Source organism: Serratia sp. 14-2641 (genome assembly GCF_001692375.1).
Lineage (GTDB): Bacteria > Pseudomonadota > Gammaproteobacteria > Enterobacterales > Enterobacteriaceae > Chania > Chania fonticola_C.
Window position 1 is genome coordinate 172711 of sequence record NZ_LXKR01000055.1, and the last position, 57054, is coordinate 229764.

Annotated in this window: 55 protein-coding genes and 2 tRNA genes (1 of these 57 only partly in view); 28 read left to right on the forward strand and 29 right to left on the reverse strand. The window is 52.6% G+C overall.

The features are described from left to right. Positions 1-19 precede the first annotated feature (19 nt). A complete protein-coding gene (gene rnd, locus A6U95_RS19465) occupies positions 20-1141 on the forward strand; it encodes a ribonuclease D (protein WP_065685846.1) in 1122 nt (373 codons plus the stop codon). A gap of 234 nt (positions 1142-1375) precedes the next feature. Here rnd and minE read toward each other — a convergent pair whose 3' ends face one another. The 3 genes from minE to minC are packed head-to-tail and all read right to left on the reverse strand — an operon-like array spanning position 1376 to position 3167. Continuing rightward, complete coding sequence (minE, locus tag A6U95_RS19470) at positions 1376-1645, reverse strand: cell division topological specificity factor MinE (RefSeq protein WP_021181173.1); 270 nt, start codon at positions 1643-1645, stop codon at positions 1376-1378. Between the two features lie 3 nt (positions 1646-1648). Next, complete coding sequence (minD, locus tag A6U95_RS19475; protein ID WP_065685655.1) at positions 1649-2461, reverse strand: septum site-determining protein MinD; 813 nt, start codon at positions 2459-2461, stop codon at positions 1649-1651. Between the two features lie 25 nt (positions 2462-2486). After that, positions 2487-3167, reverse strand: coding sequence for a septum site-determining protein MinC (minC, locus tag A6U95_RS19480; protein ID WP_065685656.1), 681 nt, complete (start codon positions 3165-3167; stop codon positions 2487-2489). A 135-nt stretch (positions 3168-3302) separates the two neighbouring features. On the opposite strand from minC, the gene A6U95_RS19485 reads away from it, so the two are divergent. From A6U95_RS19485 to A6U95_RS19500, 4 genes are all read left to right on the forward strand, one after another. Then, entirely contained in the window at positions 3303-3575 is a 273-nt protein-coding gene (locus A6U95_RS19485; protein WP_021181176.1) for a YcgL domain-containing protein, read from the forward strand. Positions 3576-3671: 96 nt separating this feature from the next. After that, positions 3672-4691 (forward strand): lytic murein transglycosylase, encoded by a 1020-nt coding sequence (locus A6U95_RS19490; RefSeq protein WP_241810697.1) that lies wholly within the window; start codon positions 3672-3674, stop codon positions 4689-4691. 90 nt (positions 4692-4781) lie between these two features. Next, a complete protein-coding gene (locus tag A6U95_RS19495; protein WP_024486626.1) occupies positions 4782-5438 on the forward strand; it encodes a fumarylacetoacetate hydrolase family protein in 657 nt (218 codons plus the stop codon). A 212-nt stretch (positions 5439-5650) separates the two neighbouring features. Then, the gene (locus A6U95_RS19500) at positions 5651-6097 is read left to right on the forward strand and encodes a YcgN family cysteine cluster protein (RefSeq protein ID WP_021181179.1); all 447 of its coding nucleotides are present in this window, start codon (positions 5651-5653) and stop codon (positions 6095-6097) included. Between the two features lie 202 nt (positions 6098-6299). On the opposite strand, the gene A6U95_RS19505 is transcribed toward A6U95_RS19500, so the two are convergent. From A6U95_RS19505 to nhaB, 4 genes are all read right to left on the reverse strand, one after another. Then, complete coding sequence (locus tag A6U95_RS19505; RefSeq protein WP_065685658.1) at positions 6300-6737, reverse strand: universal stress protein; 438 nt, start codon at positions 6735-6737, stop codon at positions 6300-6302. A 140-nt stretch (positions 6738-6877) separates the two neighbouring features. After that, on the reverse strand, positions 6878-7777 hold the full coding sequence (locus A6U95_RS19510) for a Kdo hydroxylase family protein (RefSeq protein WP_065685659.1): 900 nt from the start codon (positions 7775-7777) through the stop codon (positions 6878-6880). A 669-nt stretch (positions 7778-8446) separates the two neighbouring features. After that, positions 8447-8977 (reverse strand): disulfide bond formation protein DsbB, encoded by a 531-nt coding sequence (gene dsbB / locus A6U95_RS19520; protein ID WP_021181182.1) that lies wholly within the window; start codon positions 8975-8977, stop codon positions 8447-8449. A 122-nt stretch (positions 8978-9099) separates the two neighbouring features. After that, positions 9100-10674 (reverse strand): sodium/proton antiporter NhaB, encoded by a 1575-nt coding sequence (gene nhaB, locus A6U95_RS19525; RefSeq protein ID WP_065685661.1) that lies wholly within the window; start codon positions 10672-10674, stop codon positions 9100-9102. Between the two features lie 243 nt (positions 10675-10917). Between nhaB and fadR the strand changes: the two genes are divergently transcribed. Then, positions 10918-11637 (forward strand): fatty acid metabolism transcriptional regulator FadR, encoded by a 720-nt coding sequence (gene fadR / locus A6U95_RS19530; protein ID WP_021181184.1) that lies wholly within the window; start codon positions 10918-10920, stop codon positions 11635-11637. A gap of 67 nt (positions 11638-11704) precedes the next feature. Here fadR and A6U95_RS19535 read toward each other — a convergent pair whose 3' ends face one another. After that, positions 11705-13240, reverse strand: coding sequence for a SpoVR family protein (locus tag A6U95_RS19535; protein WP_065685847.1), 1536 nt, complete (start codon positions 13238-13240; stop codon positions 11705-11707). Positions 13241-13766: 526 nt separating this feature from the next. On the opposite strand from A6U95_RS19535, the gene A6U95_RS19540 reads away from it, so the two are divergent. Beyond that, positions 13767-15071 (forward strand): D-amino acid dehydrogenase, encoded by a 1305-nt coding sequence (locus tag A6U95_RS19540; RefSeq protein WP_065685662.1) that lies wholly within the window; start codon positions 13767-13769, stop codon positions 15069-15071. A 23-nt stretch (positions 15072-15094) separates the two neighbouring features. Beyond that, complete coding sequence (gene dadX, locus A6U95_RS19545) at positions 15095-16171, forward strand: catabolic alanine racemase DadX (RefSeq protein WP_065685663.1); 1077 nt, start codon at positions 15095-15097, stop codon at positions 16169-16171. A 2-nt stretch (positions 16172-16173) separates the two neighbouring features. Here the strand turns inward: dadX and A6U95_RS19550 are convergent, their stop codons facing one another. From A6U95_RS19550 to A6U95_RS19560, 3 genes are all read right to left on the reverse strand, one after another. Then, positions 16174-17367, reverse strand: coding sequence for a multidrug effflux MFS transporter (locus A6U95_RS19550; protein WP_065685664.1), 1194 nt, complete (start codon positions 17365-17367; stop codon positions 16174-16176). A 122-nt stretch (positions 17368-17489) separates the two neighbouring features. Beyond that, positions 17490-18050: a 3'-5' exonuclease gene (locus A6U95_RS19555; RefSeq protein ID WP_065685665.1), complete on the reverse strand. Its 561-nt coding sequence runs from the start codon at positions 18048-18050 to the stop codon at positions 17490-17492. 295 nt (positions 18051-18345) lie between these two features. Further along, entirely contained in the window at positions 18346-18828 is a 483-nt protein-coding gene (locus A6U95_RS19560; RefSeq protein ID WP_065685666.1) for a hypothetical protein, read from the reverse strand. A 324-nt stretch (positions 18829-19152) separates the two neighbouring features. Between A6U95_RS19560 and A6U95_RS19565 the strand changes: the two genes are divergently transcribed. Further along, a complete protein-coding gene (locus A6U95_RS19565) occupies positions 19153-21270 on the forward strand; it encodes a TonB-dependent siderophore receptor (RefSeq protein ID WP_065685667.1) in 2118 nt (705 codons plus the stop codon). Between the two features lie 45 nt (positions 21271-21315). Here the strand turns inward: A6U95_RS19565 and A6U95_RS29995 are convergent, their stop codons facing one another. After that, positions 21316-21492 carry a GhoT/OrtT family toxin gene (locus A6U95_RS29995; protein WP_074423378.1) on the reverse strand — a complete coding sequence of 59 codons (177 nt, stop codon included), beginning with the start codon at positions 21490-21492 and terminating at the stop codon, positions 21316-21318. A gap of 359 nt (positions 21493-21851) precedes the next feature. Between A6U95_RS29995 and A6U95_RS19570 the strand changes: the two genes are divergently transcribed. The 6 genes from A6U95_RS19570 to A6U95_RS19595 all read left to right on the forward strand — a co-directional run bounded on the left by A6U95_RS19570 (position 21852) and on the right by A6U95_RS19595 (position 25451). Then, a complete protein-coding gene (locus tag A6U95_RS19570) occupies positions 21852-22064 on the forward strand; it encodes a cold-shock protein (protein ID WP_024485401.1) in 213 nt (70 codons plus the stop codon). A gap of 412 nt (positions 22065-22476) precedes the next feature. After that, positions 22477-23037: a fasciclin domain-containing protein gene (locus tag A6U95_RS19575; RefSeq protein WP_065685668.1), complete on the forward strand. Its 561-nt coding sequence runs from the start codon at positions 22477-22479 to the stop codon at positions 23035-23037. Positions 23038-23097: 60 nt separating this feature from the next. After that, positions 23098-23652 (forward strand): sigma-70 family RNA polymerase sigma factor, encoded by a 555-nt coding sequence (locus A6U95_RS19580; RefSeq protein WP_024528767.1) that lies wholly within the window; start codon positions 23098-23100, stop codon positions 23650-23652. Further along, complete coding sequence (locus A6U95_RS19585) at positions 23649-24311, forward strand: anti-sigma factor (RefSeq protein WP_065685669.1); 663 nt, start codon at positions 23649-23651, stop codon at positions 24309-24311. Before A6U95_RS19580 ends, A6U95_RS19585 begins: the two co-directional genes overlap by 4 nt. A gap of 97 nt (positions 24312-24408) precedes the next feature. Next, positions 24409-24660 carry a hypothetical protein gene (locus A6U95_RS19590; RefSeq protein WP_065685670.1) on the forward strand — a complete coding sequence of 84 codons (252 nt, stop codon included), beginning with the start codon at positions 24409-24411 and terminating at the stop codon, positions 24658-24660. 356 nt (positions 24661-25016) lie between these two features. Then, on the forward strand, positions 25017-25451 hold the full coding sequence (locus A6U95_RS19595; RefSeq protein WP_065685671.1) for a DUF2570 family protein: 435 nt from the start codon (positions 25017-25019) through the stop codon (positions 25449-25451). 227 nt (positions 25452-25678) lie between these two features. Here the strand turns inward: A6U95_RS19595 and A6U95_RS19600 are convergent, their stop codons facing one another. Both A6U95_RS19600 and yeaG read right to left on the reverse strand, forming a co-directional pair. Beyond that, positions 25679-26947, reverse strand: a complete 1269-nt coding sequence (locus A6U95_RS19600) for a YeaH/YhbH family protein (protein WP_024485395.1) — start codon at positions 26945-26947, stop codon at positions 25679-25681. A gap of 103 nt (positions 26948-27050) precedes the next feature. Continuing rightward, positions 27051-28985, reverse strand: coding sequence for a protein kinase YeaG (gene yeaG, locus A6U95_RS19605; RefSeq protein WP_021806619.1), 1935 nt, complete (start codon positions 28983-28985; stop codon positions 27051-27053). 493 nt (positions 28986-29478) lie between these two features. Between yeaG and A6U95_RS19610 the strand changes: the two genes are divergently transcribed. Beyond that, positions 29479-30183, forward strand: coding sequence for a MipA/OmpV family protein (locus tag A6U95_RS19610; RefSeq protein WP_065685848.1), 705 nt, complete (start codon positions 29479-29481; stop codon positions 30181-30183). 123 nt (positions 30184-30306) lie between these two features. Here A6U95_RS19610 and A6U95_RS19615 read toward each other — a convergent pair whose 3' ends face one another. Together A6U95_RS19615 and gapA are read right to left on the reverse strand one after the other, a co-directional pair. After that, on the reverse strand, positions 30307-31182 hold the full coding sequence (locus tag A6U95_RS19615) for a D-hexose-6-phosphate mutarotase (protein ID WP_065685672.1): 876 nt from the start codon (positions 31180-31182) through the stop codon (positions 30307-30309). 83 nt (positions 31183-31265) lie between these two features. Next, on the reverse strand, positions 31266-32261 hold the full coding sequence (gapA, locus tag A6U95_RS19620) for a glyceraldehyde-3-phosphate dehydrogenase (RefSeq protein ID WP_021181204.1): 996 nt from the start codon (positions 32259-32261) through the stop codon (positions 31266-31268). Positions 32262-32608: 347 nt separating this feature from the next. Here gapA and msrB point away from each other — a divergent pair, with 347 nt between their 5' ends. Further along, positions 32609-33022 (forward strand): peptide-methionine (R)-S-oxide reductase MsrB, encoded by a 414-nt coding sequence (msrB, locus tag A6U95_RS19625; protein WP_021181205.1) that lies wholly within the window; start codon positions 32609-32611, stop codon positions 33020-33022. 64 nt (positions 33023-33086) lie between these two features. Beyond that, positions 33087-33359: a DUF1315 family protein gene (locus A6U95_RS19630; protein ID WP_021181206.1), complete on the forward strand. Its 273-nt coding sequence runs from the start codon at positions 33087-33089 to the stop codon at positions 33357-33359. A gap of 41 nt (positions 33360-33400) precedes the next feature. Here A6U95_RS19630 and A6U95_RS19635 read toward each other — a convergent pair whose 3' ends face one another. The 4 genes from A6U95_RS19635 to sppA form a co-directional block, all read right to left on the reverse strand. Further along, positions 33401-34681, reverse strand: a complete 1281-nt coding sequence (locus A6U95_RS19635) for a glycoside hydrolase family 18 protein (RefSeq protein ID WP_065685673.1) — start codon at positions 34679-34681, stop codon at positions 33401-33403. 241 nt (positions 34682-34922) lie between these two features. Next, a complete protein-coding gene (gene pncA, locus A6U95_RS19640; RefSeq protein WP_024528776.1) occupies positions 34923-35555 on the reverse strand; it encodes a bifunctional nicotinamidase/pyrazinamidase in 633 nt (210 codons plus the stop codon). Positions 35556-35572: 17 nt separating this feature from the next. Beyond that, the gene (gene ansA, locus A6U95_RS19645) at positions 35573-36589 is read right to left on the reverse strand and encodes an asparaginase (RefSeq protein WP_065685674.1); all 1017 of its coding nucleotides are present in this window, start codon (positions 36587-36589) and stop codon (positions 35573-35575) included. A 92-nt stretch (positions 36590-36681) separates the two neighbouring features. After that, on the reverse strand, positions 36682-38535 hold the full coding sequence (gene sppA / locus A6U95_RS19650; protein ID WP_065685675.1) for a signal peptide peptidase SppA: 1854 nt from the start codon (positions 38533-38535) through the stop codon (positions 36682-36684). A gap of 193 nt (positions 38536-38728) precedes the next feature. Between sppA and A6U95_RS19655 the strand changes: the two genes are divergently transcribed. From A6U95_RS19655 to A6U95_RS19675, 5 genes are all read left to right on the forward strand, one after another. Next, positions 38729-39280, forward strand: a complete 552-nt coding sequence (locus A6U95_RS19655) for an NAD(P)H nitroreductase (RefSeq protein WP_065685676.1) — start codon at positions 38729-38731, stop codon at positions 39278-39280. Positions 39281-39452: 172 nt separating this feature from the next. Then, complete coding sequence (selD, locus tag A6U95_RS19660) at positions 39453-40496, forward strand: selenide, water dikinase SelD (RefSeq protein ID WP_065685677.1); 1044 nt, start codon at positions 39453-39455, stop codon at positions 40494-40496. After that, complete coding sequence (gene mnmH, locus A6U95_RS19665; protein WP_065685678.1) at positions 40496-41614, forward strand: tRNA 2-selenouridine(34) synthase MnmH; 1119 nt, start codon at positions 40496-40498, stop codon at positions 41612-41614. Before selD ends, mnmH begins: the two co-directional genes overlap by 1 nt. After that, a complete protein-coding gene (locus A6U95_RS19670) occupies positions 41614-43539 on the forward strand; it encodes a DNA topoisomerase III (protein WP_065685679.1) in 1926 nt (641 codons plus the stop codon). Before mnmH ends, A6U95_RS19670 begins: the two co-directional genes overlap by 1 nt. After that, entirely contained in the window at positions 43536-43817 is a 282-nt protein-coding gene (locus A6U95_RS19675) for a DUF1496 domain-containing protein (RefSeq protein ID WP_065685680.1), read from the forward strand. Before A6U95_RS19670 ends, A6U95_RS19675 begins: the two co-directional genes overlap by 4 nt. Positions 43818-43888: 71 nt before the next feature. On the opposite strand, the gene A6U95_RS19680 is transcribed toward A6U95_RS19675, so the two are convergent. The 7 genes from A6U95_RS19680 to A6U95_RS19710 all read right to left on the reverse strand — a co-directional run bounded on the left by A6U95_RS19680 (position 43889) and on the right by A6U95_RS19710 (position 48970). Further along, positions 43889-44308 carry a pyrimidine (deoxy)nucleoside triphosphate diphosphatase gene (locus tag A6U95_RS19680; protein ID WP_065685681.1) on the reverse strand — a complete coding sequence of 140 codons (420 nt, stop codon included), beginning with the start codon at positions 44306-44308 and terminating at the stop codon, positions 43889-43891. Positions 44309-44352: 44 nt separating this feature from the next. Further along, the gene (gene xthA, locus A6U95_RS19685) at positions 44353-45156 is read right to left on the reverse strand and encodes an exodeoxyribonuclease III (protein WP_065685682.1); all 804 of its coding nucleotides are present in this window, start codon (positions 45154-45156) and stop codon (positions 44353-44355) included. A gap of 102 nt (positions 45157-45258) precedes the next feature. Then, the gene (locus A6U95_RS19690) at positions 45259-45831 is read right to left on the reverse strand and encodes a TIGR00730 family Rossman fold protein (protein ID WP_024486669.1); all 573 of its coding nucleotides are present in this window, start codon (positions 45829-45831) and stop codon (positions 45259-45261) included. 1186 nt (positions 45832-47017) lie between these two features. Next, positions 47018-47102 (reverse strand) — tRNA-Tyr (locus A6U95_RS19695). A 226-nt stretch (positions 47103-47328) separates the two neighbouring features. Continuing rightward, positions 47329-47413 (reverse strand) — tRNA-Tyr (locus A6U95_RS19700). Between the two features lie 212 nt (positions 47414-47625). Continuing rightward, positions 47626-48474 carry a formyltetrahydrofolate deformylase gene (gene purU, locus A6U95_RS19705; RefSeq protein WP_021181219.1) on the reverse strand — a complete coding sequence of 283 codons (849 nt, stop codon included), beginning with the start codon at positions 48472-48474 and terminating at the stop codon, positions 47626-47628. A 37-nt stretch (positions 48475-48511) separates the two neighbouring features. Beyond that, on the reverse strand, positions 48512-48970 hold the full coding sequence (locus A6U95_RS19710; protein ID WP_065685683.1) for a YchJ family protein: 459 nt from the start codon (positions 48968-48970) through the stop codon (positions 48512-48514). A gap of 146 nt (positions 48971-49116) precedes the next feature. On the opposite strand from A6U95_RS19710, the gene rssA reads away from it, so the two are divergent. From rssA to A6U95_RS19730, 4 genes are all read left to right on the forward strand, one after another. After that, positions 49117-50028 (forward strand): patatin-like phospholipase RssA, encoded by a 912-nt coding sequence (gene rssA / locus A6U95_RS19715; protein ID WP_065685684.1) that lies wholly within the window; start codon positions 49117-49119, stop codon positions 50026-50028. 105 nt (positions 50029-50133) lie between these two features. After that, positions 50134-51147, forward strand: a complete 1014-nt coding sequence (gene rssB, locus A6U95_RS19720) for a two-component system response regulator RssB (RefSeq protein WP_037376114.1) — start codon at positions 50134-50136, stop codon at positions 51145-51147. Positions 51148-51514: 367 nt separating this feature from the next. Beyond that, positions 51515-52858 (forward strand): UDP-glucose/GDP-mannose dehydrogenase family protein, encoded by a 1344-nt coding sequence (locus A6U95_RS19725; protein WP_065685685.1) that lies wholly within the window; start codon positions 51515-51517, stop codon positions 52856-52858. Positions 52859-52867: 9 nt separating this feature from the next. Next, positions 52868-53878: an NAD-dependent epimerase gene (locus A6U95_RS19730; protein ID WP_065685686.1), complete on the forward strand. Its 1011-nt coding sequence runs from the start codon at positions 52868-52870 to the stop codon at positions 53876-53878. Positions 53879-54047: 169 nt separating this feature from the next. Here the strand turns inward: A6U95_RS19730 and hns are convergent, their stop codons facing one another. Then, on the reverse strand, positions 54048-54455 hold the full coding sequence (gene hns, locus A6U95_RS19735) for a histone-like nucleoid-structuring protein H-NS (protein ID WP_024486694.1): 408 nt from the start codon (positions 54453-54455) through the stop codon (positions 54048-54050). A gap of 877 nt (positions 54456-55332) precedes the next feature. On the opposite strand from hns, the gene A6U95_RS19740 reads away from it, so the two are divergent. Next, positions 55333-55917, forward strand: coding sequence for a thymidine kinase (locus A6U95_RS19740; RefSeq protein ID WP_024528791.1), 585 nt, complete (start codon positions 55333-55335; stop codon positions 55915-55917). A gap of 163 nt (positions 55918-56080) precedes the next feature. Here A6U95_RS19740 and adhE read toward each other — a convergent pair whose 3' ends face one another. Then, positions 56081-57054: the 3' portion of a bifunctional acetaldehyde-CoA/alcohol dehydrogenase gene (adhE, locus tag A6U95_RS19745; RefSeq protein WP_065685687.1), read on the reverse strand. 1702 nt of this gene lie beyond the right edge of the window; 974 of the gene's 2676 nt are visible here — the last part of the coding sequence; its start codon lies beyond the right edge, outside the window; the stop codon is at positions 56081-56083.

The window sequence follows — 57054 nt, forward strand, 5'->3', positions numbered from 1 at the left end:
CGACCAAGAGAATGATGTTTTGAATTATCAGTTGATCACTACCGACGCCGGATTGCAGCAGGTCTGCGAGCAGGCAAGAAACTACGCCCAGGTGGCGCTGGATACCGAGTTCGTCCGCACGCGTACCTATTATCCGCAGTTAGGCCTGATCCAGTTATATGATGGTGAACAACTTTCCCTGATCGATCCGCTCCCCATCAAGCAGTGGCAACCCTTTATCGACCTGCTGGCCGATACTGCCGTCGTGAAATTCCTGCACGCTGGTAGCGAGGATCTGGAGGTGTTTCTGAACGCTTTCAAGACGCTGCCGACGCCGATGGTCGACACCCAAATCCTGGCGGCCTTCAGCGGCCATACGCTGTCCTGTGGCTTTGCCAAGCTGGTGACGGAGTATATGCAGGTCGATCTCGATAAGAGTGAATCGCGTACCGACTGGCTGGCTCGGCCATTGACCGAGCGTCAATGTGTTTATGCCGCGGCTGATGTGTTCTACCTGTTGCCAATGGCCAAGCAGCTGGTGCAGGAGACCGAGGAGGCGGGTTGGACCGCGGCAGCCGATAACGAATGCTGTTTGCTCTGCCAACGGCGCAGTGAGGCGCTGGCGCCGGAATTGGCCTATCGCGAAATCACCAATGCCTGGCAGTTACGTCCGCGCCAGTTGGCTTGCCTGCAAAAATTGGCTGAATGGCGCCTGCGTCAGGCGCGCGAACGCGATCTGGCGGTGAACTTTGTGGTGCGTGAAGAGAACCTGTGGGCCGTGGCGCGCTATATGCCGGGTTCACTGGGTGAACTGGAGGCGCTGGGGCTGAGTGGCCCGGAGATCCGCTATCATGGCAAAACCCTGGTGGCGCTGGTGGCGCAAGCGAATGCTCTGGAAGAATCAGCCTTGCCGGCACCGTTGAGTAACCTGGTCGATCATCCTGGCTATAAGAAAGTGTTCAAGGAGATTAAGGCTGCCATTACGTTGGTGAGTGAGCAGAGTGGCCTTAGCGTCGAACTGCTGGCTTCGCGGCGGCAGATTAACCAGTTGCTGAATTGGCACTGGAAATTGAAAGAGAGCGAGTCGCTGCCTGAGTTAATCAGTGGTTGGCGTGGTGAGCTATTAGCCGCGCCGTTGCAGGCAATCCTACAGGATTATTAATCGTTAAAGATCAGGCGGGGCAGTTTAAATCAAACTGTTCCGTTTCATCTCGCTAAAAATAAAGCGAAGAAAATCTTAATCGCCAGCATTCACCATAAAGAAAGTGGTGTCAAAAAGAACTGAGAGTTGTCTCAATAGCGCGGAGTTTTTATTTTTGCGGGCGCGTTTATAACTGGACGAATATACAGTGACCCCCTGTATAAAAATATACAGGAGGCACTCATTGCATCGCAATCATTTAGGTGTTTCTTCCGATTCCGGTAGCGTCACGTTAAGTTCAAGTACCGAAATATCGTCCCCTTTCTGCTCGAATTGCACGTGCAGCATTTCGGGGTCGATCTGAATGTATTTACAAATTACCGCTAGAATATCGCGTTTTAAATCAGGCAGATAGTGGGGTTCGCTGTCCCCACGACGACGTTCTGCGACGATAATCTGTAGCCGTTCCTTGGCTACACTGGCTGTTGATTTTTTGCGGGACAGAAAGAAGTCTAACAGAGCCATGGTTTATCCCCCAAAAAGGCGTTTCAGGAAGCCCTTTTTCTCTTCTTCGATGAAGCGGAACGGGCGTTCTTCCCCTAACAGGCGGTGAACGGTATCGTCATAGGCCTTACCGGCATCGGACTCACTATCAAGAATAACAGGTTCACCCTGGTTAGAGGCACGTAATACCGACTGATCTTCCGGGATCACGCCAAGTAGCGGGATACGCAGGATTTCCAGCACGTCTTCCATGCTCAACATGTCACCACGGCTGACGCGGCCTGGGTTGTAACGGGTTAGCAGCAGATGTTCCTTGATCGGGGATTCCCCTCTCTCGGCCCGGCGCGATTTGGAAGCCAGAATGCCCAGGATACGGTCGGAGTCACGTACTGAAGACACTTCCGGGTTGGTGGTGATGATGGCTTCATCGGCAAAATACAGCGCCATCAAGGCACCGGATTCGATCCCTGCAGGTGAGTCGCAAACCACAAATTCGAAGGCCATCTCGTCAAGATCGCTGAGGATTTTTTCGACGCCTTCACGGGTCAGTGCGTCTTTGTCACGGGTTTGCGAAGCGGGCAGAATGTAGAGGTTGTCGGTGCGCTTGTCTTTGATTAACGCCTGGTTCAGCGTGGCGTCACCTTGGATAACGTTCACGAAATCGTAAACTACCCGGCGCTCACACCCCATGATGAGGTCAAGATTACGCAGACCGATATCAAAGTCGATCACCACGGTTTTCTTGCCATTCTGGGCCAAGCCGGTCGCAATGGCCGCACTTGATGTGGTCTTGCCAACGCCCCCTTTACCCGATGTAACAACAATAATGCGTGCCATGAAATGGATTCCTTGTCAAAAGGGCTTAATTTAAAGGTTGTATGGTTAAAGCATTATCCAACAGGCTGAGCCTTGCTGCCTGCCCGAGGTACTCGGACGGGATTTGATCGCTCAACCAGTACTGCCCTGCGATAGAGACTAGCTCAGCACCCAGGTGCGTGCAAAAAATCTGACACTGGGTATCGCCAGAGGCGCCAGCCAGTGCACGGCCACGCATGCTACCGTAAATATGAATATTGCCGTCGGCAATCAGTTCGGCACCGGCGCTGACGCTATTGGTGACGATCAAATCGCTGTTACGGGCGTAAATCTGTTGACCTGAACGGACAGGAGTACTGATGATGCGCGTTTTGGCTGGAGCATTATCAGGCACTGGGGCTGGCGGTGCCGCCTTCTGGCCTTTGCCTTCATTGAGCAGTGGCAAACCGGCGCGGGCGATGGACCGTTTCTGCCGCTCATCTTTGCAACCGCTGATGCCGACCACGCGCAGCCCAGCCGCAGTGACAGCCCGTTGAATTTCTTTCCAGTCTGCGTCGCCGTTCAGCGTTGCAACATTAATAACAACAGGGGCATTTTTGAGAAAAGCTGGCGCTTGTTCCACCTTTTCTTGCAGTGCCTGGCGTATTACCTCGGGTTCGCAATTATGTAAATGAACCACCGATAGGGTAAAACTGCTGCCTTTTAGCTCAATTGGCGATTGTGACATCTATCCTGACTCAGTCTCAGCAACTTAAATCCCCGGAATACCACTCGGGGTGCGATATTCCGAAGTACTATAAGCATGTTATAGTCAGAGTTATATCCAGGCAAGACGCTGCCTCAATTAAATAGAGTTTTAAAAATGTTTTGTGTCATCTATAGAAGTGCCAAGCGCGATCAGACTTATCTTTATGTCGAAAAAAAGGACGATTTCTCTCGGGTGCCGGAAGATCTGATGAAAAGTTTTGGCACTCCGCAGTATGCCATGATGCTGTCGCTCGATGGGCGTAAGAAATTGGCCTCAGCGGATATCGAGAAGGTGAAAGAAGCCCTAAAACAGGAAGGGTTTTATCTGCAGTTCCCACCGCCGGTGGAAAACCTATTAAACCTTCATTTGTCTGACGCCAAAAAATAACCGGGCGTCGATTTTCAACCCTGTGTTAACGCCAGCTTTTAAGCATCATCTGCATCTGGCGGCAGGTCGTCACAGGTAGGGAAAATCATGAAGAAGATGTCGATGATGCTAACGCTGCTCCTTTTGGCTGGCTGCGTTAAACAGGTGGTGGCGGCTCCCGCGCCAGCTACGCAGCCAACCGGGAGCACGCTGGCAGAAACCGGGCGTGATCCGGCGGAGTTCCCGGCCTATGTGGAGCAACTGAAGCGGCGGGCCATCAAGCAGGGTATACCTGCGGCTACCGTTGAGAACGCCTTTGCCAACGCGCATTTTGTCGATCGGGTGATTAATGCCGATCGCAATCAGTTGGAGAAGAAAATCACACTGGATGATTACCTTAGCCGTGTGCTGCCCGCGTGGAAGCTCCAGCGGGGCCGCGAGATGCGTCAGCAATATCAGCCACGGCTGGCGCGAGTGACGGCGCGTTATGGCGTCCCAGAACAATACATTGTCGCGCTATGGGGTTTGGAAAGCGCCTTTGGCAAGATACAGGGTAAGGAAGACGTCGTTTCTGCGTTGGCGACGCTGGCGTTTGAAGGCCGGCGCGAAGCGTTCTTTACCAAACAGCTGATGGCGGCCTTAAAGATTATTGAGCAGGGCCACGTTGATGCGGGCAACCTGAAAGGATCCTGGGCGGGGGCGATGGGGCAGAGCCAGTTTATGCCAACCTCGTTTTTGACCTATGCCGCTGACGGGGACGATGACGGTAAAATAGATATCTGGAATAATCTTGACGATGTGTTTGCCTCCACCGCCAACTACCTGGCTACCGAAGGCTGGCAGCCTGGGGTTGGTTGGGGCCGTGAAGTCAAACTGCCCGCGCAATTCAATGCTGAACAGTTGGGGTTGAAAGACGCCCAGGGACATCGCGAGGAACAGTGGGCGGCTAAAGGAGTGGTGTTAGCGGATGGTTCACCTTTACCAGCCTCTGGCTTGCGTAGTTGGGTGATTGCTCCAGATGATATGCAAGGACGCGCATTCCTGGTTTATGATAACTTCCGTACTCTCATGCACTGGAATCGTTCGTATTATTTCGCGATCAGCGTGGGAATGATGGCCGACGGTATCGGTCAATAGGTCGGTAACTACCAGGTGCCTTGAATGGCACCCCTTACGTATCATGGGCTGAGGTTATCTGGCCCCTACACTGTGGTTGGGAGAGGCGGTATGTATCAACATAGAGACTGGCAAGGAGCGTTGCTTGATTTCCCGGTAAGCAAAGTGGTTTGCGTAGGCAGCAACTACAGCGATCACATCAAGGAGATGGGGAGTGTCACCCCGCCTGAGCCGGTGTTGTTTATCAAACCTGAAACGGCATTGTGTGATATTCGTCAACCGGTAGCGATCCCCAAGGGGCTGGGGTCGATTCATCATGAAGTCGAGTTGGCGGTGCTGATTGGCACCCCGTTAAAGCAGGCCAATGAAGATCGCGTGGCCCGTGCCATTGCAGGTTATGGAGTGGCGCTGGATTTGACATTGCGCGATCTGCAGGCAGGGTTCAAGAAGGCGGGTCAACCTTGGGAAAAAGCCAAGGCATTTGATGGCTCTTGCCCGATTTCCGGCTTTATTCCCGTGGCTGAATTTGGCGATCCGCAAAATGCCGAGCTGTCTTTGTCGATCAATGACGAACTGCGCCAGCAGGGCAATACTCGCGATATGATCAACCCCATTTTGCCGCTGATTGCCTATATGAGCCGTTTCTTTACGCTGCGTGCGGGCGACATCATTCTGACCGGTACTCCTCAAGGGGTTGGGCCAATGGTTTCCGGCGATATGCTGAAAATCTCGCTTAACGGTAAGACCCTGAGCACCCGAGTGATTTAATCCCGCTTTATTTTTCTGCCTGTCGGGCCTTCTGGGTGTTGCAGGCAGAAACCTCTTTGGTACCTTACACTGTAACTATCCACGTTGGATGTCGTTGCGGCAGGCAGGGGCAGCCGGGGAAACGTTTCCTTTTGCGCTGAGTGTCTATATAGTGTGCCCCCTTGAACCTGCTTGCAGGTGGTTTGTTCATTTACCTATTTTCGGAAGTCGATATGTCACAACTCCCTTTTTGGCAACAGAAGACGCTGGACGAAATGTCTGAGGCAGAGTGGGAATCGCTGTGCGACGGATGTGGGCAATGCTGTCTGAACAAGCTGATCGATGAAGATACCGATGAGATTTACTTCACCAACGTGGCCTGCGATCAGCTCAATATCAAATCCTGCCAGTGCCGCAACTACGAGCGCCGCTTTGAGTTGGAAGAAGACTGCATCAAGCTGACGCGCGAAAACCTCACCACGTTCGACTGGCTGCCGCCAACCTGCGCCTATCGCCTTATTGGCGAGGGTAAACCCTTGTTCGACTGGCACCCGTTGGTCAGCGGATCAAAAGCGGCAATGCACGGTGAGCGCATTACCGTACGCCATATCGCGGTGCGTGAAAGCGAAGTCGTGGATTGGCAGGACCACATTCTCAACAAACCTAGCTGGGCCAGGTAAGTGATGGTATGTGTAAATAAGCTAATTAGCTGTATTGAATAGTGTTACAGGTGGGAGTCATGCAGAACGCCGACACGCCGTGAACCCGTCCATGGGACTTGTATCGCGCATCCCTGCGCTCAACGGTCGGTTAACCTGCAATGACTCCCACCTGTCTTAAGCTTAAGGTGTCGCGGTATTAAAGGCTGTCTGGACCGTAGGCTTATCGCACCACCAAGACCGAGGTTTTGGCATACCTGACGACGGATGATGCCGTTGTGCCAAGCAAGAAGGTAGTGATACTTGGTCTGCGTGAACCGACAACGATCAAATCGGCGTTGATCTCATCTGCAAAATTCAAAATCCGATCCCGTGGCGCGCCAATCTCTACCGAACAGTGCACTCGGCCTTCCGGAATATCAAACGCCGTCACGGCTTTCTTTAACTCCGCCAGCGCAATCTGTATCCGCTCATCATCGCTGGGCAGCAAGCGCTCTGGGTGAGACAGCCCATATTCATAATAAGAGAGCATAGGGGAGAGTACGGCGAAGAAATGGATATGCGGGTAATCGATTTTTGCCAGTGAATTAATCGTGGGAATGACTTTCTGTGTTAACTCGATTTCAGCCAAATCAATGGGCGCTAATATAGTCTTGTACATACAACCTCCATAATGAGTAGGTGATGTGCATACTACTGCGTGATTAATATACCAAATTTGCTGCCCAAATGGGGTGACACAGATCGAAGTTATGGCCGATCCAGCGAATAACCTGCGGATCGGCTGAAAAGCCAGGCTTTCTATATCAATGGCTTGTGTAACAACTCTTGCAAGACGTTCAGCGGCGCATGCTGCGGGGTTTTCATGGCACTCACCGGTAAAATAAAGGTCTGTTCCAGCATATACTGCCCGGCCATGGCGGCATGGGGGGTTTGATCGGAAAAACAGATCCAGCTGCTTCCTGGGGGGAATTCAACCGCCTGCTGGGGGCCGCTTTCCTGGTAGTCTTTATCTGCCTTCATCGCATCGTGCATTTGCAGCATCAGGTGATCGTAGTGACTACGGCGCGTTTTGGTAATGCCAACTTTATCCTGCAACCAACTGGCAAAGGGCGAGTAACGCTTCAGGCGTGGCAGAAAACGTTGCGCCAATTCCGGGAACGGCTCCCCGACGCGCCACTGGCGGCTTTCACCATGAGGGTTGATGTTGGTGAATATGCGTAAAATACGGTTGCCATAATTGGGGCGCGAAGGGAACGCATCCACATGCAGGCGGCGGTCGTCCTTGCGCCATGAGGTCGTTGCTGTCCAGGCGGATATCGGATGCAGGCGCAGGCTATTGGTGGGCATTTGCACTGCGTGCCGATATTCGGGCAGGACGGAATTGATTAAATGCTGGCAGGCTTGATAGTGCCGAGCCAGTAATTTATGTACCGCTTCGCGTTTGGACTCAACCGCAACTCCCGTCAGCTTTTGCTGTTCTGGCTGGTAGCTAATATTTTTGCGTTTTGGATCGACCAACTCTGGGGTGAGTAAGGTTTTTTCCGCGTCGGTCAGATTAAAGGCCAGATGAGGGAAATAGAGCACCTTGCCGCTTTCCAGCTCGGCTACGGCATCCAGAGTAGCAGAGGAGGTAGCATTCCAGTCTAAATAGGGCAGCGTCGTGATGGTTGATTGCAGATTGATTTTATTTTCTGACATAGTGATCCCTTGCTCAAAATACCCTGTCTATCTTATTGGCTGCGACTGTTCAGTGGTTGAGCGCCTGCAACCTTGGTAGACGTAGGCGTTTTATCATGCAGAGCATAGCCGAAATAGCGTGCTAACCGGGTGGTAAGGTTAAACAGAAGTTAAACGAGAGGGTAAATAAATCAGGGCGGATGAGGGGCGTGGCTTATATATGTCATCATTTTATTAGTATCCGCCCTAAAGTATTAATGCGGTGAATGGAAAACGGCCAGTCAGTGATTAAGTGTAGCCAATATATCTGTGCTTGAAAGGGATGAATTGCCAAAGATTGGGCGATATATCGGCGGGGAACCGCAACAAAACTTAATGTTATGTAAATTACGTCGTAATCGCCTGGTGGACGCTTCTTTTTAAACAAAATCTTAGGTAGCTTGTCGGCACCTCCGCCTGTGATGAGAATGTGATGATGAAGATGGTACGCCTGTTTGCCGTGGCCGGAGTACTGATCGTGCTCGTGTATTACTTTACCCATACCTGATGTTGCTTGCCTACCACACAAGATGCCATTGATTATCCAAACGGGCGCAGCATGCAGCGGCCCTACTCGGTAAACCTGGTGACAGGGTGTCAGTAGCAATAAAAAACGGCGCCCTAAGGCGCCGTTTTTGCGATGTTTTAGCGTTAGCGGCCAAACAGATCGCGTTTACGCTGGCGGACAAATTGGCTGAGCAGAACCACAATCCCAATAAGCAAATAGGCAGCAAAAATCCCCACCAGCCACTGTGGCATTTCCAACGACAGGAACTGCCACTGACGCACCGAGCAGTCACCCGAAGCGTGGAACACCGCAGGCGCCCATTTGTCTAGCGGCAGCCAGGATGGGAAGCTGACAAAGAAATCACAGGTATTAAACGGCGATGGATGCAGCTGGATCATCGTGTGTTTCCAGGCTAACTGCAGGCCTTCCCAGGCGCTGTATATCCACAGTAGGATCGCCACATAGCGTAGCGGCGACTTTGGTGCCAATGCACCAAGCAGCGACGCTCCCAAAATCCCGAACAGCGCGACACGTTCGTAAATACACATTACGCAAGGCTGTAACAGCATCACGTGCTGAAAATAGAGGGCGGCCAACTCCAGTACCAATGCAGTCAGAGCCAACAACAGCCAAGCACCGCGCCCCTGCGAGCAGCGGTTAAAGAATTGCAACATATCTATATTCTTCCATGCAGTAAGCAATTGAACCGGCAGTGTAAACCAATTCATCCCCGCTGCCAGCTATCTAACGACGATTCAGTGAAAAATATCGTCGTTTGTAGGGACGGTTATGGCGGCTAATGTGCAGCGATTGGGGCCACCGCGTCAAGCGGTAGCGGCATTAACCACTGCCATTGGGTAAACAGGTCCGTTACCGGTGCCAGGGTATGTTGCACACACAGCAGGCCGACCAGGGTCAGCACCACTGTGTAAGGCAATGCCATCCAGACCATACGGCCATAAGACAGACGTACCAACGGTGCCAGGGCTGAGGTTAGCAGGAACAGGAAAGCAGCCTGCCCGTTGGGTGTAGCCACCGAAGGCAGATTGGTGCCGGTGTTAATCGCTACCGCCAACAGTTCGAACTGTTGCAGTGAGATTGCTCCGTCCGCCAGTGCCGCCCGAGCCTCGTTAATGTAAACCGTACCGACAAAAACGTTATCAGAAACGGAAGAGAGCAGGCCGTTGAACAGATAAAACAGGGAAAGCTGTGAGCTCGGCGGTGCCTGTAGCACATAGTGGATCACCGGAGTAAACAGTTGCTGTTCAATGATCACTGCCACAACGGTGAAGAACACCGTCAGCAGCGCGGTAAAGGGCAGGGCTTCCTGGAAAGCCTTGCCGATCGCATGCTCATCGGTTACGCCGCACAGTGAGGTTGCCAAAATGATCACCGAGAGGCCAATCAGGCCCACCTCCGCCAGATGGAAGGCCAAGGCAATGACCAACCAGAGGCCGATTAACGCCTGTACCACCAACTTCATCTTTTCCTGGCGGCTACGCTTGGCCGTTGCCTGGCGATCGAACTCTTTTAGTACGCTACGCACCTGTTCCGGCAGTTTGGTGCCATAGCCGAATACCGCAAAACGTTCCACCAGCAGGCAAACCAACAGACCGCAAACGAACACCGGCAGCGTGACGGGGGTCATGCGCAGGAAAAATTCGCCAAAGCCCCATCCGGCGCTTTTGGCGATGATCAGGTTCTGCGGCTCGCCCACCATGGTCATCACGCCCCCGAGAGCGGTGCCTACGCCCGCATGCATCAGCAGGCTGCGCAGAAAGCCGCGGAACTGTTCCAGCGTCTGTTTATGGTCGGCATCTTCCAGGCGACTATCGTCACTAATATCGATTTTCTGATTTGAGGCGACGTTATGGTAGATCGAATAAAAACCCGTGCCGACGCTGATCACTACCGCCACCACGGTCAGGGCATCCAGGAAGGCAGAGAGCAGTGCAGCAGCAACGCAGAAGGACAGCGATAGCAGCATCTTTGAGCGGATGTTCAGCAGCAGTTTGGTAAACACAAACAGCAGCAGCTGCTTCATAAAGTAGATGCCTGCCACCATAAACACCAGCAGCAATAACACCTCAAGATTACTGGCAATTTCCGCGCTGACGTGTGCGGGGCTGGTCATGCCGATCAAAACAGCCTCAATGGCCAGTAGTCCACCGGGCTGTAGCGGGTAGCATTTCAGCGCCATCGCCAGCGTAAAGATAAACTCGATAACCAGTAGCCAGCCTGCCACGAAAGGGCTGACCAGGAAAAATACCAAGGGATTGATCACCAGAAAACTGATGATGGCCAGTTTGTACCAATCGGGGGACGCCCCGAGAAAGTTCTTTACCAATGCCGAGCGTATTGTCATATCCATGCTTGTTTTTGCGAAACCTTAAAGTGAGTTGGCTCGTCATACCCTAACAACGGCAGTGGGGCTGATGCAAACAAGGAAGCCCTAATAGCCTGAAATTTCGGCGAAGTGGTTTTTTTCATCTTTTTGCCAGCTTATGCACACTTTCGTTTATTGTTTTTGGCTCGCGCTATGTGATGCCCCGGCGATCTGGTATGATCTGCCGATTACAATTACTGATTATCGTCGTTACGGAACATCAAACACATGGTTATAAAGGCGCAGAGTCCTGCCGGTTTCGCGGAAGAGTATATTATTGAAAGTATTTGGAATAACCGCTTCCCTCCCGGCTCTATTTTGCCCGCGGAACGTGAGCTTTCAGAACTGATTGGCGTCACGCGCACCACATTACGTGAGGTTCTGCAGCGACTGGCCCGTGATGGCTGGCTGACTATTCAGCACGGCAAACCGACCAAGGTGAACAATTTTTGGGAAACCTCCGGCCTTAATATTCTGGAAACCCTGGCACGGCTCGATCACAACAGCGTACCGCAGCTGATCGATAATCTGCTGTCAGTGCGGACCAATATTGCCTCGATCTTTATCCGTGCGGCGGTGCGTAACCACCCGGAGCAGGCGCAGGAAGTGTTGGCGAAAGCGGCGCTGGTTGACGATCAGGCGGATGCCTTCAACCAGCTCGACTATGAAATTTTCCGTGGCTTGGCCTTTGCTTCGGGCAACCCGATTTATGGCCTGATCCTCAATGGCTTGAAAGGGCTGTATACCCGCGTTGGCCGTTATTATTTCTCCAACCCGGAAGCGCGCAAACTCGCACTGACCTTCTACAACAAGCTGTCTAGCCTGTGCCATGAGAAGATGTACGATCAGGTGATGGATTGCGTGCGTAACTACGGTAAAGAGAGTGGGGCCATTTGGCAGAGCATGCAGGGCACTATGCCAAGCGATCTGACCGAAGCGCGTCGTTAATTCGCGTTATTCACGTAATCAGAGAGTTGAAGGGGCGCTGCATGCGCCCCTTTGTCATATTGCTGCTTTATAACGCGTTGGGTCTTGGTGGGCAGCGATCCAGCAATTCAACGCTGCCATCTTCGTTTTGCTGCTCCAGAATAATGTCGAACCCCCACAGACGATGCAGATGCTTCATCACCTCTCGGCGGCTTTTATCCAATGGTGCCCGGTCCTGTGGAATATAGCGCAGCGTTAATGAACGGTCGCCACGCAGATCCACATTCCAGACCTGAATATTGGGCTCGTGGTTACTCAGGTTGTACTGAGCCGACAGCTCCTGACGTATCGCCCGGTAGCCCGCTTCGTTATGGATCGCTGAAATCTCCAGGTAATTGTTGCGATCGTCATCCAGCACGGTAAACAAGCGGAAATCACGCATCACCTTCGGTGACAGGAACTGGCTGATAAAACTCTCATCCTTGAAGTCACGCATGGCGAAGTGCAGGGTATCCAACCAGTCCTTGCCGGCGAAATCCGGGAACCAGTAGCGATCTTCTTCGGTCGGCGACTGACAGATCCGTTTGATATCCTGGAACATGGCAAAGCCAAGCGCGTACGGGTTGATACCGTTGTAGTATTGGCTGTTGTACGGTGGTTGGTAGACCACATTGGTATGGCTATGCAAGAACTCGAGCATAAAGCGATCCGTCACGCGCCCTTCGTCATACAGGTGGTTAAGGATGCTGTAATGCCAGAAGGTGGCCCAGCCCTCGTTCATCACCTGCGTCTGTTTTTGCGGGTAGAAATACTGGCTTACCTTACGCACGATGCGCAGCACTTCACGCTGCCAGGATTCCAGCAACGGGGCGTTTTTCTCCATAAAGTAGAGAATGTTTTCCTGCGGCTCCCGTGGGAAACGCACGGCCTGTTCCGGCAGGGCTTCGCGATCGACTCGCGGCAAGGTTTTCCACAGCGAGTTGACCTGACTTTGCAGATACTCCTCACGGCTCTTTTGACGGGCTTTTTCTTCTACCAGCGAGATTTTTTGTGGCCGTTTGTAGCGATCGACCCCGTAATTCATCAGCGCATGGCAAGAGTCCAGCAGCTTTTCTACTTCTTCCACGCCATAGCGTTCCTCACACTCGCTGATGTAATGGCGGGCGAACAGCAGATAATCGACGATCGAACTGGCGTCGGTCCAACTGCGGAATAGATAGTTATTTTTGAAAAACGAGTTGTGCCCATAGCAGGCATGAGCCATAACCAGTGCTTGCATGGTGATGGTGTTTTCTTCCATCAGATAGGCAATACACGGGTTGGAGTTGATCACGATCTCATAGGCCAACCCCTGCTGGCCATGCTTATAGCGCTGTTCGGTTTCGATGAACTTTTTACCGAATGACCAATGGGTATAGTTGATCGGCATCCCGACGCTGGAATAGGCATCCATCATCTGCTCGGAGGTGATGACCTCGATCTGATGCGGATAGGTGTCGAGCCGGTAATGTTTGGCAACCCGGTCAATCTGTTCCAGATATACCTGCAACAGGTCGAATGTCCAGTCCGGTCCATCGCTCAGACGTTTATCTTCCTTAACCTTTTTCTGTGTCGAAGTAGTCATCAGCGCACCCTCGTTATGAACGGCGTCGGCTCTTTTGGCAGACCCTTTAACAATGATAGTCCAAGTCGTAATAAATCGTTTGAAATCATCCGTGCTGAGCACTGATAACCACTTGGGGTAGCTACGCTTAAGCCAGCTTTGCGGCCTGTGTCGGCACTCAACCAGGCATTCGAACCGTGAGGCAGAGGAAACTGATGTGTAATGGTCATGGTTGGAATTATTCTCCTGAAGTATTTAATTTAAAAGATTTATATTCTGCAATGCGTAGGTTGTCATTGCCTGTACAACTGGAGATTTTCGCTGATGTGTTCGGGGGATGAATAGCCTGTTTTATCGGCAAAATGCGCTTTAACAGTATCTTATCGTTATTTTTTATCCGCTATTGCCAAAGCCGGGCGTATCAACGATAAAATAATTGTGAATATTGTCACGATTAATAAACGATTTGTTGAGTAGTTTTTTCCACTGAGTTAATTTCCTGTTATTGGTAGATTGTGCTTTATCGATCCTTGAGCTGGAGTCAGCGATGAGAGTGGTTATTTTAGGTAGCGGAGTGGTAGGGGTTGCCAGTGCTTGGTATTTGGCAAAAGCGGGCCATGAGGTGACGGTGATCGATCGTCAACCCGGGCCAGCCTTGGAAACCAGTGCGGCCAATGCCGGGCAAATATCTCCGGGTTACGCCGCACCTTGGGCAGCACCTGGGGTACCGTTGAAGGCGATCAAATGGATGTTCCAACGTCACGCGCCGTTGGCAGTCCGCCTCGATGGCAGCAGTTTCCAACTGCGTTGGATGTGGCAGATGCTGAAAAACTGCGATACCGCCCACTATATGACCAACAAAGGCCGTATGGTGCGTCTGGCGGAATACAGCCGCGACTGCATTAAAGCTCTGCGGCAGGAAACCGGGATTCAGTATGAAGGCCGTCAAGGCGGTACGCTGCAGCTGTTCCGCACCCAGCAGCAGTTTGACAGCGCTGCCAAGGACATTGCCGTGCTGGAGGACGCCGGAGTGCCTTACAAACTGCTGGAGGCCAGCCAGTTGGCGACGGTCGAACCGGCGTTGTCGCAGGTTGCCCATAAGCTTACCGGCGGTTTACAGCTGCCGAATGATGAAACCGGGGACTGCCAACTGTTCACCCAGCAGTTGGCCAAGCTGGCTCAGCAGGCCGGAGTGAATTTCCTGTTTAACCGCAACGTTGAACGCTTGCTGGTGGAAGGAGATAAGATTACCGGCGTGCAGTGTGATGGTGAAATCATGACTGCCGATAGCTATGTTGTGGCGTTCGGCGCCTATTCTACCGCGCTACTGCGCGATCTGGTGTCCATTCCGGTTTATCCGCTGAAAGGTTACTCATTAACCATCCCGATCGCCGATGAAGCGGCCGCGCCATTCTCTACCGTGCTGGACGAAACCTATAAAATTGCCATTACTCGCTTCGATAAGCGCATCCGTGTGGGCGGTATGGCGGAAATTGTTGGCTTCAATACCCAGTTGGAACAGAAGCGGCGTGAAACGCTGGAAATGGTAGTACGCGATCTGTATCCGAACGGTGGGCGGGTTGAGGAGGCCACATTCTGGACGGGGCTGCGCCCGATGACGCCAGATGGCACGCCGATCGTGGGGCGCACCCCACTGAAAAATCTCTATTTGAATACCGGCCATGGCACCTTGGGTTGGACGATGGCCTGCGGCTCCGGGCAGTTGCTTGCCGACTTGATCTCTGGGGTCACCCCGGCCATTGCTTCAGACGATCTGGCGGTGGCGCGTTACCGCGCAGACTTTCGGCAGGGACCTGTTGTTCCCTTGAATGACGTGCACCCGGCACGCTGAACCCCAATCTGATAGGAGATCCCATGCCTCGCCCGATTACCGCTACGCTGCATTTGGCCGCGTTGACCAATAACCTGCAGGTAGTTCGTCGTTTTGCTCCTTCGGCTAAAATCTGGGCCGTTGTTAAGGCCAATGCTTATGGCCACGGTTTGCAGCATGTCTGGCGCAGCCTAGGCGAGAATAGCGATGGTTTTGCCTTGCTCGATCTGGCCGAGGCAGTGTTACTACGCGAATCTGGCTGGCAGGGGCCGATTCTGCTGCTGGAGGGTTTTTTTCAGCCCGCAGACCTGATGCTGATCGACCGTTACCGGTTAACCACGGCGGTGAACAGTGACTGGCAACTACAGGCGATTGCCGAAGCGCGTTTACAGGCCCCTTTGGATGTTTATCTCAAGTTGAACAGTGGTATGAACCGCCTAGGGTTTGCCCCGGAGCAGTTGCACAGCGCTTGGTTAACCGCAAAGGAGTTGCGTAATATTGGTTCGATAACGCTAATGAGCCACTTCGCCACCGCCGACGGTGCTGAAGGCGTAACGGAGCAGATGGCGGTGATTGAACGCGCTACTGCTGCGATTGATCTGCCTCGTTGTCTGGCCAACTCGGCGGCCACCTTGTGGCACCCACAGACGCAGGGGGAATGGGTGAGGCCGGGGGTTATACTTTATGGCGCATCACCCAGCGGCAACTGGCAGGACATCGCCGCTACCGGTTTGCAACCGGCGATGACGCTGAGCAGCAAAATCATTGGCATCCAACAGCTGCAAGCGGGAGACCGGGTGGGGTATGGCTGGCGTTATGCCGCTGGTGGGGCGCAGCGTATCGGCGTCGTGGCCTGTGGTTATGCGGACGGCTACCCTCGCCATGCGCCCACCGGCACTCCGGTCTGGGTGGACGATGTTCTGACACATACGGTAGGTTCGGTTTCCATGGATATGATGACGGTGGATCTGACACCGTGCCCGCAGGCAACCATTGGTACTGACGTCGAACTGTGGGGGAGGCATCTGCACGTTGATGATGTGGCTGCCGCAGCTGGAACCTTGGGTTACGAGCTGCTGACAGCCTTGGCGGCACGAGTGCCTATTGTTGTTGAAGAATAGACTTAGCCGATTTTTTTCAACTGCCCTTTGATTTGCTTGCTGCGCTGCCGTGCGTGTAGCGCCAGCAGGCAACCTACCAACATCACTAACGCCAGCGACAGTTTGGGCTGCAGGGGTAACGCCATGGCGATCAGGCCCAGTGCGGCACCTCCGGCCATCTGAATAAAGCCTACCAGTGCTGAAGCCACACCTGCTTCGTTAGAGTAAGGCTCTAACGCATAGCTGGTTGACGGCCCCATGACAAAAGCCAATCCGGCGCAGGCGCAGGCCACGGGCAGGATATAAGCCAACCAATGGCTTTGTGCAGCTTCTCCCAGCAGTGCCACGCCCAACACTAAAGCAAGACAGCCTAACCCCATCAGTATGCCGCCGGTCGCCAGGCAGAAAGGGCGGCCAATCTTGTGAATGATGCGGTTGGCGACAAAGCTGACCAGCATGATCCAGAAACCGTTGGCACCAAATACCAAAGAGAACTGCAACGGTGATAGCCCGGCGGTGCCCATCAGCACGTTAGGTGCCAATGAGACATAGGTCAGCGCCATCCCCATTGCCCCTGCATTGACCACCGCAAAGGAAATAAACCGGCGATCGCCAAGAATGCGCAGATACTGTCGTACCGGGAGCCCTTTGACAGCTACGGTAGTCGCGGGGCGGGTTTCCGGCAGGAAGAAGATGACCAGCAATAACACCACTGCGGCATAACCCACCAGGAACCAGAATGGTGCGCGCCAGCCGAAGGCTTCTGCCAGCAAGCCACCGAGCAGCGGGGCCAGTGCAGGAATGATATTCAGCGTGCCGTTGAGGAAACCGAAAGCGCGTGCGGCGTCATCGCCATTCATTCGATCGCGCACGCCACTGAATGCGACAACGGCGGTACAGCAAACGGCCACGCCTTGCATCAGGCGCGAAGCGACAAAAATTTCTGCCGTTGTCGCCAGCGCAGCCATTACTGCGCCCGCCATATAAATCAGGATCCCGGCGATGGCCACCGGTTTACGACCGTAATTATCCACCAGCGGACCGGCGATCACCTGGCCAAGACCCAACACCAGAATAAACAGCGAAATGGTGGATTGGATTAAGGCTTCGCTGCTGTTAAGGCCCAGGGCAATGGCAGGAATGGTGGGCAGATAGAGATCGATTCCCAGAGGGCCGAGCAACACCAAGCTTAGCAGGAGAAAGAGAAATTTTTGCATAACAAAAATGGCACATCCGAATGACAAAGAGGACTAGAGTAGAGATCCCAACCGCAAATGGGAAGCGATAACGTATTGATGACAGACAGGAAACCGTTTGCGCTTGATTTTCCCTGGCGCGATCATTTTGCCGCGGGCTGGCGGTAATAAAGCGCCGAAATGGTATCCGCAACGTAGCGTGCCTGGTGTTTGGCATCATCCAGCGCCCGGTGTGGTGTGCCTTCAAACGGACGCTGTTTCTTGGGATTGAAACCATGCAACTCTGCCAGCGTAATGATAGTGCGGGCATCTTGGGTATCCCAGAACTTCCAGGGGCAAGGCATTGCCAACTGGTGGTAGGCATGTTCCAGGATCGAACAGTCAAACTCTTTGCCATTACCCCAGACTTTCACCGTGTCGGTGCTGTGCATATGAATAAAACGGCTCAGGTTGGTCAAGACCCGCTTGAGACTTTCGCTGCCTCCGAAAGCCTGTTTACGAGCTTCGTCTGACTGTTTTGCCCACCAGGCTACGGTATCCAGACTGATTGTCCGGCCCGGTTGTTCCTGCTGGCTGTTCACTGCCGCTTCAAATTCTGCCCCTAATTCACCGGTCTTGGGGTTAAAAAACACGCCGGCAACCACCAGGATCACCGCGCTCGGGGTAATATCCAGCGTTTCAATATCTAGCATCAAATGGTTCATGGGGTCTCCAGGCTGAACAAGCTCGGGATGGTACTGCATACAGTCTGGCAGAATATCCAGTTACTTTGAAATAGGCGAAAACGGTCTGTTCACGGTATGATGACTTTAGTCATGTTGCAGAGTTGGTAGCTAGCGTTGAGAACACTTATTTTTATTCTATGTATGATCGGCTATCTGCTGGTATTAGGCTATTTTGGCGTTTACGTTACCGATAAAATCTGCGAAAACGCGCAAAACTTAAGTAAAATCTGCCGCATGGTAGATATCTCTGAACCTCACATCCCGGAGTCACCTGTCACCCCAGATAGTCGCGGGTGAGTAATAGCGTCAATATCGCCGCTAGCCCAACTAACACTGCCCATTGGCGCCAACCAAAGCGCGCCAACCATTCCTGTTGTACCTTGTTAGCGTTGAATTGCCTGACAGACAGCGTACCAGCCAGCAGCAGTGTCATGACGACCCAAACCAGGCTCAGGCTGGTGGCAGAAAAGTCAGTATGCAAAATATTGGCGTAATACAGGCGCATGGTCATAAAGTAGATCAGCAATACCCAACTGAAGCCTCTTCGTTTCTTCAGGATCTGGCTGAGCAGAAAAGCGATAAACAGGCTATGAGCCATGGAGATTAACGGTGATTCAAAGGGGTGGCGAACGCAAGTGTTGTATACCGCCAGATAGAGATTAAAGACCAGTAACGCATACACCGTATAAACATACCAGCCATAGACCACTTTCAATCTTCTGGAGGGGGCTGAGATGGGATTTGCTGTTTGAGTCATGCACTCTCCTTGAGTTATCCAGATTTATAGCATTTAACAGCTAAATGAAAACTAAACGCCTCAGCAGCATAACCTGCTAAGAAAAATGTTTTATCCATAATGACGTACCGTTCATAAGCCAATAAACCCGCCTGAACCCCCCTTCACCAGAGTGCATTTTGCTACTTGTATTCATTAATAGTAAAGATAATAATTATCATTGTTATTAGTATTTCATGTCTAACAACATCAGAGCACCGTGACCTCTGTACGCCAAACTGGCCAGCGTTGCCAGCACGGTACGTTTTCGGTGCAATTTCAATAGATCCCATGGGGAATACAGGTATGCCTGCGTTTTTTCCTGCCAGTCGTTCTTATCTTTACTGCTCGTTAGCGATTTTCCTGCCATTGACCTCTTTAGCTGAAGATACCCTCGTGGTAACGGCCAAACCCGCCGATACGGCGGAAACGGCGACGCATGGCTATGAGGCCAGCACCAGCCAGGGGGCCACTAAAACAGATCGGCCCCTGGTACTCACTGCACAATCCGTCTCCGTAGTAACACGCCAACAGATGAGCGACCAAGGGGCTTTGACGGTTAACGATGCGCTGAAATATACCCCAGGCGTTTTTACTAACTTTTCTGGTGGCGCGACGCGTTACGATACTATCGCTCTGCGCGGTTTTCACGGTGGCGACGTCAATAACACCTTCCTGAACGGCCTACGCCTGCTTAGCGACGGCGGCAGTTATAACGCTTTGCAGATCGACCCTTGGTTCCTGGAACGCATAGACGTGATTAAGGGCCCGTCGTCCGTGATGTATGGGCAAAGTATCCCTGGCGGATTGGTGGCGATGACCAGCAAACGGCCGCAGTTTGCCAGTGAAAATCACGTCAATGTGATGGCCGGAAACAACAATACCAAAGGCGGTGCGTTTGATTCGACTGGGGCATTGAACGATCAGTGGGCATACCGTTTGACCGGCATTACCCGCACCAGCGACACCATGTATGACCATCAGCGTGAAGAGCGCTATGCGATTTCGCCTTCGTTGCTGTGGCAACCGGATGAAAATACCTCTTTGCTGCTGCAGGCCAATCTGCAAAAAGACCCTTCCGGTGGCTACCACAGCGCGGTGCCGTCAGACGGCAGTATTTATACCACCAGTGGGGACAAGCTTGGCCGGGGATTTTTTGACGGCGAAAGCAGCCGCAATGTGTTCAAACGTTGGCAGCAAATCTACAGTTATGACTTCTCACATAGTTTTAATGACGTCTGGTCATTCCGTCAAAATGCCAGCTACACCCACTCCAACGTGGAGCTGGAGCAGGTTTACCAGATTGGCTGGAACGCCGACCGCAGCGAATTAAACCGCTGGTACAGCGGCTCCAATACGTCATTGGATGCTTATGCCGTGGATAACCAACTGGCGGCGGAGTTCGCAACTGGCGCGTTGGAACATAAGGTGATGCTGGGGCTGGATTATCAGCGTTTTACCAATAACTTGTGGGAAGAGTCTGGTTCGGCCACGCCGTTGAACCCATTCACCGGCGTTTCCGGCGGGCCAGATATTACTATTCTCAGTCATACCGATTCCAAACGGCGTTATGAGCAGACTGGAGTCTATCTGCAGGATGAAGTCAGCCTCGACAACTGGTATCTCAATCTTTCCGGGCGCGTTGACCGTTTGGAAACCAAGAATACCGTGCTGAATACCGATTCTACCGATGCCCGTACTGACGACCACTTTACGGGGAGAGCCTCTTTGCTGTACCACTTTGACAGCGGTTTCTCGCCGTATATGAGTTACAGCTCCGCGGTGACGCCAGCGGTCCTTGCCGATAAAGAGGGGCATCTGCTCAAACCGACCACCAGCGAGCAATATGAGGCTGGGCTGAAGTATCAGCCTCCTGGCAGCAGCTCGATCTATAGCATTGCCCTCTATGACCTGACGCAGAATGACGTAGCTAACCGCGTGGTGAAGGACAGTTATTATGTGCCTGCCGGTAAGGTACATTCACAAGGGATTGAACTGGAGGCCCGTAGCCAGGTGAGCGAGCGCCTGAACGTCATTGCGGGTTACAGCTATAACCAAGTGAAATTCAAAGACGCCGTTGACGGTAACGATGGCAATACGCCATACCTGGCGCCTAATCAGATGGCCTCTTTATGGGGGCAGTACAAGGCGGGGCTAGGTATCAATCTGGGGGCTGGCGTACGTTATATTGGCAAACAGTGGGCGGATAATGAGAATACCTTGCGTATTCCTTCGGTCACGCTGCTGGATGCTTCCGTGCGCATGGATCTGGACAGCGTAAAACCGTCGTTGAAAGGGGCTTATGTGCAGTTGAATGCCAATAACCTGACGGACCGGGAATATGTTGCTGGCTGCTATGGCACTGGCTACTGCTATTGGGGAGCGGGGCGTTCGGTAATCGCTACCGTGGGCTATGACTTTTAACGGCTAAACCATACTCATCCCGCTGAATGTTAGCGGGATGAGGCGCTAAAACAGCGAAAACAGCAGCACCACGGGCAGGCTGAGTGGCCAGGTCAGGCCGATGATCAGCGCGCTAAGCATACGGATGGGGAGGGTATCGCGGCTGACCAGAAAAGTGATAATCATCGAAACCAACAGGCCAATAAAATAAACGTATTGCGTGACTTCCCACAGCGATAACATGAAAACCATCCCGGTAATTTTTACCGCCCATTCTAGGCGGCTCCCCACAAGTAATCAATGTGTTAATGCGGTGTAAAAGGGTGGGAAGGGCGGCTTGTCGCACGGGTGAAAGAGCGCCTTATCGAAATTAATTATAAATAGCCCTTGCTAATAACTCTGGGTTATGAGTAAATAGCGTCATCGGTTTGAAGTACAGACCTTATGAAAGCAGTTTTAGTAAAGTAGTTCTCAGTATTAGCGATATCCGACAGATACCTCTTCTTCCGCGAATTTCCTTCTAGTGCCCCCATAAGTTTCCACTGAATTGCAGACCTCATTCGCCATTATGGCGGCCTAAAAAAACAATGAAGGAAGTATCTATGTCTAATAAAATGACTGGTTTAGTAAAATGGTTTGACGCTGGTAAAGGTTTTGGTTTCATTTCTCCTGCTGATGGCAGCAAAGACGTGTTCGTACACTTCTCTGCAATCCAGGGTAATGATTACAAAACGCTTGATGAAGGCCAGCAGGTTGAATTCAGCATCGAAAATGGCGCCAAAGGCCCATCAGCGGTTAACGTTACAGCAATGTAATGTGACTCGGTAGTGTGGTTGAAACTTGCAATAGCGATGATGGTTTAGGCCGGAGCAGACAAGCGATATTAACACTACCACATCAACTCCGGCCTGGTGCCGGGGTTGAATATATCCTCCTTGCCATGAGGGTAGACAGAAAAGCCAATTTCACCAAAGTTTGCTTTTCTGTTGTGAAAAGGCCGTGCTTAGGCCGTGCAATGCTGGAGTGTTCGATGGACGCTTGCGCCGCATCATGACAGCCGGGAAAGCGACCGGCACTACTTTTAACCCTGGCGTTTACGCCGGGGTTTTTTACATCCATTTTCCCCGCACGGAAAATATTTTCAGATTACTGCATCCAATATTCTCGTTCACTACGTATATGGCTATGTGAGGACATCTTCCCACATCACCCTTCGAGGATATGACCATGAAAAAGCTTCTCTGTACTGCCCTGTGCTCATCACTGTTGTTCAGTAGCGTCTCAATGGCTGCCATGATGTCCGATACGGTAATGGTGGGCGGTGCCGCCATGTACCCTAGCAAAAATATTGTCGAGAATGCCCTCAACTCCAAAGATCACACCACGTTGGTCGCTGCGGTGAAGGCTGCTGGTCTGGTTGATACTTTGCAAGGCGCCGGTCCGTTTACGGTGTTTGCTCCGACCAATGAAGCCTTTGCCAAACTGCCATCCGGAACGGTCGACACCTTGCTCAAACCTGAGAACAAGGCGGCACTGACCGGAGTGCTGACCTACCATGTGGTTGCTGGCCGCTATGATATGAAACAGCTGGAGAAGAAAATCAAGGAAGGGCACGGCACAGCCGAGCTGAAAACGGTGAATGGCCAACCGCTGTGGATTATGAATAACGGCCCACACAATATTCAGCTCAAAGATGGTCAAGGTCATATTGCCAACATCAGCACCTATGATGTTTATCAGAAAAATGGCGTGATCAACGTTATCGATAGCGTTCTGTTGCCAAAATAAATCCCGTCTATACTAGGTGCAGGCTGCCAAAAGGCTGCCCGCACCTTGATAGGACAGGACATGACCAAAGCACTTCCCGAACAGCATGTCGAATTGATGCAGGCCGTTGCGCTTGGCGACCGCAACGCGTTTGAACAACTCTATCGGCAGACCTCGCCCCGATTGTTTGCCGTTGCTCTGCGTTTACTGCGTCGCCAGTCCTGGGCCGAAGAGGTGCTACACGAAAGCTTTATCAGCGTATGGAATCGCGCTGCCAGCTATGACCCCAATCTCAGCTCCCCGTTGACCTGGCTGACGCACATTGTGCGCAACAAGGCTATTGATTGGCTGCGTGGTGCCGGTGGCCGGGCGGGGCAAACGGAAGAGGAGTGGCTGGATGACCTGGGGGCGAGCACGGAAGAACCTGTCAGTCAGTTGCTGCTGGGTGAGGAGGCTGGAAAACTGGCCGAGTGCCTGAACCATCTGAACGTTGAACAACGGCAGAGCATTGTGTTGGCTTACTACCAAGGCATGTCTCATGGTGAGGTTTCGGCACATCTGCAACAACCGCTTGGCACGATCAAAAGCTGGATCCGCCGGGCGTTGGATCATTTGAAAAACTGTGTGGGCCTATGAAAAGCAAAGGTGAGTATGACTCGGCTTTAGCAGCGGAATATGCCTTAGGCACGTTGCGCGGGCCCGCGCGGTTGCACTTTGAACGGCGTATCCAGCGGGAACCGACGCTAGCTGCCTTGGTGGCACGTTGGCAAACACTGCTGGCTCCGTTGGATCTGGCGCTGACCCCAGTATTGCCACCGGAACGCGTGTGGAAAAAGATCCAGCTTGGTTTGCCCATTGAGGCAGTACCGCGACGTAAACGCTGGGACTATCTTGGTTGGGCGCTGGCAGCCGGTTTGGCCGCGTTGTTGCTGGTGCCGCGCTTTATCACACAGCCGCCGGATTTTGCTCCGGCAGTGGTGCTCAATGCAGGTCAGCAGGGCACTGGGCAATGGATTGTCAGCATGGACAGTGGCAAACGCCATCTGAGACTGACCCCGCTTAACCCGCAAACGCTAGCCGTAGCCAATAGCCTGCAACTGTGGGCGATCCCGCCTGGTGAAAAGCCGCGTTCCTTAGGGTTGGTTGCCGCAGAGAAGCCGACCGAGCTGGCAGTGAACTCGATGACGCTGGCGCAGGGCATGACCATTGCCATCAGCCTGGAGCCAGCGGGGGGCTCACCTACAGGGCTTCCTACCGGTCCGGTACTGTACAGCGGCCAGTTAACTTCACTGTGATCTGATTGATATTCTTGCCGATGATTTTTCACTGACGGCGACGATAATCCTATTTACGACCATACTAAAGTTATCAACGTTCGTTACAGGTGACTTTATGATATGGATCGAGCAAGGGTTGTACTTGAGAGTGGTGCAGATGGAAAATGCACCCAAGCCTTATCCGTTGGATAGCGGCTTCACGCCGAATACGGCGTATCGTGCTCTGGGGATGTACAATCCTTCGGAAACCGCCGATGCTTATTTCATCCTCTCGAACGACCGGGATGAGATCTGGTTTATCTGCAACCGCCATCTTAGGACGGTCGGCCTGTTCCCTGATATCCACGATTTTAGATATCTGTTGTGACTTGGCATCATCCTCGCAAACACCTACCCATTGAGTGAAACGCCACATCAACCAGCAATAAGTTGGGTTATCCAATGCAAAAATCTCGCTTCGGTGGGATTTTTTCATTGCTAATGCTCACTATCGGCAGAGAGCGAGTTGTGGCATGGCTGGTACAACCCCTTCGAATATCCCCAATCCTTCTTCGTTGAGATACTGTTCATACAAACAGGTGTTTTGGATCCGTCAGGGGTATCTCAAATGCAGACAAATATACAAAGTGCTGGCAGTCGCTCTCTTTACTGGAAATTTGCCAAGGATCACGAACGGCGGGACTTAGGGAGTCGCCAGCCTGCCGAGTGCGAGGTATTTCTATCATGAGCCTGGCAGGGTTAATCCAGTTTTCCAAAGGCCATTGGCAGCTACTGATGATCTTAGGTTTCGCAGCCCTGTTGTTTGGCATGAGTCAGCGTATTGATGCGTTGAATGCCGACATAGGCCAGTATCAAAAAGATAACAAGGCGTTGGGCTCCGCATTAATCGGCAGGGATGAAACCATCAATGCGCTGAAAGGTGCTGCGGATGCCGATCGTCGTGCGACCGAACAACAGCTCATGATTGAACAGCAAAAGAGAGTAAAAGCCGATGCTGAAAATAGAACGTTACGTAAAGCGCTGGAGGATAACGACTGCGGTCATCAGCGGTTGCCTGCTGATGCTCTCGATATCCTGCGCGGAACAGCCAAAACCGGTGCCGCCAGCTCCGCAGTTGATCTACGTGTATCCACCAGCGGTATTGCTACAGAAGTGTGAGAAGACACCGTTTACCGGGGAGACTTTCGGGGATGCCGTGATGGCCTTACAGGTGAGCCAGAGTGAGCTTGATATCTGTGCCTCACGTATCGAAGCGTTGATCAAATGGCAGTGCTGCTGAATTTATAGCGGTTGAGCATGTTAGAACTTGGCGGAAGGGTGAGGATGCACGCCCCTGGGAGCTAAAACGGCCAGCTAACTCTCGTTGCTGGCCGTTTTCTATTAGATCACGCGGTCTGCTTGTGAAACAGTTCCCTGAACACCGGATAGATATCATCCGGCTCGCGGATATGCTGCATGGCAAAGTTTTCAAACGTCGCCTGCAGATGCTCATATTCACGCCACAGCGTCTGGTGAGCACGGCGGGTAATTTCGATATAGCTGTAGTAACGCACCATCGGCAGAATGTTTTTTGACAACAGTTCATGGCACAGTGGTGAATCATCAGCCCAGTTATCCCCGTCCGAAGCCTGAGCGGCATAGATATTCCACTGTGCGGGATCGTAACGCTCCTCGACCACTTCGTTCATCAGCTTCAGGGCGCTGGAAACTATGGTGCCGCCAGTTTCCTGCGAGTAGAAGAACTCCTGCTCATCCACTTCTTTCGCCTGGGTATGGTGACGAATATAGACCACCTCAACGTTCTTATAGGTTCGGCTGAGGAACAGATACAGCAGAATATAAAAGCGTTTGGCCATGTCTTTGGTTGCCTGATCCATTGAGCCAGAAACGTCCATCAGGCAGAACATGACCGCCTGGCTTGAGGGTTCAGGTCGACGTTCGTAGTTCTTGTAGCGCAGGTCGAAGGTGTCGATAAACGGCACGCTGTCGATTTTCTTGCGCAACTCGGCAATCTCCTTACGCATGCGCTCTTCTTCCAGCAGTTGCACCGGTTCGGTGTTTTCCAACTGGGCAAGGCTGTCTTCAAGCTCATGCAGAGCACGTCGTTTACCGGCGGTCATGGCGGTTCGTCGCGCCAGCGAGTTTTGCAGCGAACGCACCACGCTGATATTGGCCGGTACGCCGTTGGCGGTGTAGCCAGCACGGTGGGTTTTGTATTCGGTCAGCTGTTTGTACTGATTTTTCTTCAGGTTAGGCAGCGCCAGATCCTCGAACAACAGGTCGAGATACTCATCTTTGGAGATCTGGAAGACAAATTCATCCTGGCCATCCCCATCCTGGCTGGCATTGCCCTGGCCGCCACCACCACCTCCGCCGCCTTGTGGGCGTTCAACGCGGTCATTTTGTACGAAGTGATCGTTACCTGGATGAACGCGATGGCGTTTACCGCCGCGCCCTTGATGGAACATTGGCTCGTTGATATCGCCACCGGGGATCGAAACCGATTCCCCGCTGTCCACGTCGGTGACCGAACGCTTGTTGATGGCTTCGGCAATCGACTGTTTGATTTGCGACTTATAGCGACGCAAGAAGCGCTGGCGGTTCACCATGCTCTTGTTTTTGCCATTCAGCCGTCGGTCAATGAAATACGCCATACATCCCCCAAACAACGTTGCCAACTTTCTCTACCTTGGGGATTTCAGGCGACAACCCGAAATCCCCAGGTATAGGCTATCTATGACGTCAGCGGTCGTCGGTTTATGAAGATTTTCTCACCCGCAGATACCATTCGCACAGTAGACGAACCTGCTTGCGGGTGTAACCTTTCTCCATCATCCGGTCAACGAAGTCATCGTGTTTTTTCTGCTCATCCGTTGAGGTTTTAGCATTAAAGGAAATGACTGGCAGCAGCTCTTCGGTGTTCGAGAACATTTTCTTCTCGATGACCGTACGCAGCTTCTCGTAACTGGTCCAGTTCGGGTTCCGGCCGCTGTTATTGGCACGGGCACGCAGGACAAAGTTGACGATTTCGTTGCGGAAATCTTTCGGGTTGCTGATACCCGCTGGCTTCTCGATTTTCTCCAGTTCAGCATTCAATGACTCACGGTCAAACAGCTGGCCGGTATCCGGATCACGGTACTCCTGATCCTGGATCCAGAAGTCTGCATAGGTCACGTAGCGGTCAAAAATATTCTGGCCGTATTCCGAGTAGGATTCCAGATAGGCGGTCTGGATCTCTTTGCCGATAAACTCGGCGTATTTCGGGATCAGGTAGCCTTTCAGGTGCTCCAGGTATTTCTCCGCCAGATCCTGCGGGAACTGCTCACGCTCGATCTGCTGTTCCAGTATATAGAATAGGTGTACCGGGTTAGCCGCGACTTCGGCATGGTCAAAGTTGAACACCCGAGACAGAATTTTGAAGGCGAAACGGGTCGAAAGGCCGTTCATACCTTCATCCACCCCGGCATAGTCACGATATTCCTGATACGACTTGGCCTTCGGATCGGTGTCTTTCAGGCTTTCACCATCGTAGACACGCATCTTCGAATAGATGCTGGAGTTGTCTGGCTCTTTCATACGCGAAAGTACGGTAAAGCGAGCCAGCGTTTCCAACGTGCCAGGGGCGCAAGGCGCGTGGGTCAGTTCGCTGTTATCCAGCAGTTTGTCGTAGATTTTAATCTCTTCCGACACCCGCAGGCAGTAAGGCACCTTGACGATGTAAACACGGTCGAGGAAGGCCTCGTTATTTTTGTTGTTGCGGAAGGTCACCCATTCCGATTCGTTAGAGTGCGCCAGGATAATACCGCTGAACGGCAGGGCAGAGATCCCCTCGGTACCGTTGTAGTTACCCTCCTGGGTGGCGGTCAACAGAGGATGTAGCACCTTGATCGGCGCTTTGAACATCTCTACGAACTCCATGATCCCCTGGTTGGCACGGCACAGTGCGCCGGAGTAGCCATAGGCATCCGGATCGTTCTGCGCATGGTTTTCCAACTTACGGATATCCACTTTACCGACCAACGCAGAAATATCCTGGTTGTTCTCGTCGCCTGGTTCGGTTTTGGCGATGGCAATTTGTTCAAGTATTGAAGGACGAACCTTCACCACTTTGAATTTGGTGATGTCACCGCCGAACTCATGCAGGCGTTTCGCGGCCCACGGCGACATAATGGTGCCAAGATAGCGCGTCGGGATGTTGTATTCTTTTTCCAGAATAGTGGCATCTTCCTGCGGGTTGAACAGGCACAGCGGATGGTCATTGACCGGGCTGCGCTCACCGTTGGCACTCAGGGTGTAGATCGGCACACGCTGCATCAAGGCTTTTAGCCGTTCTGCCAGCGAGGATTTACCGCCACCCACCGGGCCCAACAGATAAAGGATTTGTTTCTTCTCTTCGAGGCCCTGGGCAGCGTGTTTCAGGTAAGAAACTATCTGTTCGATAGCTTCTTCCATGCCGTAGAACTCCTCGAATGCCGGATAGCGTGCGATCACGCGGTTGGAGAACAGGCGAGACATACGCGACTCAAGCGCGGTATCGACCATGACTGGTTCACCGATAGCCATGAGTAGACGTTCTGCCGCATTGGCATAGGCACTGCGATCTTGCCGGCAGATGGAAAGAAATTCCTGCAGTGTGAACTCTTCGTCCTTGGCAGCTTCGTAGCGCTGGCGATAGTGGTCAAATATGTTCATGGCGATGCCCGTCCTTTCGTTATTAGCACAGGTTAAAAAAGGAGCTGGTGTTGGTATTCTGGCTCCCGAAAGCGTGAAGCTATGACTGAGTACAGCAACCCGTATGCCAACTTGGTGCGCTTATTCTCGCGAGTTGCGCTGTATTGCCACTGGGCTCAGCCTAAATTCACCTTCTGAATTTAAGCTTAGTTGCATACTGGAAAATTTCCTGCAAGAGAAAGGGTCTTTTTTAAGTCATTTCAATGACTCAGTTATGGCGAGGGGCGGCAAATGCCTTGTCTGGCGCGGGTTGCGGCAAAAAACGTCATCTTTTTGCCATCAATAATTCATCTTTGGGTTCTAAGTTATTCGATCTTGGTTGTTTTCTATTGTAAAGATCCGGCAGGCTCCTCGGTTTTCACATAAACTATAGCGGTTAATTACATCTTGTTATCTATGGAAAAAGCCAGTGAAGATATCTAAACTCAAAACGCTAGCAATTATCGCTTCCGCAATGGTTTGTGCGCACAGTGCTCAGGCAGGAAGCTGGTCACTCGGTGCTTCAGCGCTGGTCAGCCCCGATCCTTATCGTGGTTATCAGGATCGTGTCTATCCCGTTCCTATCATCAATTACGATGGCGATGATTTTTACTTCCATACGCTGTTGGCCGGTTACAATCTGTGGAAAGATCAGCAAAATCAGCTGAGCCTGATCGCCTATTACTCACCGTTGCACTATAAGCCAGGCGACAGTGACGACGATCGCATGAAGCAGTTGGACAAGCGCCGTAGCACCATGATGGCCGGTGTGGCCTTTACACATAGGGCTGAGTGGGGAACGATCCGTACGGCCTTCTCTGGCGATACGCTGAACAACAGTAACGGCCTGGTGGGCGATATTGCCTATCTCTATAAGTTCCAGGTGGACTCCTGGAGCTTTGCTCCTGGCATCGGGGTCAACTGGAACAGCTCAAACCAGAACCAATACTACTATGGCATCAATGGCGATGAGTCCCGCCGTAGTACTTTCGATACTTACAAGCCGAGCGATAGCTGGTCGCCATACCTCGAATTGAGCACCAACTATAATATCAACGCTAATTGGAATGCCTTCTTCACGGGGCGTTATACACGCCTGGACAGCGAAGTTAAAGACAGCCCAATGGTTGATAAATCTTATACCGGCATGCTGTGGACGGGTGTGACTTACACCTTCTAAACGTACGGTGCATTATCTTGGTGCAGTGAGTGCATCGAAAAGGGGCGGAAACGCTCCTTTTGCACATCTGTGGTGCGGTGGATGATGACGAGAAGAGGGGCGAAATGACTCGCCCCAGTTTGATCAGCTATTTTTAATGCTGCGGATTTTCATCGCCAAGCGGGCAGGTTGCTCCCCAGAAGCGATCAGCGGCTTGCTCACGCGCCCGGTTTCCACACAAACCATGGTTTTGTAACCGTCGTTTGGCATGTCGCCCATGCTGCAGGAAAGCTCGACGCCTGGGTTCCAGGCGATCACATCACTCATATAGTGATGATTGACCTCGATGGTCCGTTGCAATACCGGGTCCTTGATCAGGCTGCAAGGCGTGGCCTGGGTGTAGACGCGATCGGTTTGCCCGGTAAACTCCAGTTCGCCAACCTGACGTGCCTCGATCCCCTTCGCCACCTTATCGATATAATGCTCGCCCAAACCGGCAACTTTCACCTTGTCGATGTCGCCGACCTGGAAATAGCTGTGCAGAGCGGCGGTAGCCTGGTAGTCACCGTGTGATTCCAGCTCCATTTCGCACTCTTCACCCAGCTTGAAACGGGCGATCAGGGTGAAAGCATGTGGCCACAATTTGCGGGTTTGTTCGTTGTCTTGCAGCGTGAAGGTCAGGATCACGCCGTTTTCATCTTCATCGTGCGCGGTAAGCTGCCACGGCTGATTACGGGCAAAGCCGTGGGATGGGCTACCTGCCGGGCCAAACCATGGCCAGCAGATCGGTACGCCGCCGCGGATCGCCACGCCGTTTTTGAATGGCGTATTGCTGCTCAGCCAAAATACCGGTTTATCACCGCTTGGTTGCCAGGCCAGCAGATGGGCCCCTTGCAAAGTAATGGCCGCACGGACTTTCGGGTGAGAAACCACCACGACAGGCAGTTCGTCCAGTTGGCGTTGGCTGATAAAAGGGGTGATTTGTTCGCTAACGGGTAGGGTGAAGATTTTTTCGTTCATGTTGTTGCCTTCTTTTCGCCGCAAAAACAAATAAAAAGGGCGACACTAGTGTCGCCCTTGATAATCAACTGCGCATCAAGCCATTACTTGGAGATGTGAGCGATCAGGTCCAGTACTTTGTTTGAGTAGCCAGTTTCGTTATCGTACCAAGAAACCAGTTTCACAAAGGTGTCGCTCAGCGCGATACCGGCTTTAGCATCGAACACAGAAGTCAGTTTCTCGCCGTTGAAATCGGTAGAAACCACTTCGTCTTCGGTGTAGCCCAGCACGCCTTTCAGCTCACCTTCTGAAGCGGCTTTGATAGCAGCACAGATTTCTTTGTAAGAAGCTGGTTTTGCCAGACGGGCAGTCAGGTCAACTACAGACACGTTCGGAGTAGGAACGCGGAACGCCATACCGGTCAGTTTGCCGTTCAGTTCTGGGATAACTTTACCTACTGCTTTAGCAGCACCGGTAGAAGAAGGGATGATGTTCTGGGATGCGCCGCGGCCGCCGCGCCAGTCTTTGTGAGACGGGCCATCAACGGTTTTCTGAGTTGCGGTGGTGGCATGCACAGTGGTCATCAGAGCTTCAACGATGCCGAACTTGTCGTTGATGACTTTAGCCAGTGGTGCCAGGCAGTTGGTGGTACAAGAAGCGTTGGAAACGATTTCTTGGCCAGCGTAAGACTTGTGGTTCACGCCCATAACGAACATTGGGGTGTCATCTTTAGATGGGCCAGTCAGAACAACTTTCTTAGCACCTGCAGCGATGTGTTTACGTGCAGTTTCGTCAGTCAGGAACAGGCCAGTTGCTTCAGCAACGACGTCAACGTTGACTTCGTTCCACTTCAGGTTAGCCGGATCTCTTTCTGAGGTACAACGGATGGTTTTGCCGTTAACAACCAGGTGGCCGTCTTTAACTTCTACAGTACCGTCGAAACGGCCATGAGTAGAGTCATACTTCAGCATGTAAGCCATGTACTCTGCGTCTAACAGGTCGTTGATTGCAACGATTTCGATGTCAGAACGTTCCTGAGCAGCACGGAAAACAATGCGACCGATACGGCCAAAACCGTTGATACCTACTTTGATAGTCATATATTCCACCAGCTATTTGTTAGTGAATAAAAGGTTGGTTGTAAAATTACAAAAACCTTACCGAGCGTCAAGCGGAATCGTGTCAATTCTTGCTGCAAGTCAAACCAGAAGGCCGGTTTTGCACACAAATCGCACATTCCATTCACGTTTGTCCTCCCATCGATATGGGGGCAAACCGCCAAGTATAAAGTCAGCACGTGCAAGATATGTGATCGAAATCACATATGGCGGCAGCGTAACCTTTATGCCGTACAGTTTAGGCTAAAAAGGCCTGCAGCGTTGTTAATTTTTTGTTATTATTACTCATTGTTTTCGTTGACATTATCCACATTGCGGGAATAGCACAAATGGCTAAAGAGACAACCCCTAAGACACCGCTCACGGAACTGAATGAAATCCAACGTTATGTGACGCAAGAGCGTGGCACCGAAGCCCCCTATAGCGGTAAATTACTGCATAACCAGCGTGAGGGCGTTTACCATTGCCTGTGCTGTAACGCGCCACTGTTCTTCTCCGCCAGCAAGTTTGATTCTGGCTGCGGCTGGCCCAGCTTCTATCAGCCGGTCTCGGACGATGCTATTCGTTATCTTGATGATAATTCACATAATATGCATCGAGTTGAGATCCGCTGTGGTAACTGCGACGCGCATTTGGGGCACGTGTTTCCCGATGGTCCGCAGCCGACTGGCGAACGTTACTGTGTCAACTCCGCGTCACTGAATTTCACCGACGACGAGAATGGCGAGCAAACGGCAGGTTAAGCTGTAACTAAACCAACAAAATCGATTCAGCTAATTATTCATCCCTGGGTGAGGACATGCTCTGATGGAAGTAAAAGATCTGATTGCGGCCATGACGCCGGAAATCTACCAGCGGCTGGTGCTGGCTGTGGAACTGGGCAAGTGGCCGGATGGTGTGGCATTGACGCCAGAGCAGAAAGAACACAGCCTGCAGGCGGTGATGCTGTGGCAGTCGATGAACAATGCGGACCCACAGCACATGAGCATTGGCACCGACGGGCAAATCGTGATGAAAAGCAAACAGGAGCTGAAACAGCAGTTTATGGCCGAGCCGTTGGCCAAACTGAAGCCGCAGTAACCTGTTGCTGATAGGGCGATGCTGTCATCGCCCTGAAGGTTTTATTGCTTCTGCGGGCTCAAGCCTAAGCTTTCCGCCAGTTGATGGGCCAAGCGGTTGTTATCGTCCGCGCCATACTCCCAGAACATCGCCCCTCCCAATCCTTTGCTCTTGATGTACTCGGCCTTGATGGCTACCGAGCGTGGGTTTTCATAGCTTATCGCGAACAGCGGCTTGCCTGCGGCTGACTTCATCATCAGATAGGGCACCTTGGCCTCGTTATCCCAATGCGCGGTGAAGCGCCGTTGTGGGTCTTTCAGCATCTTGTTCACGATATCGTTGTACTTGATGTAGCTGTCTTTATCCAAATCCACGCCCAGCGACTTGAAGACGTCTTTTTCACGTGTGGTGAAATAGGGCTGGGTGACGGGATGCTTGGCCGCATCTGCCACATTCCAATCAATACCTGGCTCGGTGGCGCGTTTAGGTACTCGGCCATAGAAACCGATCCCCAGATTGAGTTGAGCAGGCTTCAGCCCGGCGGCCAGATAGTTGTTAACCACAAAGTCGGCGCTGTACTTGTCGGCGGCGGCCACGGTTGGCCACTCCTTGGAGTCATAGAGATTGGAGTTGAAATACTGGGTACCGTACGCCATGTCGTAGGTCATCAGATTGATGTAGTCCAGATAGGGCGCGATAGCCTTAACGTCGACCCATTCCTGCGGACTTTTGACGTTGGCCCCTACGGCGATGGTCAGCAGTTTTTCTTGCTCCAGCGCCTGATGCAGTTCGCTCAGTAGGGCGGTGAAATTGGCTCTGTCGGTCGGTTGGCTTTCCACCAATCCCCAGGCACCGTTAACCGGGTATTCCCAATCCAGATCGATACCATCTAGCTGATACTTGGCAATCACCTCCTGCACCGAACGGATAAACACCGCCCGGCTTTCCGGTGTGGCTGCCGCGCCGGAGAACCCACGGGCTCCCCAGCCACCAACGGACAGCAAAACCTTCAACGCCGGGTTTTGTTGGCGCAATACGGGTAAGCGCTTTAAGTCTGCTTCGACTTTTGGGGAGAGATAGATTTGGTGCAGGTGGGAGGGATCTTTCAGTGCCGGGTTGGTTTCCTCTTTTTCAGCGTTATAAATCAGGCCAAAAGAGTAGTTGAGGTGGGTGATCTGGCTGACATCCAGCTGGTTGATATCACCGCCCGGCCCGGCGGTCACGTCGCCACCGCCGTTAAAGTAGCCAACAGAAAGATAAGGTGCGGCGTGCACGATGCCCGCGCCAGCAATACCGAGTTGTACCGCTACCAGCAAGGGCAGCAGTTTACGGGTTAAAGCCATGTTGTCTCCTTTGGTCAGCAAGGCCGACCTGAACCGCCTGGGGCGGTATCAATAAAGCCGGGCTCGGTAGGCCCCGGATGCGTATAACTTATTGATGCCAATGCATCAGCGGCCATAACAACAAAAGAGATGCGAGGGGACAAGGTGAGCGCGTAGAAGAATGGTGAGAATGTGAGCAGCGTCGAAAATAAAATGTTTGGCGGGGATATGGGGCGCTAAGGTCAAGCAGCCCCAAAAATCGTTAACGCTGAGTAAACTGTGACAGTGTAACTAATTGTGCGCCAGCCGACTGCATTTCGGCTAACGCCTGCTCGCTGTCGTCGGGACGCAAATTGACACCTCGGCAGCCATCGGTAATGACCTGAGTCTGATAACCCAAACGCAAGGCATCTAACACGCTGAACTTGACACAATAATCGGTGGCTAGCCCCATCACGGCGAGATGAGTGATGCCGCGCTCCTTCAGCCAGCCATCGAGTGCCGTTTGCGCCCGGAGCCCGTTATCAAAAAAAGCACTATAGCTATCGATATCCGGGTTCTCACCCTTACGGAATATCGCTGCGATGTGCTGCTTATCAAGCTGAGGATGAAGCTCTGCGCCAGGGCTGCCCTGAACGCAGTGCACTGGCCACCAAATCTGGGGCAGCCCTTCAAGTTCCCCAAGCGTGCCAATCTGTGCGTTGGAGTTAATGGCGAAGCTGCGATGATCCATCGGGTGCCAGTCCTGGCTGGCGACCACCGTTTCGTTACGGGCCAGGCTGGCTGCGATAGCCTGATTGGCGACGGCAATGGTGGCATCACCTTCTGCCACGCCTAAAGCGCCGCCGGGGCAAAAGTCGTTTTGCAAATCAATCAGCAGCAGTGCTGTTTTCATCAGAATTCCTACTTCGGTTAGCCCGCAGCGCTCAGTTCGCCACGCAGGTCTTGTTGCATCAGGCTGCGGATCTCTTCTGGGGTTAACGGCTGGCTCAACAGATAATGCAGCTTGGTCAGCGCGGCTTCCACCGTCATATCAAAACCGCTGATCACACCAGCATGGGCCAGGGCATTACCGGTCGCATAGCCCTCCATATTGACCCGGCCAGAGATACATTGTGTCAGGTTGACCACTACGATGCCACGCTCGGAGGCGTCACGCAATTCATCAACCAGTTCGGCCTTTTGCGGCGCGTTACCGACGCCGTAAGAGCGCAGGATCAGTGCTTTGACCGGTTGCAGCAGGAAGTTACGCACCACGGCACCGGAAATCCCCGGATAAATTGTCACCACGCCGATGGGCTGTGGCGTGATGTTATGCACGATCAATTCCCCGTTGCACACTGGAGAGGAGATGCCGGTCTGGCGGCGTATGTGGATACCTGCTTCCAGTAAGGGCGGGAGATTAGGGGAGGCGAAGGCATCAAAGCCGTCGGCATGTGCCTTGGTCGTGCGGTTGCCACGAAACAGCTTGTTGTTGAAGAACAGGCTGACCTCGTTCACTGGATGATTGGCGGCCAGATAGAGGGCATTCAACAGATTGGTTTGGCCGTCGGAGCGCAATTCTGCCAGCGGGATTTGCGATCCGGTGACGATCACCGGCTTATCCAGGTTCTCCAGCATGAAGGATAGGGCTGAAGCGGTAAATGCCATGGTGTCTGTGCCGTGCAGAATAACAAAGCCGTCATAGCGGGTGTAATTCTGTTTGATGTCGTCGGCGATATGCTGCCAGTCTTCGGGTGTCATATCCGAAGAGTCGATCAACGGGGCATATTCATGAATGGTGAAATCCGGCATTTCTGGCCGATGGAACTCGGGCATCAGCGCCAACTGGCGCTGAAGGTGGCCGGAAACCGGGATGTAGCCCTGTTCGGAACGCTGCATACCGATAGTGCCGCCAGTATAGGCGACGTAAATGGATTTCTTTTGCATGGCTTTGATCTTGTGGCTGTCAGATAGGCTGAATTATAGGGAGATGGCAGGAGAAAAAAAGCCCGGCGGGTGCCGGGCTAGAGATTTATTTGTTAACGAACCTCTCCGCAAGTCAGGCATATGGCATAACGATGCTGCGGATCGTTCAGGTTATTAAACAGGCCAGGCTGTTCTTTCACCGCCAGTGCCACCGATGCCAACGGGGCGGGCAGCATTGACTGGATCGCCGCAGGCAGCATGGCGTGGATAGAAACGCCAAACTGGCTGAGCAGCATATCCGTCATGCTAGGAGCATCGATAAACCAGTTGAGTTGCCACTGTGGCAGCTTGGCCAGCTCTGCCGCTTTCTTCACGGCGTCGTCAAAGTCGCCCAGTTGGTCGATCAGGCCATTTTTCTTGGCGTCGCTACCGATCCAGACATGACCCTGAGCAATTTGATCGACCTGCTCCGGCGTCATTTTCCGGGCGGTTGCCACCAGGTCGATGAAGTTCTTGTAACCGTTCTCGATGTTCAACTGCATCATCTGCGAGAACTCTGGCGGCAGTGCTTTCGTCACTGCCAGATCGGCCAGTGGTGATGTCGCGACGCCGTCGGTGTGTACCCCAACGCTATCCAGCGTGTTCTCATAGGTGTTGATCACGCCGAAGATACCAATGGAGCCAGTAAGGGTACTCGGGCTGGCAATAATGTAATCTGCCGGTGTCGACACCCAGTAACCGCCAGACGCAGCCATTCCGCCCATGGAAACCACCACCGGCTTACCTGCGGCGCGAACCGCGGCCAGCTCGGAGCGGATCACTTCTGAAGCGCTGACGCTACCGCCAGGGCTATTGACGCGCAGGATGACGGCTTTGATTTTCGGATCCAGACGTGCCTGACGCAGTTGTGAGGCAGTGGTGTCGCCACCGACCGATCCTGGCGTCTGTGGGCCATCCATGATCGCGCCATTGACGAAAATAACGGCGATCTCACCGCCCTGATCCGGTGACGGTTGCGGCTGGTAATCGTAGATGCTGACCGCATTGAAGTCATTGCTCTGCTTGTCCCAACCGAAGGTTTTCACCAACTGTGTTTCTATCGCAGTGCGAGAGGCCAGTTCATCGACCAATTTGCTGTTCAGGGCGAATTGCGCGGTGTCGCCACCCGCTGCCTTTAAGCCACTGAGAATATCTGCTGCGCCTGGGAACAACTGATCTGGCGTGAGTTGACGGTTAGCCGCCACCGTATCCAGATAGTTTTGCCACAGCCCGCCGACCCAGCGGCTATCGGCTTCCCGCGCTGCCGGTGACATATCATCACGGATCAGCGGTTCTACGGCAGATTTATAGGTGCCCACGCGGAAAATATTGGTGGTGACCTTCAGCTTTTCCAACAGGGATTTGTAGTAAAGGTTGTTGGTGGCAAAACCATGCAGATCGACGGCACCCTGAGGTGACAGGTAGATCTTGTTGGCATAGCTGGCCAGGTAGTATTGCGTCTGGTTATAGCTGTCGCCGATGGCATAGATCGGTTTACCGCTGTCGCGGAACTCGCGCAGTGCCTTACCGATGTATTGCAGGGACGGCTGATCTGCCCCGGCAAAATCATTCAGCTGCAACACCATGCCGGTGATGTTTTTATCATCTTTGGCTTTGCGAATGGTATCCACCAGGTCAAACAGTGAGTTTTCCTGCAGACGATTGCTGGAGGCACCCAACAGTTCGCGGCCCCACTGACGAACCCGGTTGTTCACCGAAGGTTGATCGACCACCACGCCGCTGAGATCGACCAGCAGTGCACCATGCGGGGTTGCTACCGAAGAGTTGCCTTGGAGTGAGAGATAAATACCGACCCCGACCAGGATCAAGAAAATCAGGAACAAGTTCAGGATAAGTTCCCTGACAAAATTCAGCAGACGCCATGTCCATCTGAAAATACCTGCAATAATTCGCCCCAATGTGCGCATGTGCTCTCCAACAAGAGTCTAGAATGTTCCGCTATCCTAATGAGCGGCCGAAGAAATGTCAGCTTTAAATCACCTGCCATTTACCCCCATGCAGCTTGAATGGCACCGGGTATAGACAGTATTACAGAGGCTGTAACTCTATGTAGAGCTATGTTAACGTGATTTAAACGAAAATTGTTATCAGGAGTTAATGATGGATGCACTGGATCTTTTACTGAATCGCCGTTCTGCGTCACGCCTGTCCGCCCCGGCACCCGCAGGTGAAGTGCGTCAGAATATCATCAACGCCGGGCTGCGCGCGCCGGATCACGGGACGTTACAGCCGTGGCGTTTTATCCTGATCGAGGATCAGGGTCTGCAACGTTTCAGTGAATTACTGCAAGCGGCTGCCAGACACGATGAGCTAGATGAGAGTGCGGTAGAAAAGGCCAAACAGGCACCTTTTCGTGCGCCACTGATTATCACGGTGGTTGCCCATTGCAGTGAAAATCCGAAAGTGCCGCGTTGGGAGCAAGTTGTCTCCGCCGGTTGCGCGGTGCAGGCGATGCAAATGGCCGCCTTGGCGCAAGGCTTTAATGGCATCTGGCGCAGCGGTGCCTGGACAGAGCATCCTTTGGTGCGCGAAGCCTTCGCCTGCCGCGAGCAGGACGAGATTGTCGGTTTCCTCTATCTGGGCACGCCGCAGTTAAAAGGTTCCACTAAAGTGGTCGCTCCGGACAGTACGCCTTTCGTCCGCTACTTCTGATCCGCCATGCGGGAACTCGCTTGAGAATGCGCGAAAACCCGCAGTTTTGTACTGTTTCTGAGCAGGTCGCACGCATAATGCCAACCTGCTCTTATCAATCCCCTCGGCAAGCGCTACCCTATATCCCATTGTGATATCCTTACGTTCGTTTGTTACCCAGAGGGAGTGGACTATGACATCGCCGGCCATTCGTTTGACCCAGTACAGCCACGGCGCTGGCTGCGGCTGTAAAATCTCACCCAAAGTGCTTGAAACGATACTGCACAGCGAGCAGGAAAAGTTTATCGATCCCCATCTGCTGGTGGGTAATGAAACGCGTGATGATGCCGCGGTGTATGACATCGGTAACGGCGTGGGCATTATCAGCACCACTGATTTCTTTATGCCGATCGTCGACGATCCGTTTGATTTTGGCCGTATTGCGGCAGCCAACGCCATCAGCGACGTGTATGCCATGGGCGGTAAGCCGATCATGGCCATCGCTATTCTCGGCTGGCCGATTGCCAAGTTGCCCGCAGAGGTTGCCCAACAGGTGATCGACGGTGGCCGCTATGCTTGCCAGCAGGCGGGGATTGCATTGGCGGGGGGCCATTCTATTGATGCCCCAGAACCTATTTTTGGCTTGGCCGTGACCGGCATCGTCAAAACCGAGCTGGTGAAGAAAAACAGTGCAGCGCAGGCAGGTACCAAGTTATTCCTGACCAAACCGCTAGGCATTGGCGTACTGACCACCGCAGAGAAGAAAAGCAAACTGCTGGCCGAACATCAAGGCTTGGCTACTGAGGTCATGTGCCAGTTGAACAAGCCTGGGGCGGACTTTGCCGAAGTGGCAGGCGTCACGGCGATGACCGATGTTACCGGCTTTGGCCTGCTTGGCCACCTTAGCGAGATGTGCCAGGGTTCCGATCTGCAGGCAACCGTATGGTTCGAATGCGTGCCGAAACTGCCGGATGTGGAACGTTACATCAGCGAAGGCTGCGTGCCGGGAGGTACCGAGCGTAACTTTGAAAGCTATGGTCACCTGGTGGGCGCCATGAGCGATCTGCAACGTCAATTGCTGTGCGATCCGCAAACCTCTGGCGGTTTGCTGCTGGCGGTATTGCCGGAAGCTGAAGCCGAAGTGCAGGCGATAGCGGCCCGACATGGCATCACGCTGAACGCGATTGGTGAATTGCAGGCCGCACAGGCGGGTAAACCACTGATCGAGGTTGTCTAGTGTCAACGGTGCAGACTCGACAGGATACGCAAGACTACCAGCGCCTTTTTCTACAGGATGTGCCGCTGATTGACGTGCGCGCGCCGATAGAGTTTACGCAGGGGGCATTCCCCTGTTCAGTCAACCTGCCGCTGATGAACGACAGTGAACGTCAGGCGGTGGGCACCTGCTACAAACAGAAGGGTCAACAAGCTGCAATCGCTCTTGGACACAGCCTGGTCAACGGTAAACTGCGTGAGCAGCGCACGCAGGCCTGGATCGAACAGTGTGCCCGGCAGCCGGAAGGTTATATCTACTGTTTCCGCGGTGGTCTACGTTCGCAATTGGTACAACAGTGGCTGCGAGAGGCCGGTGTTGACTACCCACGCGTGATTGGTGGCTACAAGGCACTGCGCAATTTTTTGCTCGGTGCGCTTGAGGCCGCCGCTGTGTTGCCTATGCTGATCGTTGGCGGTAATACCGGCTGCGGCAAGACGCTGCTGATTAATGAATTGGCGGCAGGCATCGATCTGGAAGGGATCGCCCATCATCGTGGCTCCTCCTTTGGCCGTACGCTGGTGAAACAGCCTACCCAGATAGATTTCGAAAATCATCTGGCCATACGCATGCTGAAAAAACAGCATGCTGGTTGCCGCCATTGGGTGTTAGAAGATGAAAGCCGGATTATCGGTTCTACCAATCTGCCTTTAAGCTTGTTCAATGGCATGCAGCAGGCTGCTCTGGTGGTGATTGACGATCCGTTTGATGTGCGTGTGGCACGCCTGCAAGATGAGTACATCGACCGGATGCGCATTGCCTTTGAGCAAGCCTATGGCGAGCAAGACGGCTGGCGGCAATATGATGAATATCTGCATCATGGCCTGTTTGCCATCCGCCGCCGCCTGGGGCTGGAACTGTTCCAGCAGTTGACGTTGCGTCTGGAATCGGCGCTGCAAGTGCAACGGCTCAGTGGCCAAAGCGAAGCGCATCAGCAATGGCTGGTGCCGCTGTTGCAGCACTATTACGACCCGATGTATCGCTATCAACTAGAGAAGAAAACCCAACGTGTGATCTTTCGCGGTAATTACGCGCAAGTCAGAGAGTTCCTGATGACGTATAGCCAGAATAACGGTGAATAATGCGACTGTTTATAGCCGAAAAACCGAGTTTGGCCCGCGCCATTGCTGATGTATTACCCAAGCCCCATCGTCGGGGGGATGGTTTTATCGCCTGTGGCAGCAACGACGTGGTGACCTGGTGCGTTGGGCATCTGTTAGAACAGGCCCAGCCGGATGCTTACGACAGCCGTTACGCGCGCTGGTCGCTGGCTGACTTGCCGATAATTCCACAGAAGTGGCTGTTGCAGCCGCGCCCTTCGGTCAGCAAGCAGCTGAACGCGATCAAAAAGCTGTTGGCAGAGGCTGACGAAGTGATCCACGCAGGTGACCCGGATCGGGAAGGGCAGTTGCTGGTGGATGAGGTGCTGGATTATCTGGCACTGACGCAGGATAAACGCCAGAACGTGCGGCGTTGCCTGATTAACGATCTTAACCCACAGGCGGTGGAGCGTGCGGTACAGCGTCTGCGTGATAACCGTGACTTTATCCCGCTGTGCGTTTCCGCGTTAGCGCGTGCGCGTGCCGACTGGCTTTACGGCATCAACATGACCCGGGCTTATACGCTGCTAGGGCGTAACGCGGGCTACGACGGCGTGTTGTCGGTGGGGCGGGTACAGACGCCGGTGTTGGGGCTGGTGGTGCGGCGCGATGAAGAGATCGAAAACTTCGTCTCGAAAGACTTCTTTGAGGTGAAGGCGCATATCGTCACGCCGAAGGAAGAGCGCTTTGTCGCCCTGTGGCAGCCGAGCGAATCCTGCGAACCTTACCAGGATGAGGAAGGGCGCTTACTGCACCGGCCATTGGCCGAACACGTGGTTAAACGCATCGAGGGCGCACCGGCGCTGGTCACCTCGTATAATGATAAACGGGAATCAGATACCGCTCCGCTGCCGTTTTCCCTTTCCACGCTGCAGATTGAAGCGTCGAAACGCTTTAACCTCAGCGCACAGCAGGTGTTGGACGTTTGCCAACGGCTGTATGAAACCCACAAGTTGATCACTTACCCGCGTTCTGACTGCCGTTATCTGCCAGAGGAACACTTTGCCGGACGCCATGCGGTGTTGAATGCCATCAGCGTACATCAACCGGATCTCTATCCACAGCCGATTATCGATAGCGAGCGCCGTAACCGCTGTTGGGACGATAAGAAGGTCGATGCTCACCACGCGATTATTCCTACGGCACGTGCCAGCAAGGCTAGCCTGAGCCAGGATGAACTGAACGTTTACGGTTTGGTGGCCCGGCAGTATCTGATGCAGTTTTGCCCGGATGCGATGTTCCGCAAGTGCGTTATCGAGCTGGATATCGCCGGCGGCAAGTTTATCGCCAAGGCGCGTTTCCTGGCCGAAGCGGGCTGGCGCACCCTGCTGGGAAGTAAAGAACGTGATGAGGAAAACGAAGGTGCACCGCTGCCTGTTGTTGCCAAAGACGATGAGTTGCTTTGTGAGCGTGGCGAAGTGGTAGAACGCCAGACTCAACCGCCACGGCCCTTTACCGATGCCAGCCTGTTGTCGGCCATGACAGGGATTGCGCGGTTTGTGCAGGATAAAGCGCTAAAGAAAATCCTGCGAGCGACCGATGGTTTAGGGACAGAGGCAACGCGCGCAGGCATCATCGAGCTGCTCTTCAAGCGGGCGTTTCTCTACAAGAAAGGGCGCTATATTCATTCCAGCGAAACCGGGCGGGCACTGATCCATTCATTGCCGGACCTGGCGGCACGCCCTGATATGACGGCGCAGTGGGAGTCTACGTTGACGCAAATCAGCGAAAAATCCTGCCGTTATCAGGACTTTATGCAACCGCTGGAGGGCACACTGCAACAGCTGATCTATCAGGCTAAGCAGAGCCGGGCCAGTATAGCGTTTCGTGGCTTGTCGCCTGCACCGTCAGCCGGGGCCAAAAAGCGTAAAAAAAGTGCCGGTAAGGCACGGGAGAAAAGTGAATGAGCCGCATACCCTTGTTGATTGGTTGTTTGGCACTGTTTTCCAGCGGCGTATTGGCCAATCGCGGCAACGTCGATGTCGTCGTGCCGGTTTCCCCTGAAATATGGGGTACCGCACGTACCACGACAACGCCGCCGCCCTGCAATCGTTGCTGCATTTATCAGAATCAAAACTATTCTGAAGGTGCGCTGCTGAAAGTGGGCGACGAGATGATGCAGTGCGCACGCGACCCTAACGTCACGGGCACCAATCCGTTAATCTGGATCCGCCTCAAGCGGTGATTTTAACGGCCTGATTTCTGTACTCACCTTAACCGTGCCGCCAATTGATTCAATTCCTGACAACGGCGCTATTACAGCGCCCTCTTACTGTGGGAGAGGGGCGGGGTGAAGCGGATATAGCTTTCCAACAGGGGAATATCGGCGGGGGCTAGCGGGTAATCTCTGGCTTGCTCGGGCGTCACCCAAGCAAATGCGCTATGGCAATGTAGCTGCAATTCCCCGCTGAAGGAGACAACCTGCCAAGCATGCAGCCGAATAATCCTCTCCTTTTGCGGCCACTGATTGCTAGCCACAAAACTCCCCACTTTGGCGATAATGCCCAACTCTTCTCTCAATTCACGGGCGAGCGCCTGGGGCTGGCTCTCAGCCATTTCGACCTTCCCGCCGGGAAACTCCCATAGGCCAGCCTGATCGCTGCTGCTATCGCGTTGAGCAAGCAGGATCTTGCCATCTTGTTCGATAATGGCGGCAACGACATCAATGATTTTCATAGCTTGGATTCAATGTTGCCCCGACGTGCATCGGGGCAGGGAGATTACAGTGCGAATTCGGCCCAGACGGGAGCATGGTCTGAAGGCTTCTCCATGGCACGGATCTGATAATCAATGCCGGTGGCGGTACAGCGCGCAGCCAATGAGGTGTTAGCCAGCAGCAGATCGATGCGCAGACCACGGTTTTCATCAAAACCACGCGAACGATAGTCAAACCACGAGAACTCATCGTTACGCTCAGGGTTGGCATGACGGTAGGTATCTACCAGACCCCAGTCCAGCAGGCGGCCCATCCATTCACGCTCTTCCGGCAGGAAGGAGCATTTGCCAGTGCGCAACCAACGTTTGCGGCTCTCTTCACCAATACCGATGTCCAGATCGCTTGGGCTGATGTTCATATCGCCCATGATCAACACCTGCGACTCCGCAGGCAGTTGTTGCAGATAATTTTGCAGATCTTGATAAAAGCGGGTTTTGGCTGGGAATTTGATAGGGTGGTCGCGGCTTTCTCCTTGAGGGAAGTAACCATTAATCACCGTCAATGTACCTTGTGGTGTCGCAAGGTCGGCCATGATGATACGACGCTGTGCATCTTCTTCATCAGTAGGAAAACCGCGGCGTACGGCAAGAGGTTCATCTTTAGTCAGCAACGCCACGCCGTAATGGCCTTTCTGCCCATGATAGAACACGTGATAGCCGTGTTGGCTAACGTCTTCCAGCGGGAACATATCGTCGTGAACTTTGGTTTCCTGCAGGCCGATCACATCCGGCTGATGCTGCTCGATAATTGCTGCCAGTTGATGCGGACGTGCACGCAGTCCATTGATATTAAAAGAAACAAACTTCATGAGCGCTGCCGTTTTTATCCGAAAAAATGTGTTCAGATAGTAGCAGAGTTTGGCTGAAAATGTAACGCGGACCAGCGGCGGTTTGCCGCTGGTAGCCAGGGTTTATTTCGCCCAGCGGTCGTAATTCTGCGGCTGATAGTCATCAAACAGCTGGATTAAGGCTGCCGGAGAATCGCTGATATGCAAGGTCTTGAGATAATCATGCCGCATAAAGCCTTGATCGGCGACATGCTGTAAAAACTGGCTTAGCGGGTGGTAAAAACCGTTAACATCCAGCAGCCCGACCGGCTTGCTGTGGTAACCGATCTGCCCCCAGGTCCAGATTTCGAACAGCTCTTCCAGCGTACCGATGCCGCCAGGCAGGGCAATAAAGCCGTCGGCCAGTTCGGCCATCCGCGCCTTACGGGTGTGCATGTCGGGGACGATTTCCAACTCGGTCAGGCCACGGTGCGCCGTTTCGGCCTCGACCAGCCGTTGGGGAATGATGCCTATTGCTTCACCACCGGCCTCTAGTACCGCGTCTGCTACCACACCCATTAATCCTTTTTTACCACCGCCATACACCAGACGCCGCCCTTGGGTGGCAAGCAGATGACCTAGTTGGCGGGCATGTTCGACGTAGGCTGGATTATTGCCCTCGCTGGCACCACAAAAGATACAAATGTTGTTACGCATGACTTTCCCTTGCTGCTTTTAACGAAGCCAGTGGTATAGCGAATTGTGGGGTTTAGTTCAAGGGGAATTGGTATTGCGATGGAGCTGGGAAGGATGACTTCTTACAGTCGAAACTCGTTGTCTGAGTAAGGGTGTTTTATACCGTGACACCCAAGCTTGAAGCTGGTGGGAGTCATTGCAGGTTAGCCGACCGTTGAGCGCATGGATGCGCGATTGCGAGCCCCCAGGGACGAGTTTACGGCGTGACGGCGTTCTGTATGACTTTCACCTGTAGCACAATAAGGAGCAGCTATTTGGTTCGGTGATGCATGATGATATGACGAAAATATTTAGTCTGTGAGGGGGATAAAAGGATGGTGGTGGGGAGGATGACTTCGTATAGATGAGGCTAGTTGTCTGAGTAATGGTGCTTTATACCGCTACACCTAAGCTTGAGGCAGGTGGGAGTCATTGCAGGTTAGCCGACCGTTGAGCGCATGGATGCGCGATTGCGAGCCCCCAGGGACGGGTTTACGCCGTGTCGGCGTTCTGTATGACTTTCACCAGTAGCACAATAAGGAGCAGCTATTTGGTTCGGTGATGCATGATGATACGACGGAGATATTTAGTCTGTGAGGTGGGATACAAGGATGGTGGTGGGGAGGATGACCGCGCAAGCGCGTTGTCCACTGTGTGGACTCGAACCTTGGTCGAAGCTTCTCATCCTTCCCAATTCGGTGGTACATGGGAGTGACGTGATGGTTTTAGGTGTGGGAGGTATATAAAGAGATGGTGGTGGGGAGGATGACCGCGCAAGCGCGTTGTCCACTGCGTGGACTCGAACCTTGGTCGAAGCTTCTCATCCTTCCCAATTCGGTGGTACATGGGAGTGGAGTGATGATTTTAAGTGTGGGAGGTATATAAAGAGATGGTAGTGGGGAGGATGACCGCGCAAGTGCGTTGTCCACTGTGTAGACTCGAACCTTGGTCGAAGCTTCTCATCCTTCCCAATTCGGTGGTACATGGGAGTGACGTGATGATTTAAAATGTGGGAGGTACGTAAAGAGATGGTGGTGGGGAGGATGACCGCGCAAGCGCGTTGTCCACTATGTGGACTCGAACCTTGGTCGAAGCTTCTCATCCTTCCCAATTCGGTGATACGTGGGAGTGACATGATGATTTCAAATGTGGGGGGTACATAAAGAGATGGTGGTGGGGGAAGGATTCGAACCTTCGAAGTCTGTGACGGCAGATTTACAGTCTGCTCCCTTTGGCCGCTCGGGAACCCCACCATGGTATTCATGGTTGCTAATTTTGAACAGAAAGTTGGCAAAGTCTTTCTGGTAGTGCTGATTCATCCATCTCTTTGGCCACGGTTACGGTGGTGGTGAGAAGGATTACCGCGCAAGCGCGTTGTCCACTGCGTGGACTCGAACCTTGGTCGAAGCTTCTCATCTTTCCCCCTCAGTGCTAAATGAAACTCATAACTACATTTCATTTTAGTGGTCGAGGAGAAGATGGTGGTGGGGGAAGGATTCGAACCTTCGAAGTCTGTGACGGCAGATTTACAGTCTGCTCCCTTTGGCCGCTCGGGAACCCCACCATGATGCACATGGTTCACTACTATTTACTGGGAATCGGCTAGATCCCTCGATACTACGTAATTGCTTGCGAAACGTCTGTCTCGGTAAGCGGGGCGCATCATATCAAATGAAGCGCTTGTGTAAAGCATTGAAATGCAGAAAATGAATTGTTTGTCGCTTTTTTATTCTCAGCGGTGCTTCCGTGAACGAAAGACACCGCTTTGTTAACCAATTACAGGATCACCGTGCGGTTACCGTAGACGAACACGCGTTGCGCCAGCACACGATACAGTGCGCGGCTAAGTACGTTTTTCTCCACGTCACGCCCGGCACGCATCATATCTTCTGCAGAATAAGTGTGATCGACATGAATAACGTCCTGCATAATAATTGGGCCTTCATCCAGGCTGTCGTTCACGTAGTGCGCCGTTGCCCCGATGATCTTCACGCCACGCTCATAAGCTTGGTGATAAGGGCGTGCACCGATAAAGGCTGGCAAGAACGAATGGTGAATATTGATCACCTGGTTCGGGTAATGCTGAACGAAAGCCGGGGTGAGTACACGCATATACTTGGCCAAGACCACGTAATCCGGTTGGTATTGGTCGATCTGAGCGATCATCTGTTGATCATGCTGTTCACGCGTCAGGCCCTCGTGGCTGACCAGATGGAACGGAATGTCAAAACGTTCAACCAGAGTCTGCAACGTGGTGTGGTTGCCAATGACGGCGGCAATCTCAACGTCCAGGCCGCCATAAGCGCTTTTCATCAGCAGATCGCCCAGGCAGTGGGCTTCTTTGGTGACCAGCACCACAATACGGCGGCGGCCTGCACTGTGCAGTTCGCGCTCCGAACCCTCTGGTAACGCGCCGTCCAGATCGGCCAACAGCGTCGTGTCATTGAAGATCCCTTCCAGCTCGGTACGCATAAAGAAACGACCGGTGAGGTGATCGACAAACTCATTGTTTTGCACAATGTTCAATTCGTGCTTGTAACAAATGTTGGTGATCTTGGCGATCAGCCCTTTGGCATCGGGGCAGATGGTGCGTAAAATTTTTCTTTGTACGTTTTGCTGTGGCATGAGTGTGTCGATTCCGTCTGATTCTGAACCCGCAGGCTTATTGCCCGCAGCACTTTTTATATTTTTTGCCTGAACCGCAGGGGCAAACGGCATTCCTGCCCGGTTGAGGTTTGGTTCCGTCGATATAATACCAGCGTTGTTCAAGGCGAAGGAAGCGGGAACGCTCATGCATGGCACTCTCGCTTTCCCCATCGCGCGATCGGGCGATGAATTCCACGAACCCCTCATCAGCGCTATTGCCAGCGGTTTCCGCTACCACCGTCAGCCCAAGCCATTCGGTATCGCCAAAGCTGCTGCTGATGGCGCTGCGCCACTCTTCGGGGTTGCAGTCTGGGTGCCAGGTCGCAATAAGATAATCCACATCGCGTTTTACATAGGCGGAATATCTCGAACGCATTAATATGCCCGGTGACATAGCGTATTGAGTACCTGTTATATAGGGCGCACAGCAAACGCTGTAGTCCTGCCCGCTGCCGCAGGGGCATAGCTCAGTCAAAATAACGCCTCTCAGTGGTTAGCTCGCGCGATGTATAGCCACGGCTAAAATGAATTTAACGCATATGTTACCTAACATCATTCGTTGATGACAATGTACCCTGCGATTGGGTCGAGTGAATTCACCGAGCAAAGGATAGGCGAAGCATGCGGAAAGTAAAAATCGGATTGGCATTAGGGGCCGGTGCCGCCAAGGGGTGGGCGCATATCGGCGTGATTAACGCACTGCGTAAGCTGGGTATCGAAGCCGATATTGTTGCAGGATGTTCCGTGGGAGCACTGGTTGGGGCGGCGTTTGCCAGCCATCGGTTGCCAGCGATGGAGAAGTGGGTACGCTCATTCAGCTACTGGGACGTGATCAGGCTGATGGATCTCTCCTGGCAGCGCGGTGGGTTATTACGCGGCGAACGCGTATTTAACGTCGTTGGCCAAATACTGAAAATTAACGACTTTACCGACTGCTCATTGAAATTCGGTGCGGTGACCACCAACCTCAGTACCGGCCGTGAGCTGTGGATGACCAAAGGGGATATCCATCAGGCCATTCGTGCTTCCTGCAGCATGCCGGGCTTGTTGGCCCCGGTCTGGTTTGACGGATATTGGTTGGTGGATGGCGCCTTGGTCAACCCGGTTCCAATTTCATTGGCCAGGGCGATGGGGGCAGACATCGTGATTGCCGTGGATTTGCAACATGATGCGCACCTGATGCAGCAGGATCTCTTTTCGGTACGTAATGACGCTGGCGAGCAGAGTGAAACAAGCATTAGCGATGCCAATAACTGGCGCGACCGCCTGCGGGAACGCATGAATAAAATGATGCTGAAGAAAACCACCTTCACCCCCACGGCTATGGAGATCATGAGCACCTCGATTCAGATGCTGGAGAATCGGGTGAAGCGAACCCGTATGGCCAGTGATCCGCCGGATGTGCTGATCCAGCCGTATTGCCCACAGATATCTACCCTGGATTTCCATCGCGCCAGCGAGGCGATAGAGGCGGGCCGCTTGTCAGTCGAAAAACAGATAGATGTTTTGGCACCATTGATAAAAAATAAATGATTACCATTTGTTAGGGTGGAATGATGCTATTGGGCGTGTTTTCGACAGGCACAAGTGCTCATTATGAGCCACTATTACAACATCAAAAGGGAAGAGGCTGGGTCGATGGCATTACCACTGATAAGCAAGCGCATCTTAATCGTTGAGGACGAACAGGTTTTCCGTTCTGTGCTTGTAGGTTATCTTGCATCCTTGGGAGCACAAACCAGCGAGGCGGCCAATGGTCTTGTGGCGTTGAGTGCGGTTGAAGAGTTTGCTCCCGATCTGATCCTGTGCGATCTCGCCATGCCGGAAATGGATGGCATCGAGTTTGTTGAGCATCTGCGCTTGCAAGGGATAAAGATCCCGGTCTTGGTGATCTCGGCGACCGATAAGATGGCGGATATCGCCAAGGTGCTGCGGCTCGGCGTACAGGATGTGCTGCTGAAACCGTTGAGCGATCTCAACCGGCTGCGTGAAGCGGTACTGGCTTGTCTCTATCCTAATATGTTTACTTCGCAGGCGATCGAAGAGGCCGAGCTGTTCCAGGATTGGCAGGCATTAAGCCAAAACCCCTCCGAGGCCGTGAGATTACTCAAGCAGTTACAACCCCCCGTGCAGCAGTCTATTGCCGGTTGCCGTATTAATTATCGGCAATTAACCACCAGCGAAAATCCGGGGTTGGTGCTGGATATCGCGGCGCTATCGGATAAAGACCTGGCGTTTTATTGCCTGGATGTCACCCGTGCGGGAGATAATGGCGTGATGGCTGCTTTGCTATTGCGTGCTTTATTCAACGGCTTACTCCAAGATCATTTAGCCAATCAACAGCATCGCCTGCCGCAAATGTCCGCATTGTTAAAACAAGTTAACCAATTATTGCGCCAAGGCAAGTTGGAAGGCCAATTTCCGCTGTTGGTGGGCTATTATCATGCCGAATATAAGAATCTGGTGCTGGCCTCTGCCGGTTTGCATGCCAATGTAAATACAGGGGATAACCTGATTCAATTAAGTAATGGCGTACCCTTGGGAACGCTTGGCACCACTTACATGAATCAAATTAGCCAACGCTGTGATGCCTGGCAGTGCCAGGTCTGGGGTAGCGGTGGCCGGTTACGTCTTATGCTGAGTGCTGAATAAATCATCGATGGAACGCCCGCCATTGCCCTGCCTATTCTCGATTAACATCGTTTCCATAGGTAGTTGTCTTAATTTATTGCTATTTAAGTTTGGGGTAATACTCAGAGGATTTTAGCTGGTATACTCTGCGGGTTTTTCGCATGGCGGAGTAAGCGCACAATTTGAGTTGAGCGCTAAAATAAAGCTCAGGATCCCCGTAGCCATTTGCGGGTGATAAGCCCGTTTGTAAGCTCTTTGCCCATAGAGTGTCGAGACGAAAAAACCGCAATGCGTGTTAAGAATTGTTGGTTTGGCTGCTGCCTAAGTTGGCAGACAAACATAAGTGGCTTGATAACTTGTTGTTAAATTTGAAAATTAGGACTTGCCGATGAAAGTAACCGTTTTCGGTATTGGCTATGTTGGCCTGGTACAGGCAGCCGTGCTGGCTGACGTGGGTCATGATGTCATGTGTATTGACATCGATGAACAGAAGGTTGAAAACCTCAAAAAAGGCAATATTCCGATCTTTGAGCCGGGCCTGACTTCGCTGGTACAGCGAAACTATGAAGCTGGTCGTCTGCATTTTACTACCGATGCAAAGGCGGGTGTTGATCATGGCGCGATCCAGTTTATTGCCGTGGGAACGCCTCCGGACGAAGATGGTTCTGCCGATCTGAAATATGTCACCGCCGTGGCACGCACCATCGCAGAACATATGACAGACCGCAAAGTGGTGATCGATAAGTCAACCGTGCCGGTAGGTACCGCTGATAAAGTTCGTGAAGTGATGACCGAAACGCTGCGCAAGCGTGGCAGCGACTTGGCGTTTGATGTTGTCTCCAACCCGGAGTTCCTCAAGGAAGGGGCAGCTGTTGCCGATTGTATGCGCCCTGAGCGCATCGTGCTGGGCACCGACAACAAAGACGTCATCGAGCCGCTGCGTGAGCTGTATGAGCCGTTCAACCGCAACCACGACCGAATGATCCTGATGGATATCCGCAGCGCAGAGCTGACCAAATATGCCGCCAACTGCATGCTGGCGACCAAAATCAGCTTTATGAACGAAATCTCCAATCTGGCAGAGATGCTGGGTGCTGACATTGAAAAAGTGCGTCAGGGGATCGGTTCGGATTCACGTATTGGCTATCACTTCATTTATCCAGGTTGCGGCTACGGCGGCTCCTGCTTCCCGAAAGACGTTCAGGCGTTAATCCGTACCGCAGAGCATATCGGTTATCAACCGAAACTATTGCAGGCGGTAGAGCAGGTGAACAACCAGCAGAAATATAAGCTAACCCAATTCATCAAGCATCATTTTGCTAATGATGTAAAAGGGAAAACCTTCGCGCTGTGGGGCCTGGCGTTTAAACCTAATACCGACGATATGCGTGAAGCTTCCAGCCGTGTGCTGATGGAAACCCTGTGGGAGTTAGGCGCCAGCGTGCAAGCCTATGACCCGGAAGCCATGGCTGAAGCGCAGCGCATCTACGGGCAACGTGCCGATCTGAAATTGATGGGGACCAAAGAGGCGGCGTTACAGGGAGCCGATGCGTTGGTGATCTGTACCGAATGGCAGAGTTTCCGTGCTCCGGATTTTGATGCGATTAAGGCAGCCTTGAAGCAGCCCGTCATTTTTGATGGCCGTAACCTGTATGATCCAGAACGTCTGCAAGCTCGCGGCTTTACTTATTATGGTATTGGTCGTGGCGCATCGATTAAGCCGGTCATCTAAGAGGTGAGCATGAAATTCCTGGTTACAGGCGCTGCAGGGTTTATTGGTTATCACGTGACGGAGCGTCTGCTAGCCATGGGGCATCAGGTTGTCGGTATCGACAACCTGAATGATTATTACGCTGTCAGTCTGAAACAGGCACGGCTCGACATGCTGGCTAATCAGCCAGCATTTCAGTTTATCAAACTGGATTTGGCCGATCGCAATGGAATTGCCGAGCTGTTCGCTGAACATCAGTTTGAGCGGGTCATTCACCTCGGCGCCCAGGCCGGGGTGCGTTATTCGCTGGATCACCCCTTGGCTTATGCGGATTCCAACCTGATTGGCCATTTGAACATTCTTGAAGGGTGTCGGCATAATAAGGTTGGGCATTTGCTGTACGCGTCTTCCAGTTCGGTTTATGGCCTGAATCGCAAGCTACCGTTTTCGACGGATGACTCGGTCGATCACCCAATATCCCTGTATGCGGCGACGAAGAAAGCCAATGAGCTTATGTCGCACAGCTATTCGCATTTATATGGTCTGCCAACCACCGGCCTGCGATTTTTCACCGTATATGGCCCTTGGGGCCGTCCTGACATGGCGCTGTTTAAATTCACCAAGGCGATATTGGCCGGTGAGAGTATTGATGTATATAACCACGGTGAGATGCATCGTGACTTTACTTACATTGATGATATTGCCGAGGCGGTAGTACGCTTGCAGGCCATTGTTCCTCAATCCAATGCCAATTGGACGGTGGAAAAAGGGTCTCCAGCCAGCAGTTCTGCGCCTTACCATGTCTATAATATCGGCAATAGTAGCCCTATTAAGTTAATGGAATATATTCATGCTTTGGAGGCTGCGTTAGGTATCACGGCGCATAAAAATATGCTGCCGATGCAGCCTGGTGACGTTTTGGATACCAGCGCGGATACCGAGGAGCTATACCAGACTATCGCGTTTAAACCAGAGACCAGCGTTGATGAAGGGGTTAAACGGTTTGTTGATTGGTATCGGGCGTTTTATAACGTTCAGTAACCGAGCGATAGACGGGGAAAATAAAGGGGCTTAGGCCCCTTTTTCTTTTCCTGTACATGAGAATTTTGCTAGTCAACCGGGATAACGCGCGTGAAGGTCAGGGTGAATGCCGTGGCTGCAAAGCAAAAAGGCTCCCATAGGGAGCCTTTTGAAGGTAACTAAAATGCTATTACAGCAGGAAATCGTCCAGAGATTTGCCTTGCTCTTCGATAGCTTTTTTAATCACGGCTGGAGTACGGCCCTGGCCAGTCCAGGTTTTCATTTCGCCGTTTTCGTCTTTATAGTGGTATTTAGCTGGGCGTGCAGCACGCTTGGCTTTACCAGCGGCTTTGGTCGCAGCCATAGTTTGCAGCAGTTCGTTTGGATCAATACCGTCTGCAATCAGCATTTCGCGGTATTGTTGCAGTTTACGAGTGCGCTCTTCAATTTCTGCTTGAGCCTGGCTGTCTTCTTCGCGGCGTTCGTTAACAACAACTTCCAGCTTCTCCAGCATCTCTTCCAGTGTTTCCAGGCTGCATTCTCTTGCCTGTGCACGTAGAGTACGGATGTTGTTCAAAATCTTCAATGCTTCGCTCATTGTTCTAGTCTCAAATTATATTGGTGGGGGGGCGTGACGATAATAATAGAGTGCTCCTTTCTTTTCTGCAATAGCCAAATTGAAAGAGTGACTAAATTTATCTTTAAAAAACTGATATTGAGAACTGTCCGACTAATAACATAGGGGAATCAGGCTTTAATCCCCCCCCGGTTTTTATGCCAAATTCTCCAGCCGGAAGGCATAATCGCCGAGCTTAAAGTCATTTTGGCCCGCTTGACATAATTATGCTCTATAACAGTATCAGGAAGGATTTGTGTCCATAATCACTTCCCCAAAAGGACTAGTACTGTAAAGAATGGGGGTATAGTGGTAAACAGCCTGTCAGGAGCGAGTAAGTTGTTAAGCGTTCCAATTAACCGGGCAGTCATCGCTCAAAACACATTTAATTGCATGACTGGTGGGAGGGGCTGGGCAGGCTGTTTGCTCGCTGGCAGGACATATGCGTTTGAGCATTAATGAATTTAGTTAATCATTAACAATAATTAATTGTGCTTGATAAACCACAGTAATCTGTAAATAGATGTAAAAGTGTCCGCTGCGCGTGTAAAATGTTTCACATGAAACTTGGCTGATGGCTATTTTCTTAGGCCAAGATAATGTCAGCTCGCTTGCTGAGTCTGACCACGGTCTATGCTACACTGTCAACCTGCACCTTCTGACAGTATATACCCGTCGTCTCTCAGGCCGCAGCGTTGTTAACCGCAACACACTCATCAACCGGGGAGAATATATTCTCCCTTATTGGCAAGGGCGCAGTGAAGCGTGCCAGCAAGACCAGGGGATGAGTCAGCGGGGGGCTCAGCTGCAACCAGAAAGCCTTAGGGTATATATTTTAAACCATTGGAGTCGCGGCCACATGGCTCAGCTTTATTTTTATTATTCCGCTATGAATGCGGGGAAATCGACAGCACTGTTACAATCTTCATATAATTATCAAGAACGTGGTATGCGCACGCTGGTGTTCACCGCGGAGATCGACCACCGCTTCGGCGTGGGCAAAGTGAGTTCGCGGATTGGGTTGTCGTCGCAGGCACAGCTTTATAATAACGCCACTCAACTGTACGCCATGATTAATCAGGAGCATCAGCAGCAGCCCGTACATTGCGTGCTGGTGGATGAGAGCCAGTTTCTGACCAAAGAGCAGGTTGAAGAACTTTGCGAGGTGGTCGACCAACTGGATATTCCGGTGCTGTGTTATGGCTTACGCACGGATTTTCTTGGGGAACTGTTTGTTGGCAGCCATCATCTGCTGGCTTGGGCCGATAAACTGGTCGAATTGAAGACCATTTGTCATTGTGGGCGTAAAGCCAATATGGTGCTGCGCCTGGGGGATGATGGCAAGGCGATGCATATGGGGGAGCAGGTGGTGATCGGGGGTAACGAAAGCTATGTTTCGGTATGCCGCAAGCACTACAAGGAAGCGATCAAAGCTCCAGAGTGATATTGCGCCATAAGCGCCGCAGAAGGCCTATGCGGCGTTTTTTGATGCCACCCTGTAGGTCAGCTGGGATTGCTGTCCAAATAGCGTGGTGCTCATTAGGTGCAATTTATCTCACGCATAAAAAAACCCGCCTTTCGGCGGGTTTTGACCATTCAGAGAACGGTTATTTCTTGGACTTTTTTTCCGCTTTAGCTGCAACCGGTGCTGCAACTACCGCCTCTTCTTCAGTCGCTTCGCTGAATTCGCGACCGTAGAAGGTATCCATCAAGATTTGCTTGAGTTCGGCAATCAGCGGATAACGTGGGTTAGCACCGGTACATTGGTCATCAAACGCATCTTCAGACAGTTTGTCGACCTTGGCCAGGAAGTCGGCTTCTTGTACGCCAGCTTCGCGGATCGAGGTTGGAATACCCAGCTCTGCCTTGATTTCGTCCAACCATTTCAGCAGTTTTTCGATCTTCTGTGCGGTACGGTCACCGGCAGCGCTCAGACCGAGGTGGTCTGCGATTTCCGCGTAGCGACGACGTGCCTGAGGGCGGTCATACTGGCTGAAGGCGGTCTGCTTGGTCGGGTTGTCGTTGGCGTTATAACGGATAACGTTAGAGATCAACATGGCGTTAGCCAGGCCGTGCGGGATGTGGAACTCAGAACCCAGTTTGTGGGCCATTGAGTGACAAACACCCAGGAAGGCGTTAGCAAACGCGATACCGGCGATGGTAGCGGCGTTGTGTACACGCTCACGAGCAACCGGGTTTTTCGCCCCTTCGTGATAGCTGGCTGGCAGATATTCTTTCAGCAGTTTCAGCGCTTGCAGCGCCTGGCCGTCTGAATATTCGTTGGCCAGTACGGAAACGTAGGCTTCCAGGGCGTGAGTAACCGCATCCAGGCCGCCGAAGGCGCACAGGGATTTAGGCATGTTCATCACCAGGTTGGCATCGACAATCGCCATGTCCGGGGTCAGAGCATAGTCAGCCAGTGGGTATTTCTGGCCGGTGGCGTCATCGGTCACAACCGCAAACGGTGTCACTTCTGAACCGGTACCTGAAGTGGTGGTGACGGCGATCATTTTCGCTTTCACGCCCATTTTCGGGAACTTGTAGATACGCTTACGGATGTCCATAAAGCGCAGCGCCAGAT

Excerpts from the sequence above, each read along its gene's own strand:
- minE (WP_021181173.1), bottom strand. The coding sequence starts at position 1,645 with ATGGCTCTGTTAGACTTCTTTCTGTCCCGCAAAAAATCAACAGCCAGT.
- minD (WP_065685655.1), bottom strand. The coding sequence starts at position 2,461 with ATGGCACGCATTATTGTTGTTACATCGGGTAAAGGGGGCGTTGGCAAG.
- minC (WP_065685656.1), bottom strand. The coding sequence starts at position 3,167 with ATGTCACAATCGCCAATTGAGCTAAAAGGCAGCAGTTTTACCCTATCG.
- A6U95_RS19485 (WP_021181176.1), top strand. The coding sequence starts at position 3,303 with ATGTTTTGTGTCATCTATAGAAGTGCCAAGCGCGATCAGACTTATCTT.
- A6U95_RS19490 (WP_241810697.1), top strand. The coding sequence starts at position 3,672 with ATGTCGATGATGCTAACGCTGCTCCTTTTGGCTGGCTGCGTTAAACAG.
- A6U95_RS19495 (WP_024486626.1), top strand. The coding sequence starts at position 4,782 with ATGTATCAACATAGAGACTGGCAAGGAGCGTTGCTTGATTTCCCGGTA.
- A6U95_RS19500 (WP_021181179.1), top strand. The coding sequence starts at position 5,651 with ATGTCACAACTCCCTTTTTGGCAACAGAAGACGCTGGACGAAATGTCT.
- A6U95_RS19505 (WP_065685658.1), bottom strand. The coding sequence starts at position 6,737 with ATGTACAAGACTATATTAGCGCCCATTGATTTGGCTGAAATCGAGTTA.
- A6U95_RS19510 (WP_065685659.1), bottom strand. The coding sequence starts at position 7,777 with ATGTCAGAAAATAAAATCAATCTGCAATCAACCATCACGACGCTGCCC.
- dsbB (WP_021181182.1), bottom strand. The coding sequence starts at position 8,977 with ATGTTGCAATTCTTTAACCGCTGCTCGCAGGGGCGCGGTGCTTGGCTG.
- nhaB (WP_065685661.1), bottom strand. The coding sequence starts at position 10,674 with ATGGATATGACAATACGCTCGGCATTGGTAAAGAACTTTCTCGGGGCG.
- fadR (WP_021181184.1), top strand. The coding sequence starts at position 10,918 with ATGGTTATAAAGGCGCAGAGTCCTGCCGGTTTCGCGGAAGAGTATATT.
- A6U95_RS19535 (WP_065685847.1), bottom strand. The coding sequence starts at position 13,240 with ATGACTACTTCGACACAGAAAAAGGTTAAGGAAGATAAACGTCTGAGC.
- A6U95_RS19540 (WP_065685662.1), top strand. The coding sequence starts at position 13,767 with ATGAGAGTGGTTATTTTAGGTAGCGGAGTGGTAGGGGTTGCCAGTGCT.
- dadX (WP_065685663.1), top strand. The coding sequence starts at position 15,095 with ATGCCTCGCCCGATTACCGCTACGCTGCATTTGGCCGCGTTGACCAAT.
- A6U95_RS19550 (WP_065685664.1), bottom strand. The coding sequence starts at position 17,367 with ATGCAAAAATTTCTCTTTCTCCTGCTAAGCTTGGTGTTGCTCGGCCCT.
- A6U95_RS19555 (WP_065685665.1), bottom strand. The coding sequence starts at position 18,050 with ATGAACCATTTGATGCTAGATATTGAAACGCTGGATATTACCCCGAGC.
- A6U95_RS19560 (WP_065685666.1), bottom strand. The coding sequence starts at position 18,828 with ATGACTCAAACAGCAAATCCCATCTCAGCCCCCTCCAGAAGATTGAAA.
- A6U95_RS19565 (WP_065685667.1), top strand. The coding sequence starts at position 19,153 with ATGCCTGCGTTTTTTCCTGCCAGTCGTTCTTATCTTTACTGCTCGTTA.
- A6U95_RS29995 (WP_074423378.1), bottom strand. The coding sequence starts at position 21,492 with ATGTTATCGCTGTGGGAAGTCACGCAATACGTTTATTTTATTGGCCTG.
- A6U95_RS19570 (WP_024485401.1), top strand. The coding sequence starts at position 21,852 with ATGTCTAATAAAATGACTGGTTTAGTAAAATGGTTTGACGCTGGTAAA.
- A6U95_RS19575 (WP_065685668.1), top strand. The coding sequence starts at position 22,477 with ATGAAAAAGCTTCTCTGTACTGCCCTGTGCTCATCACTGTTGTTCAGT.
- A6U95_RS19580 (WP_024528767.1), top strand. The coding sequence starts at position 23,098 with ATGACCAAAGCACTTCCCGAACAGCATGTCGAATTGATGCAGGCCGTT.
- A6U95_RS19585 (WP_065685669.1), top strand. The coding sequence starts at position 23,649 with ATGAAAAGCAAAGGTGAGTATGACTCGGCTTTAGCAGCGGAATATGCC.
- A6U95_RS19590 (WP_065685670.1), top strand. The coding sequence starts at position 24,409 with ATGATATGGATCGAGCAAGGGTTGTACTTGAGAGTGGTGCAGATGGAA.
- A6U95_RS19595 (WP_065685671.1), top strand. The coding sequence starts at position 25,017 with ATGAGCCTGGCAGGGTTAATCCAGTTTTCCAAAGGCCATTGGCAGCTA.
- A6U95_RS19600 (WP_024485395.1), bottom strand. The coding sequence starts at position 26,947 with ATGGCGTATTTCATTGACCGACGGCTGAATGGCAAAAACAAGAGCATG.
- yeaG (WP_021806619.1), bottom strand. The coding sequence starts at position 28,985 with ATGAACATATTTGACCACTATCGCCAGCGCTACGAAGCTGCCAAGGAC.
- A6U95_RS19610 (WP_065685848.1), top strand. The coding sequence starts at position 29,479 with ATGGTTTGTGCGCACAGTGCTCAGGCAGGAAGCTGGTCACTCGGTGCT.
- A6U95_RS19615 (WP_065685672.1), bottom strand. The coding sequence starts at position 31,182 with ATGAACGAAAAAATCTTCACCCTACCCGTTAGCGAACAAATCACCCCT.
- gapA (WP_021181204.1), bottom strand. The coding sequence starts at position 32,261 with ATGACTATCAAAGTAGGTATCAACGGTTTTGGCCGTATCGGTCGCATT.
- msrB (WP_021181205.1), top strand. The coding sequence starts at position 32,609 with ATGGCTAAAGAGACAACCCCTAAGACACCGCTCACGGAACTGAATGAA.
- A6U95_RS19630 (WP_021181206.1), top strand. The coding sequence starts at position 33,087 with ATGGAAGTAAAAGATCTGATTGCGGCCATGACGCCGGAAATCTACCAG.
- A6U95_RS19635 (WP_065685673.1), bottom strand. The coding sequence starts at position 34,681 with ATGGCTTTAACCCGTAAACTGCTGCCCTTGCTGGTAGCGGTACAACTC.
- pncA (WP_024528776.1), bottom strand. The coding sequence starts at position 35,555 with ATGAAAACAGCACTGCTGCTGATTGATTTGCAAAACGACTTTTGCCCC.
- ansA (WP_065685674.1), bottom strand. The coding sequence starts at position 36,589 with ATGCAAAAGAAATCCATTTACGTCGCCTATACTGGCGGCACTATCGGT.
- sppA (WP_065685675.1), bottom strand. The coding sequence starts at position 38,535 with ATGCGCACATTGGGGCGAATTATTGCAGGTATTTTCAGATGGACATGG.
- A6U95_RS19655 (WP_065685676.1), top strand. The coding sequence starts at position 38,729 with ATGGATGCACTGGATCTTTTACTGAATCGCCGTTCTGCGTCACGCCTG.
- selD (WP_065685677.1), top strand. The coding sequence starts at position 39,453 with ATGACATCGCCGGCCATTCGTTTGACCCAGTACAGCCACGGCGCTGGC.
- A6U95_RS19670 (WP_065685679.1), top strand. The coding sequence starts at position 41,614 with ATGCGACTGTTTATAGCCGAAAAACCGAGTTTGGCCCGCGCCATTGCT.
- A6U95_RS19675 (WP_065685680.1), top strand. The coding sequence starts at position 43,536 with ATGAGCCGCATACCCTTGTTGATTGGTTGTTTGGCACTGTTTTCCAGC.
- A6U95_RS19680 (WP_065685681.1), bottom strand. The coding sequence starts at position 44,308 with ATGAAAATCATTGATGTCGTTGCCGCCATTATCGAACAAGATGGCAAG.
- xthA (WP_065685682.1), bottom strand. The coding sequence starts at position 45,156 with ATGAAGTTTGTTTCTTTTAATATCAATGGACTGCGTGCACGTCCGCAT.
- A6U95_RS19690 (WP_024486669.1), bottom strand. The coding sequence starts at position 45,831 with ATGCGTAACAACATTTGTATCTTTTGTGGTGCCAGCGAGGGCAATAAT.
- purU (WP_021181219.1), bottom strand. The coding sequence starts at position 48,474 with ATGCCACAGCAAAACGTACAAAGAAAAATTTTACGCACCATCTGCCCC.
- rssA (WP_065685684.1), top strand. The coding sequence starts at position 49,117 with ATGCGGAAAGTAAAAATCGGATTGGCATTAGGGGCCGGTGCCGCCAAG.
- rssB (WP_037376114.1), top strand. The coding sequence starts at position 50,134 with ATGGCATTACCACTGATAAGCAAGCGCATCTTAATCGTTGAGGACGAA.
- A6U95_RS19725 (WP_065685685.1), top strand. The coding sequence starts at position 51,515 with ATGAAAGTAACCGTTTTCGGTATTGGCTATGTTGGCCTGGTACAGGCA.
- A6U95_RS19730 (WP_065685686.1), top strand. The coding sequence starts at position 52,868 with ATGAAATTCCTGGTTACAGGCGCTGCAGGGTTTATTGGTTATCACGTG.
- hns (WP_024486694.1), bottom strand. The coding sequence starts at position 54,455 with ATGAGCGAAGCATTGAAGATTTTGAACAACATCCGTACTCTACGTGCA.
- A6U95_RS19740 (WP_024528791.1), top strand. The coding sequence starts at position 55,333 with ATGGCTCAGCTTTATTTTTATTATTCCGCTATGAATGCGGGGAAATCG.